Origin of the sequence: Flavobacterium soli DSM 19725 (assembly GCF_000422705.1) — a bacterium.
GTDB lineage: Bacteria > Bacteroidota > Bacteroidia > Flavobacteriales > Flavobacteriaceae > Flavobacterium > Flavobacterium soli.
Window position 1 is genome coordinate 115,343 of the sequence record NZ_AUGO01000008.1, and the last position, 57,671, is coordinate 173,013.

A 57,671-nucleotide genomic window follows, 5' to 3' on the forward strand; every position below is an offset into this window, starting at 1 on the left:
CTCCTGGTATCAGATTGGGGTATGCTTATGATCATATCGTTTCAGATTTGAATGTCACAACCCCAGCTTCACATGAGTTTATGCTACTTTTCGACCTGAATTTCGCGAAAAAAGTTTCTATGTCTCCACGATATTTCTAACCACAACCGAGACTTAAAATGAAGAAAATATATATTACAGCAGGCTTGCTTCTCAGTTTGATGACAGGCTACAGCCAAAATAAAAATACCGAAAAGGCCGATAAAATGTTCCAAAGTTATCAATATGTTGGAGCTGTGGAGGAATATTTGAAATTGGCTCAAAACAAGAAAGGCGATGGGTATGTTTACAAGCAATTGGCAGACAGTTATTATAACGTTTTTAATATGGAAGAGGCTTCAAAATGGTATGCAAAAGCAGTCGAAACCAAACAAGATGCCGAAACCTTTTACCGTTATGCACAAACCCTGAGAACTTTAGGCAAATATCCAGATGCTAACAAGCAAATGGACAAATTTGCGTCAATGTCTCCAAACGATCAAAGGGCGAAAGATCATAAAGCCAATCCAAATTATATTCCGAGTCTTACCAACAAGGACAAATTATTTGATGTAAAAGACACTAAAATCAACAGTAAGGATCAGGCAGATTTTGGTGCTGTTTTAGCTAATGATAACACTTTGTATTTTGTAAGTTCAAGAAATACCGGTAAAAAGACCGATAAGTGGATCGATCAGCCTTATCTGGACATCTATCAATCAACTCGTAGCGAAGATGGGACTTTATCTGAACCAAAAGCGGTTGGTGATTTGAACACTCCTTTTCATGACGGACCTATAACCATCAGTGCGGATGGAAATACAATTTATTTTGCACGTGACAGCCACAGTGAAGGTTCATACGAAAAAGATAAAAAAAATAAAGTAAAATTAGGACAGCAAGGTCTTTACAAAGCCACAAAAGTCGATGGAAAATGGACCAATGTTCAAGCTTTGCCCATCAACAGCACCAAATATTCAGTTAGTAATCCGAGTTTGAGCAAGGATGGAAAGGTGTTGTATTTTGCTTCAAATATGCCGGGCGGTTTAGGCGAAACTGATATCTGGAAAATCAGTATAGGAAACAATAATTACGGAAAGCCTGAAAATTTAGGCAACAAAATCAATACTTCAGGTCGTGAAAGTTTTCCAAATATTACTGATGACAACGTGTTATATTTTGCGTCAAGCGGAAGACAAGGCTTCGGAGGATTGGATATTTTTAAAATCGATTTGAATGCAAATGATGAAGTCATCAACCTTGGAAAGCCTGTAAATACTGAGAAAGACGATTTTTCTTTTAGCTTAAATACTTCTAAAAATGTTGGTTATTTTTCATCAAATAGAAGCGGAAAGGATAACATTTATCAAGCTATTCCAGTGTGTGGAGTAGAAGCAATCGCCGTTGTAAAAGACAAAAAAACAGGAAAAGTTTTGGCGGATGCCAAAGTTGCTATTTTGGATAGTAAGCAAAACGTGATTGCCACAAAGCAAAGTAATGCTTCGGGAGAAGTTGCCTACAAAGTTGAATGTGACACCGAATATATTTTGCAAGCTTCCAAAGAAGATTATGATCCATCGACTTCCAATGTTACCAAAACAAAATCAGGAAAAGTAACAATCAATCTTGAATTGGAACCTGTTGAGGTTGTGATTACCGACAAGGAAGTATTGTTGAGTCCTATTTATTTTGAATATAACAAAAGCAATATCACTGCCCAAGGTGCTACTGAATTAGACAAGCTAGTGAAAGTTTTGAATAAAAATCCACAGATGAAAATCTTTGTAAAAGCACATACTGATACTAAAGGTGGTGCTGATTATAACTTGAAACTATCCGACCAACGAGCTCAGGCAACTGTTCAATATGTGATTTCAAAAGGAATTAGCAAGGATAGGATTTCAGGAAAAGGTTTCGGATTTACTGAGCTAAAAGTCAATTGTAAAGAGTGTACAGAAGAGCAAGATGCTCAAAACAGACGTTCGGAATTCCTGATTGTCAAATAAAAATGAATAGTTTTTTTGATTGTTAGGGGTTTATTTTTTTTAGGTTGTTCAAGTCGAGGCGTGTAGCAATATACGTCTTGGCTTTTACTTAAAAAGTAAAAAATATTAGCCTCTCTCAAGTATAAGTTAAATAATTTTTCAATAGCTAATTTTTATGAAAATCATAAAAGTTGGCTATTCCAATTTAAAAAAAGTTGTTGATGAAGATGAAAAAAATAATAGTAATACTCCTATTGTCAATTTGTAATTTTATAGTCGCACAAGAACCAAACGATTGTGTGAATGCTATCGTTATTTGTGGCAATGGAACATTTTCCTCCAATGCAGATGGAATAGGAACAACTCAGGAAGTTTCGGGTTGTGGAGGAATGGAACATAATTCTATTTGGTTGAAAATAAATGTAGTGCAATCTGGTAATTTAGGATTTCATATAAAGCCAAGCGATCCAGATCTGGCAGTAGATTATGATTTTTGGGTATATGGCCCTAACAAAACATGTGATAACCTAGGAAGCCCAATTCGTTGTGCAACTACAAATCCGTTAGCTTCTCAAGCAGCTGGTAATGTGGTTGTCAATAATCATACGGGAATGTATGGAAGTACTACAGCCACAACAGCTGGACCTGGAGCGGCAGGAAATAGTTATGTTAGATGGTTAACTGTTACAGCCGGACAATCCTATTATATTGCCATTGACCGGCCAGAAGGAGACGGTGGTTTTGATCTCGAATGGATAGGATCGGCAACAAATGGAACAGGTGCTTTTGCTCCAGCACCAACAGCCAATGATATTGTAGATATGAGAACGTGTAGTAATACACCCAACATTGGAATTTTTGATTTGAATACTGTTCGACCAGACATCAATCCTGATTTGGTAAACAACACCATAACGTTTCATACCACTTTGGAAAACGCAGTCGATAATGTAGCTCCGCTTGGAAATATCCTCGGAAATTCCTCAAATCCACAGCAAATTTTTGCAAGAGTGACCGATAATGTCACAGGTTGTTCAAGCATTACGGATTTCGAATTAAAAGTTTTTCCAGTTCCAACTGCAACAATTTCTGCCTCCCAAGCCACAATATGTGATGGAAGTGAGGTGGATATCATTTTTACGGGAACTCCCGAAGCTACAATTGATTACACCATAAATGGAGGTACAGTTCAATCCTTGATTCTAGATAATGCAGGAGTTTTCACGCTTCCGCAAATACTTTCCGGATCGACTACCTATACTTTGGTTGCTGCAAAAATCGTCGGGGCTAGCAATATCGTTATTTGTTCACAGGTTTTGAGCGATGAAGTTACAGTTGATGTAACACCAGTCGTTACACCAACTTTCACACAGGTTGCCCCAATTTGTGAAGGCGAAACACTTTTGGCTTTGCCAATGATTTCCAATAATGGAATTGCAGGAACATGGTCGCCAGCATTAGACAACACTGCAACAACAACCTATACTTTTACACCCGATACAGGCGAATGTGGGACAACTACATCAATGGAAATTGCAGTAAACCCAACTCAAATGGCAACATTCAATCAGGTTGCACCAATTTGCGAAGGCGAGATTTTATCGGCTTTGCCTGTAACTTCCATTGAAGGAATTACAGGAACTTGGTCGCCAGCTTTGAATAATACAGCCACAACAACCTATACTTTTACACCAGCTACAGGTCAATGTTCGAATGCTGTAACAATGGAAATTGTGGTGGATCCAACTCAAATTGCAACTTTTAATCAGGTGGCATCCATTTGCGAAGGCGAAACCTTATTGGCTTTGCCCACAACTTCTATCGAAGGAATTATTGGAACTTGGTCGCCAGCCTTGAACAATACGACCACAACGACTTATACTTTTACACCAAATGCAGGTCAATGTGCCAATGCTGTCACGATGGAAATCATTGTCAATCCAACACAGATTGCAACTTTCACGCCAGTTCCTCCAATTTGTCCTGGTGAAACTTTATCGGCTTTGCCAACGACATCTATCGAAGGAGTAACAGGAACTTGGTCGCCAGCTTTGGACAATACAATTACAACTACTTATACTTTTACTCCTGATGCGGGTCAATGTTCTAATGCTGTAACGATGGAAATCGTGGTAAATTCGGCTCAATCGCCTACTTTTACTCAGGTTGATCCAATTTGCGAAGGCGAAATCTTATCGGCTTTGCCCATGACTTCTACTAACGGAATTACAGGAACTTGGTCGCCAGCATTGGACAATACAACTACAACCATTTATACTTTTACACCTGATGCAGGTCAATGTTCGAGTGCAGCTACAATGGAAATCGTGGTGAATCCAGCTCAAGTTGCAACTTTTACACAGGTTGCACCAATTTGCGAAGGCGAAACCTTATCGGCCTTACCAACGACTTCTATTAATGGAATCACTGGAACTTGGTCGCCAGCATTGGATAATATGGTAACAACTACCTATACTTTTACACCAAATCCAGGCCAATGTGCCAATGTTGTTACGATGGAAATCGTGGTGAATCCAGCTCAAATTGTAACTTTTACTCAGGTTGCACCAATTTGCGAAGGCGAAACCTTATCGGCTTTGCCAACAACTTCTACGAATGGTGTTACAGGAACTTGGTCGCCAGCTGTCAATAATTCGGCCACTACAACTTATACTTTTACTCCAGATGCTGGACAATGTTCAAGCAATGTCACGATGCAAATTGTGGTGCATCCTTATCCGATTTTGGCTTCCGATGAATATACGATTTGCAATGCTGATGGTTCGGGTTTTGCAGCATTTGATTTGCAGGGAAACATTCCGGTATTTTTAGGAAGTACACAAAATCAGGCAAGTTTTACGGTTACTTTTTCGAAAGATGCTTCAAATGTAAATCCAATTACAACCAATCCGTATACGAATGAAACTGTAGATTCGGAGATTATTTTTATTACCATCACCAACACTATTTCTGGTTGCAGTATAACCGAACCCATAACTTTGATTGTCGAATCCGGAACTCAAGTTACACAGCCTGCAGCTGTTTTGGTTTGTGATACCGATGGAGAGGATGATGGAATTTCGACTTTTAATCTGGAAGATTTGGAAACCGAAATCTTAAACGGTCAAAATCCAGCCGATTTTAGTATTACCTATCACTTATCTGCCTTTACAGCTGAAACTGGAGCGAATCCGATTGCGAATCCGCAAGTACATCAAAATACTGCTTCGCCCTATTTGCAGACGGTTTATATTCGTGTAAAAAATAATAATCTAGCCAATAATTGTGTCGGCTTAACCGAAGTAAATCTTATTGTTGAACCCATTTTAAAACCAAGAATCATCACAGGTCCTGATAATAACAATACGATTTGTGTCAATTTTTTAACGGGAGAAGTAGAGCGTTCCTTGACGTTATTCAGCTTGATTCAAAGTGCTAGTTATACCTATAAATGGTTTTTGAATGGTGCAGAAATTCCTGGAGCAACTGCTGGAAGTTATGAAATTACAACGGCTTCACCTGGATTATATACTTTGGAAATTATGGATGCTACTTCAACTTCGATTTGTACTCCTGAACCAAGCGAGGTTTTTGAAGTGATTCAATCGGGGAGTGCAGTTGTGATTAGTGTGGAAACAACCACGGCTTTCAATAATCAAAATACGATTACTGTTGTGGTCGAAGGACATGGAGAATATTGGTTCCAGTTGGATTACGGTCCAATAATGGATAACAATGGTATTTTTACAAACGTAAGTGCAGGATTGCATACTGTTCATATTTACGACCGAAAAACAGAAAAGCCTTCATGCGATGCTGTTGTAATTGAAGACATTCGAATCATTGATTATCCTAAATTCTTTACCCCAAATGGAGATGGTTATAATGATACTTGGAACATTGGCGGTTTAAACGAACAACTCAAATCTCAGATTTTTATCTTTGACCGATATGGGAAATTAATTACTGAAATCAAACCTTCGGGCGATGGATGGGACGGAAGTCTTAATGGAGAAAATCTTCCAGCAACTGATTATTGGTTTCTTATTCATTATGAAGAACAAGGAATTGCTAAAGAATTTAAATCGCATTTTGCTTTAAAAAGATAATTCGCTAGATTTTTTTTTCAGACACGAATTCCACTAATTTTCACGAAATATTTGTGAAAATTAGTGGAATTCTTTTTATTGAGACTAAATCTGTACAATCTTTTTTTCTGCATTTTTATCTGAAATTGTTTTTTTAGAAAATTTTAACATCTAATAATTTAATCGTACGAAATTTTTCCTACCTTTGAATTGTCTAATAAAGTAAATGAAAAGTACCATGCAATCTGAACCTACAAAATCCGAATTAGAAATCCTCCAAATCCTTTGGCGTTTTGGACCATCGACTGTTCGTTTTGTAAATGACGAACTGAACGAACAAAAAAGGGCTGTCCAATATTCATCTACCTTAAAATTGATGCAAATCATGACCGAGAAAGGAATGCTTGAAAGCGACAAGTCAAACATGAAACATATTTATAGTCCGACGATTGAAGAGAAAAAAACCAAAGGCTTCCTTCTTGAAAAATTTGTCGATACGATGTACAATGGTTCAAGCAGCAGCTTGATGATGCAACTTCTGGGGAATAAAAAGACTTCGAAACAGGAAATCGAAGAGATCAGAAAGATGCTTGATAAATTAGATAATAGTCAACTTTAAAAATTCAATAATATGTTTAACATCAGCGACACATTATTAAAAGCAATTTCCTGGACACTTGTCCACACGATTTGGCAAGGTTTTATTCTGGCATTTTTGGCAGGAATTGTTGTTTTGATGACAAAAAAAACTACTTCGGTTGTAAGATACAACTTGCTTTCGGGTTTGTTCTTGGTTTTTATTGTAGTCGTTGGTCTGACTTTTAACTATGAATACGGTAACGAAAATGAAGAAAGCGTTACGTCCCTTAATTTTTCAATAGAGCATTTAAAGTCGGTTTGGTCAATCGAAAATGGCACTGTCAAGAATAATCTTTCAACGCTGATTATTGATTTTCTAAATAAAAATGCGAATACAATCGTCTTGATTTGGTTCATCATTTTCTGCATAAAATGTTTCAATATAACGAGTAACCTGAGTCATATTTATAAGATTAGAAACTACCGAAATCAACCTGTTTCTGACTATTGGAAAGAAAAATTGGAGGCTTTAAGTCAAAAAATCAATCTTAATAAACATATCGTTTTGTTGGAATCACAGCTCGTTAAAGTGCCTTCGGTAACTGGTTTTTTCAAGCCGATTATTTTGTTGCCAATTGGGATGCTTTCACAGCTTCCCCTGGATCAAATTGAAGCGATATTGTTGCACGAATTGGCCCATATCAGGAGAAAGGATTATTTTGTAAACCTGCTTCAAAGCTTTGCTGAAATTGTCTTCTTTTTCAATCCAGGTGTACTGTGGTTGTCTTCTTTAATCAAGGAAGAAAGAGAAAATTGTTGTGATGATATCGCGGTTTCGGTGACAAAATGCAAGGCAAAATTTGTACACGCTCTGGTTTCGTTTCAAGAATACAATATGAAGAACAACGAATTGATAATGGGATTTGGAGGAAAGAAAAATCATCTTTTAAACCGTGTGAAACGTATCATCAATAATGATACAAAATCACTTAACGGAATAGAGAAAACGTTTCTCTCAATAGCTGTTTTTGCGGTATTGATCGTAATGTTTGCTTTTGGAAATTCTCAAATCTCAGTTCTAGAAAATCCTTCTGCAGAAAAGAAAATCGAGACTGTAGCTTCAGAAGAAATTACAACAAGCTATGATTCCACAACCAATTTGAAAGAAGTAACTAAGGTTACGGAAACTACAGAAACTACTACTGCAACAACTGCGAAAAGTGAATATTGCGAAATTGTAGCTCCTAAACCAGATGTAATGACGGAAGCAGAAGCACAAGCCATATCTGAAATTGATGCAAGAAATGCAGCAATAAAAAGTGAAGAAGCTGAAATAAAAAAGCTTCAAACAGAAAAAATCAGGCAGGAAATGGAGAAAAAACATTCGGTTGCAAAGAAAAGCTCGACAATAACCACCTGCGAAACAATATCGGTTACTGATAATAAGAAACAAGAAAAGGAAAGAATCGTGATTACAGCCGACAAGGTTTGGGAATCTCCAGAAAAAATGGCTCAAGCAATAATCAATGATTTGACTGCTGAAAAGATAATTTCGGTAACGGTGAATTTATCCTATAATCTTTCGGACACAAAGCTTATTGTGAATGGAAAAGTACAATCCGATACTGTTCATAAGAAGTTCAAGCAAAAATACCTAAAGCAGATACAGGAAAAACATCTTGTTTCGGATAAAATTTCAATTGTCTATAATTATGATGTTTCAAATCTTGTAGCCTGTAACTAATCTATTATTATTCGACTAATCAACGAATAAACAATCAAACAAAAAAAATCACACGAGCGTCAGCGAACTGGCGAAGCAATCATCAATCAAATCACGAACAATCAATGCATTATTTATCCAAACTTCTATTACTGTACTTTTTAGTGCTGTGTACAACTTTTTTACAAGCACAAACCAATGGAAAAATCACTGGGAGTATAAAAGCTTCCAACAATGATCCATTAGAAATCGTATTAATCACACTGGTTTCTGCTTCAGACAATTCCTTAATCAAGAGTACTTTTCCAGAAGCCAATGGCAACTTTGAATTCGCCAATCTTTCAGATAACAGCTACCTTGTTGTAATTGATAATTTGGGTTATAAAACCTATCAATCTCAACCTATTGCGATTTTGCAAAACACGGTTATTTTACCTGTTATCGAGTTGCAAGTTGAAGCTATCAACAAGCTGGATGAAGTCGTTATCGAAAAGAAGAAGGCATTTGTAGAAAATAAAATCGATCGAACGGTTGTCAATGTTGACGCGATGATGTCGGTTGCAGGATCAGATGCCATGGATGTTTTGGAGAAATCGCCTGGCATCATCATTGACCAAAACGGCACAATTACCTTCAAAGGGAAAAGCGGTGTCCAAGTATTTATAGACGACAAACCCACTTATCTTTCAGGTGCCGAATTGGAGGCTTATCTAAAATCACTTCCAGCTTCAACCCTCAACCAGATTGAATTGATGACCAATCCGCCAGCAAAATATGACGCTGCCGGAAGTGCGGGAATCATTAACATCAAAACCAAGAAAAGCAATGCAAGAGGTTTCAATGGGAGCTTTTCATCTCGCGTTTCGCAAGGAAAACGAATGGTAAACCGCAACAGTTTGAACTTGAATTATACGGATGGAAAAATCCGACTGTATGGAAATGTGAGTTATGCAAAGCAGCAATCAGTGACGGATTTATATATTTTCAGAAGGTATAAAAATGAAGATTTAACGACCAAAACGCTATTCGACCAGAACAGTTTGATGGAAGGCGAGAATAAGAATGCCAATGCCAAGATTGGTTTGGATTTTTATGCTTCGGAGAAAACTACTTTGGGTATCAGCTTGAATGGATTTACACGTTCTGGTTTCAATACTTCGGATGTTAGCAGTATGCTTTCAAATGCAGCTGGAGTTATAGATTCTACCATAATTGCTGATAATAGAACGGATAATAAATTTAGAAACGGTGGCGTTACCCTAAACTACAGCCGTGATTTTGATGAAGGAAAAAGGCTTACCGCCGATGCCGATTTTTTGACCTATTCAGATAAAACCGATCAGCGTTTCCGAAATTACATCTATCAGCCCGATAATACCTTGAGCAACAGTGACGAATTGGTCGGAAAACTTCCGTCAAAGATTTCAATATATTCCTTTAAAACCGATTATTCGCATCCGCTAAAAAACGAAGGATTGTTAGAAGGTGGATATAAAATCAGTTACTCTGAAACCGATAATGTGGCAGATTATGCCGACATTATTGGTGGCGAAGCGGTACCAAATTATGACACTAGCAACCATTTTCAATACAGCGAAATCATCAATGCGGCTTATTTGAATTTCAATAAAAGCTACAAGAGGTTTTCATTCCAGACAGGTTTGCGTCTTGAAACGACTATTTCTAAAGGAAATCAGTTGGGGAATATCATGAAACCAGCTTCGCAATTCAAGCGTGATTATACCAATCTTTTTCCGACGGTTTATGTGATGTATAAATTGGATTCTATCGGCGATAATCAGTTGGTTGTGAATTATGGAAAACGTATCAACCGACCGTATTATCAGGACTTGAACCCGTTTTTGAGTCCGCTTGATAAGTTTACTTTCTACTCAGGAAATCCGTACTTGAATCCGTCATTTGGACATAATGTAGAACTTTCCTATCGTTACAAAGGGATTTTTAGTACAGCTTTAACCTACGGAAAAACAAAAGATGACATCAACGAAACCATCGAGATCAACGACGGAATCTATTACAGCCGTCCAGGAAATATTGGCAAGAGCCAATTCTTGAGCTGGACTGTACAATCGGATTTTGAAGTGACCAATTGGCTTACAACGAGTTTGTTTAGCGAAGTAGCCCACATGGATTTCAGGAGTGAATTATACACAGAAGGATTGCATTCCTTTGGAACGTTCTTCCATTTTTCTTCCAATAATCGGTTCAAGATTGATAAAAAATGGTCGGCTGAATTGAGTGGAAGGTATACATCTGAAATGACTTCTTCCCAATTTACACTTGGTGAAAATGCAAGCATCAACATTGGCATCCAAAGAAAAGTATTTGGCGATAGGGGAACGTTACGTCTCAATGCAAACGACATCTTTTATATGGGTATCCGAAATGGTGTCATCAATAACTTGAAATTGACCGATGCTACTTGGAAAAATAAACCTGATAGCCGTTTTGTAGCCTTGACTTTTACGTATTCTTTTGGTAAAGCCTTCCAAGCAAAATCAGAAGAACGTTCAGGAGCCGAAAGTGAACAAGGCCGTGTAAAAGGGTAATAAAACATTTTTTATTTAAACCATTAAGGTATTAAGAGTAGTTAAGCTTAACCTTAACTACTCTTAATACCTTAATGGTTTATAAAATGAAGAGAAAAAGTTTTTTTATTTTTTATATAGAAAGCACCCTAGTTCAGAATTTTGTAAATTTGCCCCTCATTCAATTATACAGATCATGATGTTACGTCTTCAATTGCCAACCGACCCAAGATGGGTGAACATTGTAGAGAAAAATATAGAAGAAATCTTGACGGACCATGCTTGGTGCGAACAAAAAGCGGCTTCTAACGCGATTACTATTATCACCATCAACTCTGAATATCCAGATTTGGTTACCGATATGTTGGCTCTTGCCAAAGAAGAAATCGAGCATTTCGAGATGGTGCACGAGATCATCAAGAAACGCGGATTGAAACTCGGTCGTGAAAGAAAAGACGAATATGTTGGCGAACTCGCTCAATACATGAAACGAAGCAATACAGGAAGTAGAGTTTCGGGTTTTGTAGAACGGATGCTTTTTTCGGCCATGATCGAAGCCAGAAGTTGCGAACGTTTCAAGGTACTTTCGGAGAACATCAACGATGAGGAATTGTCTAAATTCTATTGGGAACTGATGGAAAGCGAAGCAGGTCACTATACCACTTTTATTACCTACGCCAGAAAATACGGTCACGGAATTGACGTTGAGAAACGCTGGAGAGAATGGCTGGAGTTTGAGGCTTCGGTGATTGCGAAATATGGAAAATCGGAGACTATTCACGGGTAGTTTAGTGATCAGTGTTCAGTGATCAGTTAGCAACTTTGTCTTAAACTCAAATCTTACTACTTCTATGATTTCCATCATCCCTGCATCTCCATCTGATTTTTCAACCATTAAAGCCTTGGCGTATGCCATTTGGCCAGACACTTATGGTGCGATATTGTCACAAGAACAGCTTGAGTATATGCTGGGTGCGTTTTATTCGGAGGAGGCTTTGCTGGATAATTATTTGGAGAAAGGACATCGGTTTTTGTTGGTAAAGGAGGACGAAACGGTTTTGGGTTTTGCTTCGTATGAACATCTGTATAAGGAAACGAATACCACCCGAATCCATAAAATCTATCTCTTGCCGGAAACGCAGGGAAGGGGATTGGGCAAGCTTTTGATCCAGGAAATCGAGAAGATTGCCTTGGAGAATCATGCCGATAAGCTTTCGCTAAACGTAAACAGGTTTAATAAAGCAAAAGATTTTTATACGAAGATTGGTTTTGAAATAGTAGGAGAGGAAGACATTGAATTGGAATATGGGTATTTGATGGAGGATTATATTATGGAAAAACAGTTGATTAAGTAAACACAGATTTCACAGATTTCACAGATTTCATAGATTTGTAATTAAAAAGTATAGACACAAATTCCACGAATTTTCACTAATTCTGAATTTAAAAAAATAAAAAATAGCAATAAAAAATAAATAATATCCTTATTGCACGATAATGTCGTGTTTGGAGAGCAGTCCTTTCAGTCCGTCGATTGAAAAGACTGCTTTTTTGATTTTAGTCTTTTCGGGGTCGATGGTGTAGTTATAGCTGGTGCTGAAATCGGCCTTGTTGGCGATGGCCTTTGCAAACTCCGAACGGTAGAGGTCACAACGGTCGAAGAGGACTTCGGTGAGGTCGGTTGCCATGAAGTCCAGGGCAATCATGCTGCAATTGGTGAAGGTTGTTCCCTTGATTTTTAGCGTATAGAATTTGGAGAAATCCAATATACAATCCTTAAAATGGATCTCGAAGATGAGCTTGTCACACATGGCAAAGTTAACATCCTTGATTTTACACTTGTTGAAATAGACAGTTCGAAAGGCGACATAATTGATTTTGGCACTATTGAAATTGCAGTTGTTAAAGGTGCAATCGATAAACGTAACCCCCACAAAAGTACAAGCCGTGAAATCACAATGCTCAAAAACGCAACCTTCAAAATCAGTGTGGTCGATGGTGTCCTTGGTGTAGGTAATCTTGGTGTAGGTTTGCTCTAGTTCGTACTTTGGCATTTTGGTGGTGTGTTTCGAGGGGTAAAGGTAGGATTTTTTTTTGGGTGCAAGGTTTTAGGTTTTGGGAGTAGGGTTTTAGGTTTTCGGAGGATTGGGAAGTTCTTTGGGAGCTTCAGAAAGGTTGGCGGTTTCTTTATTTGAATGGGGCTATTCTTTACTTATTGTATTTTTTTTCATTAAATCAAAAACCCGTATTTATACGTATTGCATCGTGTAGATTTTCTTCATAGTATTGTTAAATCAAAAACAATTAAAACAAAATTATTATGAAAAAGTACATTTTAAAAGCATTGGTTTGCTGTTTTTTTGCCTTATTAGGTTGTGAAGCCGAAAAAGATTTTATTGAAAATTCAGATAATGAACAGAAATACAAACTCAATAAAATTAGCTTCGCTGAATTTAAATCCAATCAAAATGCATTTCAAAAGCTAAAAGAAACCTCGTCTAAAAAAAATACCGGTCTACAATATAAAGGTGTTTACAATGAAGATTATGGTGTTTTTATAGACACCACTACCATTATGGTTATTGAAAATGGAGAAAAACACTCCATTACTTTTCAAATTTTAGATGAAGAAGTTTCAAACAAAATAGAAAACCTAGTACTCAGTTCAAAAGAAAATGGCGAATATATTGCTCATATAACAAAATATTTGTTGACCGAAGAAGAAATGCAAGCTCTTAAAGAAGGACAAACAATAGGAGATAAATATCCAGCCACAATAACAAAGGTTGAAAATAATTCAACCGTAAATGTAAGCCAAGCCGATGGATGTGTCCATTATTATTATGAAACAAGTTCTTATTGCAGACATTCGAACGGCGAAGTAATAGTATCTGGTGGCTATCTGGGTGATGGTTGCGTAGGGACTAGCTGGACAATAACCACTTTAATAATCGATATAAGCCCTGGATGTGGAGGTAACTCTCCCGGGAGTGGTTATGGAGGGCCTTCTAGTGGAGATGGTGGAGATGTAGGAGGAGGAGGCTCATCAGGAAGTTCGCCAGGGAGTTCAGGAAATCCTCCTAATGATAATGGTAACGAAAGCAACCCTGGACACGATGATCCTGTGTTTACTACTCCGGTTTTAGATGGTAATGCTTCTAAAAATTTTGTTCTCGGATTGTCTGCCGAACAAAGAGATTGGTGGGATAATGAAGCACCTGAGCAAGTAAAAACGGATATCAAAAATTATATTGATCAACACCCGAATAAAGAAGTGGCATTTAAATTTGCAGAGGAAATGATAAATGCAGCAATTGCTAATTTAGCAATTAGCTTTTCTCCTTTTTTTAAATATCCTGTTGGAAGTAATTACAAAATACTTTATCCAGAATTGACATATTTGGTACAAGAATATGTTCCAACACTAAAAGATGATGCAACAATAATAAACACAATAACATCGTTGACTAATTTAAGTAGCGATGAGGTAAAGAAAAATTTGATTTGAGGAAGTGGGGCTGAAATAAATATTGTTCAATTAGGAACTAACCCGAGTGGTTTACAATATAAAGGTAAATTCAATCCTAGTGAACCTAATAAAATTTTTATAGATATTGATTTAGTAAATCAGTTAGAAAACATGCCCGAAGGAGAAGGAAGAGGTATGTTAAGACGACTTATTGTCTATAGTGTTTTGCTGCATGAGCTTGTTCATTATGCAGATTATGATGCTGATGGAATAATGGCTTCTGAAGAATTAGGAGATCTTTTTGAAGAAATAGTAGGAAATGGATGGGTTCTAGAATTCGTTGTTGACGAAAATGGAAATGAAACGAATGAAATAGTATTTATCAAAGTAAATTAAAATAGTAAATTAAATTTTATGAAATCATATTTTATAATCTTGCTGTTTTTCATAGTTTTGAAAATTACAGCACAAGAAAAATTATACGATTATTCAACTCCTCTTGATTGTGAGGTAATTAAAAATGGTATTATTGATAGTGAACTTTATAGTATTATTGATGGAAGATTTTTTTTTAATGAAAATTATGATAAGTCGAATATCTATAAAGTTACAATCAATGAAAAAAAAGTTTATTATATATCAAAGAATTTAAAAAAGAGAATAAAGAAAATAATACGAAAAGAGAAATGTAATTTTATTAAGATTGAAAAGAATGGAACTGAAAGGAACATCAAAATAATTAGAGACTAGTTTTTCGTAAAGTGCTTTCTGTATTAAAACACCTATTGATCTATAAAGTGCCGCTCTCGGGAGGCACTTTTTTGTTTTATAAACAAATGAGGTTGTGCAGAGAGCTGCAAAATCAGGAAGTGCTTTTCATATGAATGAAGCATTAAATGGCATATCTTTGAGTACGGCTGTTCATAATGGTAGCCAGGGTGCTTATGATGGAAAGATTTTTGCTAAATTAAATAGTTTTATTAATCTCAATCCTAATGCTACCCCAACTCAATGTTATAATGAATTAATGGATATAATTTCAGATGCAAAACAAGCTATAATTAACAATCCGAATGTGCATCTAAATAATTTAAATTTTTAATCTATGAAATATTATAGAATCCGATTTACTTTAAACCCAAAATTTCGTGGCTCAAACGATTATATAAAAGATTATAAATTAAAAATACCAAATAATAAATTGTATTGGGAAGAACCCAAATTTATTGGAAGTGTCAGAAACGAAAAAATTGATTTTCAGCCTTATCTTTTGGATATAGAACTTTTTGCTAGTGCAAAAGTCAACGATTTGATCATGGATGGTGGTCCAGTCTCAATGAAATTAATACTTAGTGGCAGATTAAAAGAAATTATTGAGAGTCGTAGGAAAACTGGGATGCAATTTTTTGATATCAATATATTAAAAAAAGACATTGTCTATAATAATTTTTGGTTATTGAATATGTATGAATTTAATCAAGATTATATTGATCTTAAGAATAGTGAAATAATCCACAGAAAGAAAAAAGATGGAGGAGGTACAATACCTATTCAATTAAATATCGAAAGTATAATTGACTTTGAAAATGCAATAGAGAAAGCAAGAGAAAAGTTAGAAATTATTACTATAGAAAAACTACAGTTGAACGATGTCAAAGAAGATTTTTTTATTCTGAATTATGTAGATGGAGGCATCGGGTACTTAGTGTCAGAAACCCTTAAACAAGAAATAGAAGATGCCGGTTGTACCGGCATCGAATTTCAGCCAACAGAATTGAGTTATAACGAATGGATAGCCCCGGGAGGCGAAAGAGAAAAAGTATATGGAAAATTATAGCGATACACCATTGGAAGATTGGATGAATGACGATCCAGAGCTTTTAGAATTATTAAAAGAAATTGATTTGCAAGGTGAAACTGAGATTGAAAGAGCAGAAATCGCTTTTCACAAATTGGCAGAAAAATATAATTTACTAAAATTTCCGAGTGATACAATTGAGTTAGAAACACAAGAATCAGAAAACTTTGATTTTCAAGATTCCACATCAATGTATGAGGCATTAGGTAAAATAAAATTTGCAAATCCTGATCCTGTCAATATAAAGTCAAATGTTCTCTTGGCAGCCTATTTAATCAAGAACGGCTTTGAACCCCTCATTGATGAAGAAGTGGACGAATATCTAGGAGGAGATGAATTAGCAGGATTAGGTTTTAAAGGTGAAGGAATAGATGTAGAGATGATTCCTATTAGGGCAGGTGAAAGTTGGTTTGACAAGGGTTGTACTTTATTTATCAAAGAAGAGTAGGAGAAAACGATATGATAAACTATTAAAATCGCACTATGAAAAAAAATATTATTCTGATATGCTTATTTATAGCATCAGTAGCTTATAGTCAAAATAGTGTAATTGTTCCCAAAAAAGGAAAGGTTACTTTTGGTAGACAAGAAAGCATTACTGATGAATTGCAATATAAGGAATCGGTGAAAGCTTTTTTGTCAGAGGCAACAAAATCAGTAGTCAGAGAAAAGGAAGATATGGATGAGCCTATTGATTCTTCAAAGGTTGAAAGCGTTTTGAAAATGTTGAATGATCAAAGTACTTTAGATTTTCTTGTTAGTGAATTTATGAAGATAGAAGATGATATGAGTGTTAAATTTCATCATATCTATAGTGATGAAACGATCTACGAGTATGTTTCCTCATTTGATTTTCCTACCAAAGATTATTATCTGGTTATAAATACTAAATCGTCTCTGATAAAGAGTATAGACAATGATTCTATTACAGTATTGGCAGAAAATAAACCCTACGAATATTCTAAGGATGAAATTATTAGAGTAGAAGAGTTTAGAAATGAAACTAAAGAGATTTATGGATTTAAATGTTTCAAAGTAATTTTAGAATTCAAATCAGGACAAGATATTAATGAAGATGAGGATTTTATCTCTTTAATGAATTCTAAGAAACAAACAAAGGAACTATGGGTAACCGAAAGTATAAAATCTCTTTATCATCCGGTATTAAAATACAAAGCTGTACTTGAAAAATATTATCCATTAGAAGTATCTGAGTTTAGCGAAGTTATGAATGGTCATAAAATTGTATATACAATTACCGAGTTTGATTTAAATAGGTAGCAATTATTACCTATGGTACCAATCTTTACAAGGTGAATACCATTTCTTTAAGTTTATAAAAGGAAAAACCAACAGCAAAACCCATTAAGTCAAGAATAAAATTCATTTAACCCACAGCAAGATTCAAAAAATCCGCTGTAAACTTCAAAAAGTCCGTAATAAATCTCCAATATGGAGTTATGAATATCAATTAGTTCAAAGTCAATCTCGATAAGTTTACCACAAGTATCGATTATTTTGTCTTAAGTATGAATAAGTTTGCAATGAGTGTCAATTCTTTCATCATTAGCAGGAATAAGTTAGCAATCAGTGTCAATTCTTTTATCATAAGCAGGAATAAGTTAGCAACAAATAGAATATAGCTGACTTTAAATGGTATTTATTTGGCTATAAATTCCAAAAAGTGTATCAGATAAATTTAAAAGGTATAATACTTACTATTTTTACATTTAGAAATAGGTTGATGCTGGACATTTCTTTGTTTTTTGGCTTGGTTGATTTCCGCAAAATTACTTTAACTAAAAATTAATAATCGTTAGCATCGCTTTATTTGCCTTATGGCGTAATTTTATGCGATATGAAAACGAACAATAGAAAAGGGTTTAAATTCACTTCCTATCAAGCACCAAATTTGTCGCCTTTTGATAAGCTTTTTGAGATTTTCAAGGAGCTGATCGTGCATACTTCGGGTGATTTTGACGAGGCGATTGACTGGCTACGCGAATTGGACACCGAATATAAATTGACGGATGAAAACTACACCATCGATGATTTTGTAGAAGACTTGAAAAAGAAAGGCTACGTCAAGGAAGAACTAAAGGGCGACGGCACTCAAGGAACAGGATTGACGGCAAAAACCGAACGCCTGATTCGGCAACAGGCCTTGAACCAGATTTTTGGAAACCTGAACAAGAGCGGTTCGGGCAATCACAAGACCAAGCAGAGTGGGGCGGGAGATGAATTCACGGGTGAGTTGCGGGAGTTTCAATTTGGCGACGGCCTCGAAACGATTTCCTTGACCGAGAGTTTGAAGAATGCCCAAATTAACAACGGCATGGACGGTTTTAAGATCACCGAAAATGATTTGATTGTGGAAGATGCCCATTTCAAGGCTCAGATGAGTACGGTTTTGATGATCGACATCAGCCACAGTATGATTCTATACGGCGAAGACCGAATTACTCCTGCCAAAAAAGTAGCAATGGCACTTGCCGAACTCATCACAACACGTTATCCAAAAGACACGTTGGACATTATTGTTTTTGGAAACGATGCCTGGATTATTTCCTTGAAGGATGTTCCGTATTTGACCGTGGGACCTTATCATACCAACACGGTAGCGGGTTTGCAACTGGCAATGGACATCTTACGCAGAAAAAGAAATACCAACAAGCAGATCTTTATGATTACCGACGGAAAGCCCAGCTGTGTCCGTGAAAAGGATGGTTCCTATTATATGAACAGCAATGGTCTTGACGAATATATCGTAGAGAAATGCTACACTCAAGCGGCTCAGGCTCGAAAACTCCACATCCCGATTACGACTTTTATGATTGCAAGTGACCCATATCTGCAACGGTTTGTGAACAATTTCACGGAAGCCAATCAGGGGAAGGCGTTCTACACCGGATTGAAAGGTTTGGGCGAGATGATTTTCCAGGATTATGAGGCGAATAGGAAGAAGAGGGTGAAGTAGGTTCTAGGCAAAAGTGGTTAGCCAAAAGGCAAAAGAAGCAAGAGACAAGAAGAAAGAAGTTGAAAAATATAGATAATAAAACCTTAATGAATTTTCATTTCTTAATGGTTTTAAATTTAAAAATGGTTCAAATTTAAAAAGATGAAAATAGAAAATATAAAAACATTCGGCGAATTAAAGCAGTCGGGTTATGTGTCGAAAGGCATCAAGAGTGAATTGCGTGATAATTTGAAGAAGAGCATCCAATCTGGGAAATCGGCTTTTGAGGGAATTCATGGTTTTGAGAATACGGTGATTCCAGAGTTGGAACGAGCCATTTTGTCGCGACACAACATCAATCTTTTAGGGCTTCGTGGTCAAGCCAAAACTAGGTTGGCGAGGCTGATGGTGGGTTTATTGGACGAATGGATTCCGTTTGTGAAAGGTTCGGAAATCAACGACGATCCCTTTCATCCGATATCCCGTTTTGCAAAGGATCTGATTGCCGAAAAAGGCGATGATACTCCGATAGAATGGCTGCATCGTGACGAGCGTTTCTTCGAGAAGCTGGCCACTCCAGATGTAACGGTTGCGGATTTGATTGGCGATATCGACCCGATCAAGGCGGCTAATTTGAAACTGTCATATGCCGATGACAGGGTGTTGCATTTTGGGATGATTCCGAGGGCGAACCGCTGTATTTTTGTCATCAATGAGTTACCCGATTTGCAAGCGAGAATTCAAGTGGCACTTTTTAATATCCTTCAGGAAGGCGATATTCAGATTCGTGGATTCAAGTTGCGAATGCCACTCGACATGCAATTTGTTTTTACGGCAAACCCTGAAGATTACACCAATCGAGGAAGCATTGTAACGCCTCTAAAGGATAGAATTGGTTCGCAAATCTTGACGCATTATCCAGAAAATATTACCATTGCAAGAACCATTACGGAACAAGAAGCGAAATTGGACAAGCGTCAGTCGGAGTTGGTGTATGTGCCAGCATTGGCTAAGGATATACTGGAGCAGATTGCTTTTGAAGCACGAGAAAGTGAGTACATCGACCCAAAGAGTGGTGTGAGTGCCCGAATGAGCATCACAGCTTTTGAAAACCTGTTGAGTACGGCCGAACGTCGTGCTTTGATGAATGGAGAGGAACAAACAACAGTGCGATTGACCGATTTTATGGGCATCATTCCTTCCATTACAGGGAAAGTGGAGTTAGTCTATGAAGGCGAACAAGAAGGTGCGGCATTCGTGGCTCAGACTTTAATCGGTCAAGCCGTAAAGACCCTTTTTGAGAATTATTTCCCGAAGATAGAAAAACTGAACCACCCCAATGCTGTAGATCCGTATCAGGAAATAACCGATTGGTTTTTTAACGAAAGTGGTTTTGAACTTACCGACGATTCTACCACGGCAATTTATAATTCAATTATCGATGAAATTGCACCATTGAACAACTTTATCGAAAAATACCAACCAACTTCACTTGTTGAAGACAGAAGGTTCTTGAAGGAATTTCTGTTATGGGGATTGGTGGAACATAAAAAATTGAGCAAGGAACGATATGCCGAAGGGACGATGTTTAAGGATTTGTATGGGAATTATATTAGTAAGTTTTAAGTAATTATTTTTTTATAGAGGAAAGGCTTCGTTTGGTTTACTAAACGGAGCCTTTTTTTGTTAATGTAAGATTTAACTTGGCGATTATAACGAATCTGGTAAGAATAATTATATTTTGTTTTTCTACCCTATGTCATCTTTCAACACAATTTCCTCTACCAATTTATAAGAATTACTTTTTGCATTAAACTTTAAAACTGTAATCCTGTCGCAAATCCATTCGCATGGATGGTTGAAACTGTTGAGGTCGTGCTGAATCTTTTCAAAATCAGCAATTAGAAGATTCTTCTCAATCGATAAATGAGGAACAAACTCTTTTTTTATTTTAAACTCTCCCTTGAAAGCTTCATACAATTGCTGGAGTGGCTTTTGGTTTTCCACTTTAAGATACACGGTTTTCTTTTTAGTTCCGTTTGAAAAAACATCCACACCATTGAGGGAAACAGGAAAATGTTTCATATCTGAAAGGGCTTTTTTTAACCGCTCTAACACATGCTTGTCTTTTTCCCAAGCTGTTTTGAACAACGAAATATGTGCCACCGAATATTGATTTTCAGTGGTATTGCCGGTCATCTTACTCAATTTGGTTTTGAGTTTTTTAATTTCCTTCTTGATTTCATCGGGTGGAGCAATTAGAATTAAATATTCGGTCAATTCTGGAGGGGGAAATAAAAGTAGTTGGCCTTTTTTAGAGCTATTCATTTGTGGGTTGATAAGATTGGCTAAAGATAAAAAAGTTGAAGATTTATAGCAGCGTTTTAAAGAAAAAATTTAATTGGTTATCCATGCAAATTCATCATGTGTGTTTTTTTTATGCACTAAAAATCCCCTTAAATAGGTATTGTCGCTTGTATTTTATAGGATTAGTATTGCAGAGTCGATTAAATGTTAAATAAATAACAGATAGTATGTGGTTTTAAGATTTAATTATGATAAATTTGTCGCACCCTACTTATGCATTTTTTCGTATTTAAGTTTTCTTTAAGAAGATGGAGCAGTGTTGTTTCTTCCTTTTCTAAAAGGTAATTAGTCAATTTTTATAAGTTAACCCCCAATCTTATGAGACTCTTTTGTAAAGCATTTCTCTTTTTAACGATGCTACAATTTGGCAGTAGCCTTCATGCCAATACTATTTGTTTTGACATTGCTCCTCCAACAGCGACAATTAGTGCAAACAAAACCTTCAGTTGTGTAGGAGGCGAAAGTCCTATCATTACCTTTGTTGGATTTACTGGAGTAGCTCCCTACACTTTTGTGTATACGATAAATGGAGGTGCTCCACAAACTATTACTACTACTGATGGAAACAGTGTCACGGTAGATGTACCCACAACTGTTGTAGGGGATTTCATCTATCAGTTAGTGAGTGTGTCAGACAGTACAGAAACAGAGTTGCAAACGGGTTCGGTGACAGTAAGTATTACCAATAATTACAATGTTGATTTTACAAGTGATGCTGACGCCAATACTTGTTCGAGTGAAGGTATTTTGTTTACTTCACAAGTTTCGAATGGGTTGGCACCCTATACCTATCTTTGGAATTTTGGTAACGGAACCACTTCCACCGAAGCAAATCCAATCGCCGAATTGACTTCTACAGGATGTGGCACAGGAACATTTAATGTCACACTTACAGTAACAGATGCCAACAATTGTTCGGATACCATGATGCATAGTATCACTGTAAAACAAGAACCAGCCATTGCCCTTGAGGACACGAATTTGTTTTCACCTTTTAGCAATTGCGGTAATAATCCAACACCTTCTAATCCTGATTATATCCTGACACTCAACAATGCTTCGACAGGAACAGCTTGCCTTACTGATTATTCGATAGATTGGGGAGATGGAACGGTACAAAACAATTTTACTGCATCTAGTTTTCCGCTCACGCATACTTATACCGAACTGGGTTCGTTTATTTTGGTCTTTTCAGCCAATGGAACCAACGGATGTGTGGCTGAGGTTACGTATGTTGTTGCCAACCAAACCAATCCTGCAGGAAGTTTGGGAACATTAGGATCTACAACGGGCTTGTGTGCTCCAGCAGTAGTTCCTTTCACGATTTCTAATTGGGAACTCAACTCTCCAGGAACTACTTATGTGCTTGACTTTGGCGACGGAGAGTCCATTACTTTGGATCATCCATTGACAACGAATGTGATCGACCATACCTACATGACATCTTCTTGTCCTAATCAAAGTTTTACGGCAACCTTGACCGTTACAAATGCTTGCGAAAGCACCCCTTTTACCGCTGGTAATATACAAGTTAGGGTTATGCCAACTCCATCATTCACTAATCCGCCAGTGGCCTGTGAAACCGACAATGTTTGCTTTACCAATACAACAACTGTTGGTTCGACTGGAGCGAATTGTGCTTCTACGGCAATTTATACATGGGATTTTGGTGATCCAACAAGTCCGAATAATATTTTGGTCACCAATTCAGCCCAACCTCAAAGTGCCTGTCATATTTTTTCTGGTCCGGGAAATTATATCGTTACCTTGTCGGTTACAAATCCATGCGGAACAGATACTTATACAAACCCAATTTGTATTGAGCCACCACTAACGCCTGTATTTGCAACCAATACCAATGCAGGTTGTGCTCCTCTGGCTGTCACAACAACAAATACTACTGATACAAGCGAGTCCTGCCAAGCACCAACTTACTTATGGACGGTCACGTATGCCAATGGAAATTGCGGAACAGCCTCAACATACACTTTCACAAACGGAACAAATGCGACTTCGGCAAATCCATCCTTTAGTTTTACAAGTGCAGGTATTTATACATTAACCTTAACTGCAACAAACTCCTGTGGTAGTTTTAGTACTTCGCAAATCATAAATGTAAAGCAACCACCAACAGCAACAATAAATCCTATTGCAGATGTTTGTGGTCCATCAACTATAAATCCAACAGCAGTTATCAACAGTTGTGCACCAGCTTCAGAAGTGTTGTCCTATGCATGGACTTTTGCAGGAGGTTCGCCAGCAACGGCTAACACGGCTGTACCAGGAACTATTAATTATGCAACACCTGGAGATTATACGATTACATTAACCGTAACAAATGAATGTGGCACATCGGTTACAGCAACAGAAGCTTTTACCATACATCCAATTCCAGTAGTAACGAATACCAATCTGGATGAAACTATTTGTTCTGGAGTTGCAACAACCCCTGTGAATCTTACTGCTTCAGAAGTAGGAACAACCTTTTCCTGGACTGCGGTTGCAACAACAGGTATTTCAGGTTTTATAGCTTCGGGAACAACTGCAAATATTCCTTCTCAAACAATTGTGACAACCAATGCGGCTTCAGGAACTGTTACTTATACCATAACACCATCATTGAACGGATGTGTTGGAATTCCTGTACAATATGTAATCACGGTAAATCCAGCACCCCAAATTACGGCACAGCCACTTTCGAATTCCATTTGCCAAGGCGGTACAATTGCTGATTTGTTTGTAAACCATATCAATGGAGGAGGAGTTCCTTCTTATCAATGGTATTCGAATACCGTTAACTCCACAACAGGAGCGACATCAATTCCAGGAGAAACAAATGCTACTTTCACACCACCATCTGCAACGGTAGGGTTGAATTATTATTTCGTAATCATCACTTTCTCTTCGGGTGGTGGATGTTCAAGCATTACGTCTGATATTGCAGCAATCGAGATTTCACAAGGCACAACGATCACCACACAACCCCTTTCTACTCAGGATTTGTGTGTGGGTGTAAGTATAGAAAATCCTTTATCTGTAGCGTATGTCGGAGGGGCTGGAACACCATCCTATCAGTGGTATTCTAATATAACCAATACAAATTCAGGCGGAACGTTAATTGCAGGTGCTAACAATGCTACTTATACACCACCTGTTTTTACAACAGCTGGAACATTTTACTATTATGTCGTGATCACCCTTTCGGGTAGCGGTTGTGGACCAGCAACTAGCGATGTAGCAACAATTGTTGTAGTAGATGATCCTATCATTACAACACAACCTCTGTTGTCTCAAACCTTATGTGAAGGGATTGTCCCTGCAGATTTGGAAGTAGTAGTAACGGGTGGTTCGGGAATTTATTCCTACCAATGGTTTAGCAATGCTGTAAACAATACTACTTCAGGTGTTGCAATCTCAGGTGCTACCAATCCAATCTACACACCTTCAACAGCAACAGCAGGAACGCTTTATTATTATGTTGAAATTTCTCAGACAGGAAATGGTTGCGAAGTTATTTCTGCTACAGCCGAAGTAATTGTGAATCCTTCACCTTCGATCACTACACAACCCGTTTCAAGCGACATCTGTTTAGGACAAATACCTACCGTTTTATCGGTTTTGTATGCCAATGGTGTAGGAACGCCAACTTTTCAATGGTTTTCAAATACTGTGAATGATACTGCTGGAGCAACCTTGATTACTGGAGCAACTAATGCTACCTTTTCACCACCCTCATCATCCGTTGGAACTCTTTATTATTTTGTAGTACTAACGTTTCCAACAGGTGGTTGTACCGATGTAACTTCGGATATTGCAACCGTAACCATCAACCAGAATCCAGAAATAAGCAACAGTACAGCCGTGATTTGTAGTGGAAATACGTTTACAATTGTTCCAGATGAAACCAATGGAGATGTTGTTCCCGTTGGTACAACTTATACATGGTCAGCACCCACAATAAATCCAGCAGGAACCATTACAGGAGCTTCTGCCGAATCAACTCCTCAAACCAACATCAGCCAAACACTGATCAATACAACCAACAATCCTTCGACGGTGACTTATACGGTTACGCCAATCTCAGGAACCTGTTTGGGAACAGATTTTACAGTTACCGTCACGGTCAATCCATCTGTAAATGCCAATGTTGTAGTAAACAATGTGAGTTGTTTTGGTGCCGATGATGCTTCGATTTCAACAAACATTACAGGAGGAATTCCTTTTCCTTCAGGGGCACCTTACTTGATTTCATGGACAGGGCCAGGCGGTTTTACTTCATCGGCAACGACCATAACCAATCTTGAACCTGGTGTTTATGATTTGTCTATCGTGGATCAAGGTGGTTGTCCTTTTTCAGAAAGCTATACCATCACAGAACCCGCTGAAATCCTTATTAGCGTTGATAATGAAACCGATATAGACTGTTTTGGCAATAATAATGGTGCGATAGCAATCACCGTTACAGGAGGTGTTGGATCTTACACTTATACTTGGACAAAAGATACCGCACCTTTTGCTACAACCGAAGATTTGACTAATTTGGAACCAGGAACCTATGTTGTAAGCGTTTCGGATGCCAATAATTGTGGACCAATAACAACAACTTTCACTATAACCGAACCACCAGTTCTAACACTTTCGCTTGACAATCAAGTTGACGTACTTTGTTTTGGAGCTGCAACAGGAGCGATTCAGGTAAATGTTGGAGGAGGAACACCAAATTATACTTTTGCATGGACAGGTCCAAATGGCTTCACATCATCTAATCAAAATCTTTCCAATATTTTAGCTGGGGCTTATACTTTGCAGGTAACAGATAGTTTGGGATGTGTCCAAACACTTAGCGTTACATTGACACAACCGACTCAAATACTGATTACCGCTACTACAACAGCAATTGAATGTTTTGGAGGAAATGATGCTTCAATAACCGTTACCGTATCAGGTGGAAATGCTCCTTATCAAATCGCTTGGAGTAATCTTGCTACAGGATTTTTTCAGGACAATCTTTCGGCTGGCGATTATACCATCACGATCACTGATGCTACAGGATGTATTGAGTCATTAACGGTCAATATCCCCGAAGCTCCTCTGTTTGACATTGATCCAATTGTAAATCAGATTTCTTGTTTTGGAGAAAATGATGGTAGTATCAACCTGAATTTCGTTGGAGGAATTGCTCCAATTAATTTGGTGTGGAGTGATGGATCAACTTCAGGAACCACCCGAAATAATCTTGGACCAGGCACTTATACGGTAACGATAACTGACAGTAAACCATGTGTCATTACCGAAACTTTTATAATCATAGAGCCTCAGCCATTAGTGCTTTCGGCTACTATTACCAATGCATTTGATTGTGATAATGCAAATAGCGGAGCTATTGATTTATTGGTTTCTGGAGGAACTGCACCATTTGTCTATTCTTGGTCGAATGGAGTTGCGACAGAAGATCAAACCAATCTTTCATCTGGAAACTATCAAGTAACGGTAACCGATGCAAGAGGTTGTGTTCAAACAGCTTCATATAGCATAAACCGTCAACCACCATTGGTAATTACAGTGGATACTCAAACCATAGCCGATTGTGAAGCACTAGATATCAGGCAAATATTTGAAGCTCAGGTAACGGGAGGTGTTCCGCCTTATCAACTCACTTGGTCAAGCGGAACTGTAAGTGGAACAAATAATGAATTCATGGAAACTGATCAAAGTGGTACAGTAATCCTGGATGTAACCGATAGTTTGGGATGTACTTCTGTTTACAGTTTTAACGTTGTGGCACCCAATATTGGAACAACTTCTTTTACCCAGACTTCATTTGCCTTTACTGCTTTCGGAACGTATTCCATCAACGATCCTATTCAGTTTACGAATACATCAACAGGAGATTATGAATCACTGGTATGGAATTTTGGCGATGGAATCCTTTCATCCGAAGAAAATCCAGTTCATACGTATACAGGAGAAGGAAGCTATGTGGTCACGTTGACGGTAGTATATCCTTTTGGATGTAGCTATGTCCATACGATCACACTTTTAGTAGATAAGGGGTATAGGTTAGTGATGCCAACAGGTTTTACTCCAAATGACGATACGATTAACGATACTTTTAGTCCCGTTTTCTTGGGAATGACCGCTGTTGAAATGAGTGTGTATGATACTTGGGGCGAAATGATTTACCATGAGGAAGGAGAAAGTATTAGAGGATGGGACGGACAAATAAAAGGTAGAGAAGCCGAAAATGGCAACTATTTTTTCAAAGTTATTGCGACACCTTTTTATGGAGGCGAAGTAAAACAGGAGGGACCTTTTACGTTAATAAAATAAGCTTTACAGATGAAATTTAAACTTTTTTCAATACTATTACTTGTAGGTTTTACTGTAAAAGTACAAGCACAAGACCCAATTTTCACACAATATTTCATGGTTCCCGAAACTTTAAATCCGGGATTCACAGGTTTCTTAGAAACCACAACAGCGGGAGTTTTACACAGGACACAATGGCCTGATCTTAATTTCAGAGTCGATTCGGATTATGGTTTTGTAAGTACGTGGCGAGAAGAAATGAACAGTGGCATAGGAGTGAGTGTCCTTAGTCATCGCGAAAAAAACACAAGCTATAATTTTACGCAAGCCAATTTGAAATATGCCTACCGTGTTCAGATTTCCGATAGCTGGTATTTTCGTCCTGCAATAGAAGTGGGTTTCGGAAATAAAAGCTTTGGATTTCAAAATATCATTCTCGAAGACCAGATCAATATTGGGGCAGGAACCATCAATCCGATAAGTATCGATCCGATGCGTTTGAATAGCAAAGTCAACTTTTTCGATATTTCGGCAGGAATGTTGGTCAATAACGAAAACAGTTGGTTTGGAGCTTCTTTAAAGCACCTGAACCGACCAAATATTTCATTTACAGAAAATGGAAATCAACCACTCGATATGTTTTTTTCGGCGAATGCAGGATATGAATTCAAACTGGCGGATTATCTGGACGTCTTGATTTTTCCCTATGAAACAAAAGTCTTGCTTACGGCAAATTATATGACGCAAGGCGAATACAATCGACTTGATATTGGAGGTGGGTTAGTATTTGAACGACTCTTTTTTGGTGTTACAGCTGCTACTCATCCTAAAAAAAATACGCCAGACAGTCATATGGTTTCGTCAGTCAACGTTTATGGAGGTTTATATTGGGATCATTTCAAGTTTGGTTATTCCTATGATTTCAATACCTCTTCTATCGGAAGAACCGGTGGTGTATATGAAATTTCAATCCTTTACCAATTCGATTTGGAGCCAGATTGTACGAGTTGTCCCTTGTATTATTGATAGTTAGATGTAAGAAATACAGTAACTAAAATAAAAATTACTATTTTTAGGAGAGTTCACTATTCAATCTATTTCCATGAACAGACGAAATTTTATTCAAAATACTGGTAGGTTTGGTTTAGCACTATCAATGCTAGATCCAATCACCGACTATCTTATTCAAAATAATTCCATGCAAAATCCTTCAGATGATTTCCAGCCGTTCTTTAAGTTATCACTTGCACAGTGGTCATTGCATCGCGCCATAAGCGAAAGCAAAACACTTTCACCTTTAGATTTTGCACAAAAAGCAAAAGAACTGGGCTTTCAAGGGCTTGAATATGTTGCCCAACTCTACGATATTGATAGAAAAAATCAATTGGCCAGTATCAAAAACTTGATCAAAGAACTCAAGTTGAGAAGCAATGACAACGGAATGGAGAATGTGATTATCATGGTAGATAATGAAGGTGATTTGGCTTCCATTGGTCAAAAGGAACGTGATGAAGCGGTTCAAAATCATTATAAATGGATTGATGCCGCAGTAGAGTTGAATTGTCCAACAATTCGCGTGAATTTATTTGGAACAGAATCAGAAAAAGATTTTGCTATTTGGAAGGAAACTTCTATTGATGCCCTTTCCAAGCTTAGCGAATATGCTGCAAAAAGCAAGATCCATGTAGCAGTTGAAAATCATGGCGGTTTATCTTCTCATGCTGGAAAATTGATGGAAGTTATTGCAGCTGTCAATCATCCGTATTGTGGTGTCTTGCCCGATTTTGGAAATTTTTGCATTAAAAGAGAAAGCGGAGAACGATGGGGTTCACCATGCTTCGAAGAATATGACAAATACTTAGGCATTTCCGAAATGATGCCTTACGCAAGAGGAGTGAGTGCGAAATCTTATGATTTTGATTCGAATGGAAACGAAACGACGATTGACTATTATAAGATGTTGAAAATTGTCAAGAAAGCGAATTTCAACGGATTTATTGGAGTAGAATACGAAGGAAATAGGTTGAGCGAAATCGAAGGAATTCTTGCCACAAAACAATTATTGCTAAAAGTCGCTGCTACCCTTCAATTAGGAAAATAAAAAAAGAGCAACTCAACAATTACTCTTTTTTTATCATAATAAAAATGATTAAACCGTTCCCGGACCCGTTTGGGTTCTAGGTATGTTTTTAGATGCTGGTTCATTCTTGTGCATCTTGTACTTTCGGTTTCCATGTTCTTCTTGAAAACGCCTTTCACTTCTGTTTTCCTCGGTTCGATCTTCGCCTGTAGAAGTGTTGTTGATTCCTGTCAAATCCTCTCGGGTAATAACTTCTTTCTCTTTCCCATCAGCCTGAACATCCCGTCCATCTGGTCTTTTTTCGTTTGTGCTCATAGTATTTAATTTTGTGTTATTACTTAAAATTACAAAAACCGTATTCCGTATAAAACCTTTTTAGGGAAACATTAGCATTTAAACATAAAAAAATCCCTTCGCAAAAAGGGATTTTAAAAGTATATTTTCTTGCTGATTTTTAAACTGCAGCAGCTACAATTGCGGCAAAATCTTCTGCTTTCAAAGCTGCACCACCAATCAAACCACCATCAACATCAGGCTTTGAGAAAATCTCTCTTGCATTGTCTGGTTTCACACTTCCGCCATAAAGAATAGCGACATTTTCAGATACATTTCTTCCAAATTTAGAATCAATCGTATTCCTGATAAATTCATGCATTTCCTGAGCTTGTTCTGGACTTGCGGTTTCGCCTGTTCCAATTGCCCAAACTGGCTCATAAGCCAAGATAATATTCGACCAATCTTTTTCTTGCAAATGAAAAAGGCTGTCACTCAATTGGTTTTCTACCACATTAAAATGATTTCCGGTTTGCCTGTCTTTTAACTCTTCTCCAAAACAAAAAATCACGATCAACTCATGTTTCAAAGCGGTATCTACTTTAGATTTTAGCAAGGAATTGTTTTCATGAAAATAGGCACGACGCTCAGAATGTCCAAGGATAACGGTATTTACACCAACACTTTTCAACATATCTGCCGAAATTTCTCCTGTAAAAGCACCACCTTCGGCCTGATGCATGTTTTGTGCAGCAACATTGATATTCGTGAATTCCAAATGCTCAACAGCCGAAGCCAAATTTACAAATGTTGGCGCCACGATCACGTGAACTTCAGCATCCGAAGGCAATTTATCAATCAAATCGTTCAATAAATCTTCCGTTTCTTCAGCATTTTTGTGCATTTTCCAGTTTCCTGCAACAATCTTTTGTCTCATTATCTTTTGTTATTTTGTTTTTTTAATTTTTTCAAAACTTCAACTAGCTTGGCGTCATCAGCCTCAATTGCTTTATACAATGCAATTTTTCCTTTTGGATCCACAACCATATACCTCGGGATCCAGTCCAGATCGATTGATTTTCCAAAAACACCTTTCATGCCATCTTTTGCCATAAAATGCTGACCAGAAACTTCGTGTTTTTCAATACCAACAATCCAGTTTTCAAACGTTTTGTCCATCGAGATAAACAAGAAAACCACATCAGGATTGTCTTTTTGCAAGGCTTTTACCTTTGGCATTCCCTTGATACAATCTGAACACCATGAAGCCCAAACATCGATTACAACAGTCTGCCCTTTATATTTCTCTAAAATTTTCTCAAATGTAATGTCTTCGTTTATAGTGGTCAACATGACATCATCTAAAGCCTCTTTGTCAAAACTCGTTTTTTGAGCCTGCATGCACGAAAGGGTTGAAAAGACAACCAATAGCGATAAAAATATTTTTCTCATTGTTTTAAAATTAAGTATTCAACAAATATAACATTTAGTTTTTATAATAACTTCTTAAAATTTAATCAGAAGCTTCAGGAGCAAAACTTTTGGCATTTTTTTATTCATGTTCCCGCTTTCCGCTACAATCTTTTTGTTCTGAACCCCAGAACAAAAAGGATTTCCACTTCAATCGGGGCTAATTTAAAATCCTAAGGCTTCTTTTAATCCATGAATCAGAATGGAATAAAATAAACCAATTTGAGGAAATTAGTGCAATTCGGGTCTAAAAAACAAACTGAAAATTTCAATTAAAATCTATTCCAATCTGATTTTAGGATCCAGTTATCCTAATTACTGATAACTGAATACCGAACACTGAACACTTTTTAAAGTTTCAAATCATCACTGTCTTTATAATGTAACTTCTGCACAATTGTTCCGTTGTTCAAAACCACGATACTAGGATTGGCTCTTTCAATCGTTTTTAGCGTTGTTCCATCACAGAAATAGAAGTCAAAAGTGAGATTGTTCTCTTTTTTTGCTTTTGCAATTAGGTTTTGATCAGATGCTGTCATTCCAATCACTTTGTAACCTTTTGCAACAGCTTCCTGATGTAATTTTTCAAGTTGTTGCATTCCTTCTTTTTCTGAACTTCCCAAATCATAAGCTACAAACATCAATAGTTTTGGTTCAGCAAGCAATTCATCTTTATAGTCAGATCCATCCAATTCCATTGAAAAATCATGAATAGGCGGTTCATAACCTTTAGAAATAACTTTGTCAATTCTATCCACAAAAACAGCTCCTTCTGGAAGTTTTCCTAAATCATCAGCTTTGAATTCTTGGTCAACACCATTGACTTTATAAATAAAAATCATTTCTACAACAGCTGGTTCGGCACCTTCGGGAATTTCCATTCCTTTTTGAATATTGGTTCCTACTGCATAAGCTCTAAAATCTTTCAGCGGTAAATGATTTAGTACCCAATATCCCATGAAAGCACATAGCCCGATACTTGAAACTACGATTACATTAGTAATTTTTTTCGAAAACAGTGGTCGGATTAAGACTTGATTTAGGAATAGAATCAGAATAAAAAACAATAAAACGACATCTTTAGTGAACGATTCCCAAGGAGTTAATTTCAAGGCATCTCCAAAGCATCCACAATCGGTAACTTTATTGAAATAAGCCGAATAAAAAGTTAGAAACGTAAAGAATACAATCATCAAAAGCAAACTCCAAACTGTGAATCTAGTCTTGAATCCAACTAGAAGCATCACGCCTAAAACCGCTTCAAAAATCACAATAAATACAGCGATTGCTAAAGCATAAGGAATCAAAAAGGGTAGGTTTAAAACACCTTCACTGAAATACTCTTCCAATTTAAAAGAGAAACCAACAGGGTCATTTAGTTTGATTAATCCAGATATAATAAATAATAATCCGACGAAGATTCTTGAAAATTGGGTGAGTATGTTTTTCATAATAATGTTGTTTGTAAATGTATAAATTCTAAAAAGCAAATTCTAAATAACAAATAAATTCCAAAACTCAATTTTTGAAATTTCAAACCTTTGCAAATTGCTTAGGATGATTTTTCTAGAATTGCAGAAAATATTTTTTTTAGTTCATCAGCTTCATTGATTAACTTTTCGAGCTCATTCTCGAATTCTGGATTTGTAACTTTTAATAAGGAAAACCAATATTTACTTTCTTTGGCTTCTTTCCTTGAAATTTTTATTCTGAAGCAGAAGTCCTTTTTACTTAAAGCTTCATTTGCTTCAATGTAATTTGCTCCAACAGAACCAGATGATCTAATTACTTGTTTGCCATCTTCAAAATTGATAATTGTTTTTGGCATTCTTTTTAATAATAATCTAGTTTCTTTAGCAAATTTAAATGTTCGTTGTTCTAAATCATATACTTTTTGGCTCATATTTTTTAAACTTTATATATTCTCAAACCAAATTTGAAATTTGAGTATTGGAATTTGTTTGGATTTTAGATATTGTATTTTGGAATTTACTTTTTATGGTAGTTCATTAAAATCAAAGCAAATACAGCATAATTAATCATATCCTGATAATTGGCATCAATTCCTTCGGATACTAAAGTTTTGCCTTTGTTGTCTTCAATTTGCTTTACGCGAAGCAATTTTTGCAGAATCAAATCGGTCAAAGAACTCACTCGCATTTCACGCCAAGCTTCACCATAATCATGGTTTTTGGCTTCCATCAAATCTTTGGTAAGTTTTATTTTTTCATCGTATAATGCTGTTGCTTTTTCAACATTTAAATCGGGTTGATCGACAACTCCAAGCTCCAATTGAATCAAGGCCATGATCGAATAATTGATGATTCCGATGAATTCTCCGGTTTCATCTTCGTTTACTTTTCGCACTTCGTTTTCTTGTAAGCTTCTGATTCTTTGTGCTTTTATGAAGATTTGATCCGTTAGTGATGGTAGTCTCAAAATACGCCAAGCACTGCCGTAATCTGTCATTTTGTTGATAAAAAGTGTTCGGCAGATGCCAACAATTGTATCATATTCTTGAGAAGTATTGCTCATTATTGGTTTATATTTGTGGAAATTTCTCCAAAAATAAGGAATTTAATAGTAGAAAGCCAAGAGTCAAAAGGCAAAAGTCAAAAAATAGCATTCAAAAATGACAATAAACTGCAAAGGCCAACTTATCGATTTAGCATCTCCCAAAGTAATGGGAATCTTGAATGTCACACCCGATTCTTTTTATGATGGTGGAAAAAACAATAGTGAACAGCTTATCATTGATAAAGTGCAGAAGATGCTTGCCGATGGAGCGACTTTTATAGACATTGGAGCTTATTCTTCAAAACCAAATGCTGAATTTGTTTCAGAGGAAGAAGAACTTGATAGAATACTCCCAATTGTGAATTTATTGGTAAAGGTTTTTCCAGAAATTATCATTTCGATTGATACGTTCCGAAGTCAAATTGCCAAAGCAACTATTGAAGCTGGAGCTGCAATAATGAACGATATTTCGGCAGGAGAACTAGATGAAAATATGATGCAAACCGTTGCCGATTTAAAAGTTCCTTACATTATGATGCACATGAGGGGAACGCCAAAAACGATGCAATCACAGACAGATTATCAAGATATTATCAAAGAAATGTTGTTTTATTTCTCTGAAAAAGTAAATAAGGCTAGAAGTTTAGGAATATCAGATTTGATTATCGATCCAGGATTTGGCTTTGCCAAAACATTGGAGCATAATTTTGAAGTAATGAATAAACTAGAATTGTTTCAAATACTGAATTTGCCTTTACTTTCAGGTATTTCCAGAAAATCAATGATTTATAAAACGCTGGGAAATACTCCACAAGAATCTTTGAACGGAACCACTGTTTTAAACACGATTTCGTTGATGAAAGGTGCTAAAATTTTAAGGGTTCATGATGTTAAAGAAGCGGTTGAATGTTTAAAGTTGTTAGAAAAGATGAATGGTTAGTTGTCAATCTTTTATATTCAGAAGAAATTTAAAATCTAAAATCCTACTGATGATGATAAGGCTCGTTCCTTAAAATCGTAAATCCGCGATACAATTGCTCGATAAAAAACAAGCGAACCATTTGATGTGAGAATGTCATCAGCGAAAGCGAAATCTTGCCTTGAGCTTTATTGTAAACCGTTTCAGAAAAGCCATAAGGACCTCCAATCACGAAAACCAAGGTCTTGATGCCAGAATTCATTTTTTTCTGCAATTCTTCTGAAAAACCTACACTCGAAAAGTTTTTACCGTTTTCGTCCAACAAAATCAGTTGATCAGTTGGTGTGAGTTTCGACAAAATCAATTCCCCTTCTTTTTCCTTTTGTTGACTTTCGGATAAATTCTTTACATTTTTAATGTCAGGAATAATTTCCAAATCAAATTTGATGTAAAACGATAAACGTTTTTGATAGTCGTCTATCAAAGTTTGAAGGGCTTTATTGTCGGTTTTGCCAATGGCGATGAGCTTGATGTTCATTTTAAACAAAAATTGAACTGCAAAGGTGCAAAGATTTTTAAACTTATAAAATAATATTTCAAGCTGTTCAACTATTTTAAATACTTAATTTTGCATTTCAAAAATAGCAACAATGCCCATCTTAAAAGATCAAATAGGAACCACTTTCGAATTTACGGAAGCTCCAAAAAGAATAATTTCCCTCGTTCCATCACAAACCGAATTATTATATGATTTAGGTTTGGAAGAACAAATTATAGGCATTACAAAATTTTGTGTACATCCCTATCATTTGAAGTCCACCAAGAAAATTGTGGGCGGAACCAAGAAAGTGCATTTTGAAAAAATAAGATTGGTTCAGCCCGATATTATCATTGCCAATAAGGAGGAAAATACGTTGGAAATAGTGGAGGAGTTGAGAAAGATTTGTCCAGTTTGGGTAACAAATATCATAACAATTGAAGATGTTTTCCAAATGATTACTGATTTCGGGCAACTCTTCAATAAAAGAACCGAGGCACAAAAATGGAACGACAAGATCCAGTTCGGCTATCAAGATTTTATGAATTTCATCAAAGACAAGCCTACACAAAAAGTGGCTTATTTCATTTGGAAAAACCCTCACATGGTGGCAGGTTCAGATAATTTTATCAATGAAATGTTGAAACTCAACAACTTCATCAATATCTATGACAATCCCGAAAAATTCCCAGGACGTTATCCAGAAATTATTATTCAGAAAATGAAAATACAAGGCGACCCAGAAATAGTATTTTTATCTTCAGAACCTTATCCTTTCAAAGAGGAAGATGCTTTCGAAATAGGTCGTTTCACACATCATGCCAAAACGGTATTTGTAGATGGCGAGATGTTTTCGTGGTATGGAAGTCGTTTAACGAAGGCTTTTGAGTATTTCAAAAAAATACAGGAACGATTATAGTTCACACTCTTCTAAAACCAATTCTTCTTTTTCTACTGTATTCTTTTTTTGAGTTGAAGTAATTTCCGGTGCAGTTTTTTGTGCTAAAATTTTAAATTCTTTCTGAATTTTTTCAATTTCATTCTTCTCTATCAATAATCCGCTCATAGGGGTAAATTTTATGAGTGCAAATTTAAATGAAGAAAAGGTTATATAATCATTAAGATATGTTAACTTTTATACTATTTAGATGAAATATGTTAACATTTAAATGTAAAAATCCGGAACGAAAGCTCCGGATTTTCTAAACTCTAACTAACCAAACCAAATTTTATGCTTTATTACTTTGCAAATATCTGACAAATTTTAGATACAGAATGTTAAGGCAATGTTATTTCTATAGTATTGATTATTAAAAAATTAGCAATCAAAATTTTTTACTTTTTATCTTGCAAGGCAAATACTTTTTTCAATAAATCAGAAGTTCTTGCATTCAAATTGGTACGAATATCTTTTTCCTCAACCGCTACCATTTTAAAAACGCCTTCCAATGCTTTGTTTGTTGTATAATCTGTTAAGTCAGGATTAACTTTGGTCACAAGCGGAATAGAATTGTATTTCGTTATGATGTTTTTCCAAACTTTATCGGCACCCACTTTCGCAAACGAACTTTTAATTACAGGATTAAATTTACCATATAAAGCCGTAGTGGTAGAATTTTGCAAATAGCTAGTTGCAGCCGTGTTATTTCCCATCAAAATGTTTTTAGCATCGTTAAAGGTCATGTTTCTAACGGCATCCACAAAAATGGGTGTAGCTTCCTTTACAGCATCTTCTGCGGCACGGTTAATGACTTTCAAACCTTCATCGGCAAGGCTTCCAAGACCAATGTCTCTCAATCCTTTATCGACTTTTTGCAATTCGGCAGGTAACAAGATTTTTACAGCTTGATTTTTATAGAAACCATCAGTTGCCGTCAATTTGGAGACTTGTTTTGTAATACCGTTGTTCAAGGCTTCCTTCAAACCTGCAGCAATATCAGGATTTCCTAAGTTCCCTAATTCAGGATATTGACTCGCAATTTGTTGTAATTCTGCACATCCAGAAAGTGTAAAAACCAAAGCAATTAAAATAATTTTTTTCATAGCATTTTTAATTTATTTTTTATCCTGCAAAGCAAATACTTTTTTTAACAAATCCGAAGTTCTCGAATTCAAATTTGTTCGAATATCTTTTTCCTCAACTGCAATCATCGTGAAAACACCGTCCATTGCCTTTTTGGTTACATAATCATTGATATCAGGATTCACTTTAGAAACTAGGGGAATAGCATTATACTTTTCAATGATTTTTGCCCAAACCACATCGGCACCAACCTTTCCAATAGATTCTTTTACGACAGGACTAAATTTAGAATACAAAGCAGTAGAAGTAGTAGTTTCAAGATAGGTGGTTGCTGCATTATCGCTACCCAATAATATATTTTTTGCATCCTTGAAACTCATGTTTTTTATGGCCGAAACAAAGATGGGTGTAGCCTCTTTAACTGCAACTTCAGCGGCACGATTCAATGATTTGATCCCTTCATCTGCCAAGCTCGACAAACCCATTTTACGCAAAGCCTTGTCCACTTTTTGTAATTCTTCAGGCAATAAAATCTTTACGGCTTCATTTTTATAAAAACCATCAGTTGCCGTAAGTTTAGAAACTTGTTCCGTAACTCCTTTGTTCAAAGCCTCCTTCAGTCCAGCTCCAATATCAGCTCCGTTTTGGGCCCCAGTTGCTGTTGCAACCTTTTCTTTTGCTTTGTCCAATAATCCTTTTAATTGTCCAAAACTCACAATTGGAACCAATAATACAATCAAAAATATTTTTTTCATAATTAGTCTTTTTTCAAAGTTAAACAAATAACATACCGTTTTCTAAACCAAAATTAAATTAAAGTAAAATTTTAGGAGCGAAAGGCTCGGGCTTTCCATAAATCCATTTTCCCGCTGGAGCCACTCGCTTTGCAACAGCTCTTACGGCAGTTGCAAGAGCTCAAATCCCGAAGCTTCGGGAACACCATCGAGGCTAGAGGGAAAATTATTTGCATACTAGCCCTTGGGTTGCAACAACTTTGGTTTTATAATCAACTTCGAATTAAAAACCATAATCGAAACAAACAATAAGAAATAAGCCAAAATCTGAAGGGCTGTAATTTCCTCCTTATAATAGAAAATTGCCAGAAGAAACGTAATAATTGGATTGATGTAGAGCAAAATTCCAACTGTAGAAGAATTGATTCCTTTCAAGGCATATAAGTTCAAAAACAATGGAATAATTGTGAAAACCACTGCAATGACCAATATATAAAGGTAAAAAGAAATTTCGGTTGGGACTTCTCCTCTATAAAAAGGATAAAAAGGTAACAGCAAAATTGCTGTAATGACAAGCTGAATGGTGAGTAACAAAAACTTATCAATCGTGGTATTTCTTTTTTGAATCACGAGGTATAAAGCATAAGTTGTCGCGACAATCAAGCTATAAAAAACATCTTGCAAATGCCCATATCCCAATAAAATACAGCTAAAAATACTTAGGCCAACTGCAGTCCACTGCAATTTTGACAACTCTTCTTTTAAAATCAAAAACGCAAAAACGGTTGTGAGAATAGGGCAAACCAAATAGGCAAACGAAGCAGCTTTGACGCTAATATGGTTCATCACATAAATAAAAATAAACCAATTCGCTGTTAAAAGCATAGCACCTCCAAGGGTTAGAAGTGTGAGATTTCGTTTTTGTTTCAGGTTTAGGCTTTTAAAATAAATGGCAGTTTCACGAACGATTCTCCATCTGAAGCCAAGGTTCATGACCAACATCAAAACCACACACAGAAATACCCTATAAAATAAAATATCCAATGATGGAAAACTATGCAAGGGTTTTAAAGCTAAGCTAAAAAATCCCCAAATGATAAAAGCCGAAACGGCTGCCACATAATATTTTGTGAGTCTCATTGACAGTATAAAAAATCGAGGACAAATGTAGAAAACACAATTGGTATGAAATTGATTTTGTGAATTCGTTAAGAGAAATTTTTTACTTCCCAAAAACAATCATAAAACAGCCTGAAATGCTTTTAAGTTTTTAAGAAAATCGTAAATTGCACACCTAAAATTGACATATATTTCAAAATGGAACAAGCAAAACCTTATATTCCTAAAAATAAAGTAAGAATTGTAACTGCTGCAGCACTTTTCGACGGACACGATGCTGCCATTAATATCATGCGAAGAATCATCCAATCAACGGGTGTCGAAGTGATCCATTTGGGACATGATAGAAGTGTAGAAGAAGTGGTGAATACTGCCATCCAAGAAGATGCAAATGCTATCGCAATGACTTCTTATCAAGGTGGCCACAATGAATATTTCAAATATATGTATGACTTGCTTCATGAAAAAGGAGCAGGACATATCAAGATTTTTGGTGGAGGTGGAGGTGTAATTCTTCCAGACGAAATCAAGGAATTACAAGACTACGGAATTACAAGAATTTATGCTCCAGATGACGGACGTGAACTAGGTTTGCAAGGAATGATCAATGATTTGGTTCAGAAATCTGACTTTCCAATTGGCGATAAATTGAATGGCGAAATCAATCATTTGGAAGACAAAAATCCAACGGCAATTGCCCGTTTGATTTCTTCGGCAGAAAATTTTCCTGAAATTGCAAAGGAAACTTTTGATACTATTCACAAGCAAAACGAAACCAGCAAGATTCCAGTTCTTGGAATTACAGGAACGGGTGGAGCAGGAAAATCGTCTTTGGTTGATGAATTGGTTAGAAGATTTTTAATTGATTTCCCAGAAAAAACGATCGGATTGATTTCTGTCGATCCTTCAAAAAGAAAAACAGGTGGTGCTTTATTGGGCGATAGAATCCGAATGAATGCTATCAATAATCCTCGTGTTTACATGAGATCGTTGGCAACGCGTCAATCAAATTTGGCTTTATCAAAATATGTTGCTGAAGCGATTCAGGTTTTGAAAGCGGCAAAATACGATATTATCATCCTAGAAACTTCAGGAATCGGGCAATCGGATACTGAAATCATGGACCATTCTGATGTTTCGTTATACGTAATGACACCAGAATTTGGTGCCGCAACACAATTGGAAAAAATCGACATGCTTGATTTTGCTGATTTGGTGGCTATCAATAAATTCGACAAGAGAGGTTCTTTGGATGCCTTGCGTGATGTGAAAAAACAATTCCAGAGAAACCATAATCTTTGGGATGCGAATCCTGATGATTTGCCAGTTTTCGGGACCATTGCTTCGCAGTTCAACGATCCTGGAATGAACACGCTCTACAAAGCAATCATGGACAAGATTGTAGAAAAGACAGCTTCTGACTTGAAATCTACTTTTGAAATTACGCGTGAAATGAGCGAGAAAATCTTCGTAATTCCGCCTCACAGAACGCGTTATCTTTCTGAAATTGCTGAAAACAATAGAAAATATGATGCTACAGCTTTGACACAACAACAAGTAGCTCAAAAATTATACGGAATTTTCAAAACCATCGAATCGGTTTCGGGTAAAAAACCTCAAATCAACAAGGTAGGAATTGATGAAGAAACTGTTTTGCCAAGTGCTTTGGATGAAAAAGACGAAAACAAGATCTTCCTTAATTTGCTTTTGAATCAATTCGACAAAGTGAAGATGGATTTGGATCCCTACAACTGGGAAATTATCCTGACTTGGGACGAAAAAGTAAACAAATACAAAAATCCTGTCTATACGTTTAAAGTACGTGACAAGGAAATCAAGATTGCAACCCATACAGAATCGTTGTCGCATTCGCAAATCCCGAAAGTGGCCTTGCCTAAGTATGAAGCTTGGGGTGATATCTTGAAATGGAACCTGCAAGAAAATGTTCCGGGAGAGTTTCCTTTCACTTCTGGTTTGTATCCTTTCAAGCGTGAAGGCGAAGATCCGTCAAGAATGTTTGCTGGTGAAGGTGGTCCGGAAAGAACCAACAAGCGTTTCCATTATGTGAGTGCTGGTTTGCCTGCAAAACGTTTGTCAACGGCTTTTGACAGTGTAACTTTATACGGAAACGATCCGCATTTACGACCAGATATTTATGGAAAAATTGGTAATGCCGGAGTTTCTATTTGCTGTTTGGATGATGCAAAAAAATTGTATTCAGGTTTCAATTTGGCCCATCCATTGACATCTGTGAGTATGACCATCAACGGTCCGGCTCCAATGTTGCTTGGGTTCTTTATGAATGCAGCGATCGATCAGCAGTGTGAGATTTACATCAAGGAAAATGATTTGGTGGATGAAGTGGAAGCTAAAATCGATGAAATTTACAAGAAAAAAGGTTTGGAAAGACCTAGATATAATGGAGATCTTCCAGAAAGCAACAACGGTTTAGGTTTGATGCTTTTGGGAGTTACAGGAGATTTAGTGTTGCCAAAAGATGTTTACGAACAAATCAAAGTCAGAACGCTTTCGCAAGTTCGTGGAACGGTTCAGGCAGATATTTTAAAAGAAGATCAGGCTCAAAACACTTGTATTTTCTCTACGGAATTTGCCTTGAGATTGATGGGTGATGTTCAGGAATATTTTATCACGAATAACGTTAGAAACTTCTATTCAGTTTCGATTTCAGGCTATCATATCGCGGAAGCGGGTGCCAATCCCATCACACAATTGGCGTTTACCTTGGCAAATGGTTTCACGTATGTGGAATATTATTTGAGCCGTGGAATGGACATCAATGATTTCGGACCAAACTTATCGTTCTTTTTCTCAAACGGAATCGATCCTGAATATGCAGTGATTGGTCGTGTAGCCAGAAAGATTTGGGCGAAAGCCTTGAAAAACAAATACGGAGCTAATGAAAGAGCTCAGATGTTGAAATACCATATTCAAACCTCGGGTCGTTCGTTACACGCCCAAGAGATTGATTTTAATGATATTAGAACAACTTTGCAAGCTTTATATGCAATTTATGACAACTGTAACTCGTTGCATACCAATGCTTATGATGAGGCGATTACAACACCAACGGAAGAATCGGTTCGTCGTGCAATGGCAATTCAGTTGATTATCAACAAGGAACTAGGTTTGGCGAAAAATGAAAACCCAATTCAAGGTTCGTTTATTATTGAAGAATTGACGGATTTGGTAGAGGAAGCGGTTTTACAAGAATTCGACAGGATTACCGAAAGAGGTGGCGTACTTGGAGCAATGGAAACGATGTACCAACGTTCGAAAATTCAAGAGGAAAGTATGTATTATGAAATGCTGAAACATACGGGTGAATTTCCAATTATCGGTGTGAATACGTTCTTGAGTTCAAAAGGTTCGCCAACGGTTATTCCTGCGGAAGTAATTCGTGCAACCGAAGAAGAAAAACAATTCCAGATTGATATGCTAGACAGGTTGCACCAATTTTATGGAGACAAGACAAAAGAACAGTTGTCAATTATTCAGGATGTAGCCATCAACAATCAAAATATTTTTGAGCAATTGATGGAAGCTACAAAAATCTGTTCGTTGGGAGAGATTACTTCTTCGTTGTTTGAAGTGGGAGGACAGTATAGACGAAATATGTAGTTGTAGAAAATCGATATAAGTGAATGATGTAAATAAAATGATTAACTATCACTTATGATTTTTTATAAAATTTCAAAAAAGAAACAGCTTTTGAGCTGTTTCTTTTTTAATCAAGAAACTCCACCACCATCTTATTGACCAATTTAGCCTGATCAATCGTAAGGAAATGTCCCGCATCTTTTATTTTTTCGGTCTTGCTTTTCGGGATCAATTCGGTTGCTTTTTCCAAGCTGTCATCTGAATTGATCACATCATGGTCTCCAATTAATACCAAGACAGGAATACTAATTTTCCTTAAATCGTCTTTTGAGAAAGGTTGCATCTGCAACATGCTCGTGTTGCTTTTTGCATATTTGTTGGCCAAATAGAATTGTTTCTTGTAAAGCGTGTCAATTTTCTGTGGATAATAGGAAAAAGCTTCAAGCGTTCTTTTTAATTTTTTCTTGTTTGGAAACAATTTCAACATCAAGGCAGGCATTGCTTTTCCTTTCTTGTCAATAGATTCAAAGGTTTGAGCAGGACTTAATAAAACCAATTTGGAAATACCACTGTTTTCTTGAGTTGCTAATAATGTAGCAATCCAGCCGCCACGTGATGCTCCAACCACTTTAAATTTCTTTAATTTATAGTGTTGAAAGATTTGATTGTACCAATTGACAATTTCCGTCGTATTCAGACGGTCGTTAGAAGCAACCGATTTCCCAGATTCCATCAAAAAATCGATGGCATATACCCGATGGTTTTTTGAGAGTGCCTCGATATTGGGATACCACATGGTGGAACTGGCATCCATCCCATGAAGCAACACTAAGGGTTCGGCGTCTTTGGGGCCAGCAATAATAACGTGTGCTTTTCCGGAAGTTGTCTGAACATCTTCTTCTTTAAAGGGAACTTTCCAAAGTTTTAACGCATTGTTATAGGACTTGATGTATTCTGCTTTTTCGGTTTTCTTCTTGAAAACATAATCGTCAATGCGGTTGGCTTTTGGCGTTCCACAACTTGAGACGATCAAAGCAAATAGGAATAGGGTAACAAGTTTCTGCATGAGATTTTTATTTGCCCAAATGTACTACAACTTGCAAATGAGTATGCTATAAGATTATCAAAGAAAGTATTAAATTAAAACAGTAATCGGAGCATAAAAAAAGGCTTCTGCATCCAGAAGCCTTCTCAATTTAATTTATTATTATAAGTTTATCAATTTATTTCTTTCCTTAAACTCCAGTAAAAAGAGACCAATTTTATTTTATTTTTATTTTATTGTAATCTATTGCATTAATATAAACTTTTTTAGTTAAATTCGTTTTTCTATAAGATGTAGAACTTTTATAACGGTATCGCCCCAAAACCGACCAAATAAAAACAATTAAGCCTCCAGAATAATGTTAGATAATGAATTTTTAGAATTTTTAGAGTATAAGATTTGCAAAAAATACGAAGAATCAGAAAAGAAAGCAACCAGACTTTGGTGCAAAAGCGTAACCTTGCATGAACCCAATCAAAATATATCACACGAATTTATAAACGATAAAAAGCACTTAGTATTGAAAGCTTTTGTAGGTAAATTTGGTATAGATGAATATAAGGTAGTACTAAACTTCGGAGATGTGGCTCTAAACCGAATTGCAAAAAAAATCGAAATCAAGAGGTGTATTCCATCTCGCAAAACCCCAGATTTGATCGCAATTGATTTCAGTGAAAAAACAATCAATATACAACTTGAATAGACGTTACCCAAACCTAATCCGAAGCTTCAACTTCGGATTTTTTTATGCTAAAGCAAAATAATTAAACCTTACTTTTGCACCCGAAAAGAAATCCTCTTTTCCCCCAAGTTTCAAAATGATAAAAACACCACACCCGGTTTATAACTTGCAGTTCGGACTTGTTTGCCTGAGTTCGCTTTTGTTCTCAGCCAGTTTCAATATGCTAATTCCCGAATTGCCTTCCTATTTGAGCAGTATGGGTGGTGCAGAATACAAAGGTTTTATCATTGCACTTTTTACGCTAACGGCAGGAATATCAAGACCCTTTAGCGGAAGATTAACCGATACTCTAGGACGCGTTCCCGTCATGGCTACAGGTTCCATCGTTTGTTTTGTTTGCGGTTTTCTTTATCCCGTTTTGGGCAGTGTTGCAGGATTTTTATTCCTCCGATTGATTCATGGATTTTCCACAGGATTTAAGCCAACAGCCACAGCTGCCTATGTTGCCGATATCATTCCGCAAGAACGATGGGGTGAAGCGTTAGGTTTTCACGGGCTCTGTTTCAGCATCGGGATGGCAATTGGTCCCGCCATTGGGAGTACGATAGTTTTATATTATTCAATCGATATTCTGTTTTATATTTCCTCGATTTTTGCCTTGCTATCTATCGTGATCTTGATGAATATGAAGGAAACCCTCAAGGAAAAACAACGTTTCAGTTTGGCATTGCTCAAAATATCACGCAAAGATATTATCGCCCTCGAAGTCCTTCCAGCAGCTTTTATAACTTTTATGTCCTACATTGCTTATGGAACTATTCTAACCCTGATACCCGATTGGACACAGCACCTCGGTATTTCAAACAAAGGATTATTCTTTATTGTCTTCACCATTTCCTCGCTTTTAATACGCTTTCTTGCGGGAAGAGCTTCCGACAAGTTTGGAAGAACTCGTGTGATCACCATCGGACTGTTTCTTTTGGTCATTGCCTTATTTATTTTAGGTTATGCCGATACCTTCTGGGGATTTATCTTCGGTTCGGTTGCCTTCGGAATTGCAACTGGAGTGCTTTCGCCAGCCCTAAACGCTTGGACAGTCAATATGAGCCATCCCAGCCATAGAGGAAAAGCAATGGCTACTATGTATATCGCCTTGGAAGCTGGAATCGGTCTTGGTGCTTTACTAGCAGGTTGGTTCTACCATGATGTCATCACGCGAGTGCCAATAATGCTATATGCTTCGGCAGGAATGGCTTTTCTGGGATTGCTGTTTATGCTCGATAGGATCAGGAAAGAATGGATTTTAAGGAGATTATAAATCGCAAAAGCAAGTTTTTACTGCCGTATATTGCCTACACTTGACAGGTTTTTAAAACCTGTCAAGTGTCCTATAACAAAAACCGCTACAGATTGAACTTTAACTCCATTATAGGGAGGAATCGGTTTTCGATCTTTGTTTCGAGTTTGCCTACAGTTCTAAAACCGAATTTAGTATAGAATTGTTCAGCATTGGGGTCGGAGTAAAGTCTAATTCGCTGGATTCCATATTTCCGAATACTTTCTAAGAAATCTAGCATCAGCATTTTTCCCAATCCAGCTCCCATATATTCTGGCAGAATAAATAAATTGTCCAATAGCAAAACTCCTTCTGACTCATATCCATAAGAATAGTACCCAATGATCTCGTTTTCCGAAACTAGCTTGAAGACATCATAAGTCTGGATATATTCTTTCGTGACGGTTAAAGAATTGTTCCATTCCAAAAGTTGCTCTTCCGTATATCCCCAAGTGGCTTTTGACCGCTTTGTAATGGCTGTCAAAACTAAATCATCGTCGATAGTGGCTTTTACAATATTCATGTTTTGTAATAGAAAATAAATAATAGTAATAGAGAATAAAAAATAAATAATACTCAATAAAACACCCCATCCACATACAACCAACTGCCATCTTCCTTTTCAAACCTAGATTTCTCGTGATGCACATTGGCTTTTAGCTTAGCATCCAAAAAAAACGCCTTGAATTCTACAACCGTTTCTTCCGCATACATGACCTCTAGTTTGAGCCACTGATTGCTCTTTGACCATTCTAGTATAGACGCTTTATCATGAAATTTTCGGGTAGAAGGATGTGTCGTAGCAACCAGATAATCCCCAGCGACAATACAATAAGCACTGTATCTCGACCGCATCAAAGCTTCGGCTGTTGGAGCTTTTTGAACATTTTTGATGTAAGGCTCACAACAAGTGGCAAACGGTTTTTCGTTACCACAATAGCAGTTTGTAGCAGGCATTCTATTCTTTGGTTTCGTTAAATTTCTTCATGATAGCCGCCAGTTTTTCCTTGCGCAAAACTTCGGCCTCTTTTGCTTTTGCTTGAGCCTTATGCAACTTATCGTTGTGTTTCTTGATGTTCTTTTCGTTATTTCTGCCCATGTGTTTTAGATTAATTTTGAAATCTTTAAATAGCCAATATGCAATTTGTCGGCTTTCGCCAAAGTATTTTCGGTAATCTTCAATTGATATTTTTCTTTTAATGATGCACTCAGGATATCCTCGACTTTGAAGGCTTGGTCCACATCAATCCCAAACTGATCATCAATATGAGAAGCAGCTCCTTTAAATCCACAATGTTGGTAGAATGCCGTTTCCTTGGATTTTTTTATGGCTTTCGCCAAAGATGGAGCGACCGTCAAAATCTTATAGTGGTATTCTTCGAATTCGTCTTTTTTGTAACCGCCGAGATTTAGAAAAAAGAGGTGTTGTTCCGTTGCATTTGAAGCAGTTCGTTCTACCACTTCAATCGAAAATCCGTCGGTAGCAGTCACTTCCCTCCAAGCATCAATGTGAATTTGTCCTTTGGCTTCAGGCCAAAACGCAATCATCTCTGGTAATAACTCCTTTAACGAAGTTCCTATCCCAAAAAATAGATCATGCTGTTCGGTTAGCCTTCCATCAGGAGTACAACCCAGCATTATCATATAAAGTTTCAAATTGTTTTCCATACCCCAAAGATAAGTTTTTCAGCGAAAGCGAAAGGTATTCAAGTTATTTCAGGTGGTAAAATCATAAGAATGAATTAAAATCGTGATAGGATTCAAACAGGGAAAGGGGTAATTTTAGGATTGTAAACCAAATAAAATAGCGTTATGAAAAAGCCAACAAAATTCCCCGAACAATCCCAAAAATTACCAAGTCATGAGTTCCAGATGGATCCACAACCGGAAATTATACATCCTAATTATAAAGGAAGCCATAAACTTAAAGGCAAAGTTGCCCTAATAACGGGAGGTGATAGCGGAATTGGCAGAAGCATTGCCGTGCATTTTGCAAGAGAAGGTGCAGATGTTGCTATTATTTACCTCAGCGAAAGCAAAGATGCCGAAGAAACGAAAAAACTTGTCGAAGCTGAAAACCAAAAATGTTTTCTTGTCGAAGGCGATTTGAGAGACGAAGCTTTCTGTAAAAAAGTCGTCCAGCAAACCATCAAAGAACTGGGAAACCTTAATATTTTGGTAAACAACGCTGCTGTACAATTTCCGAAATCCGACATTCAGGAAATCTCAAAAAAGAAATTGCTGGAAACATTTGAAACCAATGTGTATCCGTTCTTCTATGTTGTCAAGGAAAGTCTGCCACATTTGCAAAAAGGCGACACGATTATCAATACAACCTCAGTGACGGCCTATCGTGGTAGCGAACATCTTTTGGATTATTCCAGTACGAAAGGGGCCATTGTTACCTTCACGCGTTCCCTTTCAGCTATGTTGGCAAAACAAGGTATCCGAGTAAATGCAGTAGCTCCAGGACCCATTTGGACACCCTTAATTGTAGCCACTTTCAACAAGGTTTCAGATTTTGGGCAGGATACTCCAATGGGAAGAGCAGGACAGCCCTCGGAAGTTGGCCCCGCTTATGTATTCTTGGCCTCCGAAGACAGTAGTTATATCACCGGACAAATCATCCATGTCAACGGAGGTGAAATAGTAGGAAGTTAAGTAATCCTGATGGTATTAATGGATTTTACCCATTTGTATTTGCTGCAAATGGTACACAAATGTTTGTCAGTTGCTTCGATTGTTTCGGTATTACCACAAAAAGAGCACGAATAGATATCCCTTTTCATGATTTGAATGTACTGTTCCTGATAGAGATGGGGCAAGATAGGCAAGCCATATTTCACCTCCTCATCCTTATAATAATATAAACTAATTTCGCCCGTAACCTCGATGAGAGCGATTTCAATCTGCCCAAGATGGGACACGCTATATTGTCGCATTTCTGCAAAAAATTCATCATAGCCTAAAGGTTCGTTCTTGAAATTGGTAATCGAAAATCTTCCGTTCTTGACAAGACAGATTGGAGTTCCTTCAATCATCTTTTCAAATTGGTCACTTTTTAAGGCAAAATAGGTAGTGGCTTTATAGCAAAGAATAATGACAATAAAAACAGTAAAAGCTGTCAGGATTCCCACTTCTTTATAAAACATTGGGTCGCCAGCTGCCGAACCAAGGCTGATGATGATAACCAACTCAAAAACTGAAAGTTGCTTGACACCTCTCTTGCCCAAAATACGCAAGGCAATCAAGATCGCAACAAACATTATAATGGTCCGGAAGGCAATTTCAAACAGAAAAATCCATTCTTCTTTGCCTTTCAAAAGCAGGTCAAGATCAATTCCCGAGAGTAAGTTCATTGTATGAAATTTAGAGTTGGAGTACTCTAAAGTAGTGAAAAAATCAATTGAATTTCAAGATGATTTAATCTTATAAGGTTAGGTTGTAATACTATAAACCTATGCAAACTAAAAATTGAAACTTTGTATAGATCAACAATCTAAATCATTATTAATTTATCTAAATAAAACTGTTATGAAAACAACCACAAAAAATGCAACCACAAAAAGTACTGCAACAAGAACTGCTTCAAAAAAAGCTACAGCTTCAGCAGCAGCAAAAAAAGCTACAGCAAAGACTACAACCCCAAAATCAATGGTAAAGGCAAAATCATCGGCAGCTGATGGTTTGAGAGAACTTTTCGAAGACGGATTAAAAGACCTCTATTGGGCGGAAAAAGCCTTGACCAAAGCCTTGCCTAAAATGGCCAAGAATGCTACAACTCCAGAGCTAGTGAAAGCTATCGAGAGTCATTTGAAAGAGACCGAAGAGCATATTGACCGTTTGGAACAAGTTTTCAAATCGATAGGCAAAAAAGCGGTTGCTAAAAAATGTGACGCAATGGACGGCTTGATCAAGGAAGGCGAAAGCATCATGGAAGAGACTGAAATTGGTGTCGTGAGAGATGCAGGAATCATTGCCGCTTCCCAAAAAGTAGAGCATTATGAAATTGCAAGCTACGGAACGCTTTATGCTTTTGCTACAACATTAGGAGAAAAAGAAGCTGCTGATCTTCTTGCTACAACCCTTCAAGAGGAAAAGGACTGTGATGTGAAATTGACGGAAATCGCTTTGGCATCCATCAATGTTGATGCCGCTGATGAGGAATAGGCAACAGGTTTGGGCGAAATGGTAATTTTATAAACTTTGACGGAAATTGTATAAACTCGATTTTGGCATAAAATATATTTTTGTCTCTATAGTAATCCCAAATTCTACCAAACCTCAAAACATACCACTATGAAAGCAATTAACTTAAAGATCGTGACCTACCTCTTTGTGGTACTATTTGCCGGCTATGCAACCACATCTTGTGAGTCCTGTGACGACGGAAATAACTTCGAAGATCAAGAAGCAACACTAGTGACCGATACACTTTCGGTTCAAGAATAAAGCAAAAGCCTGTATGTTCATACAGGCTTTTTTATTTGCAAAATTAATTTCTAATCGGCTTCTGCTTTTTGACTGTATCTCCCACAATAGGAGCCATCTTTTCAGGATTTACCTGTGTTTGGTTCCGGCTACTTCCTTTGTCTTTAGCCTGTTTCTCGGCGTCAACTTCACTTTTACTTTGCATTTCAGGAACTTCCACTTTATTCGCTCGATTTATATCGGTTGCAGTAGGGGTAATTCTCCGTGTGCCAATAGTATCCGTTGTAGTAGTTCGTTTTTCCTGGGCATTTGCTCCAATGGCAAATAACAACAGCATGCCCAAAATCATTTTCTTTTTCATAGCAATACATTTTTAAGTTTATCGAATAAAAAGGCGGAAGCCGAAACCTCCGCCCCAAAAACTAAAACAAAAAACCTAATCACGGAATTCCGATAGTCTCGTCCCCTTGATCCTTGTCGTCGGGAAGTGAGTCATCGTCCTTGTTCCGCAGATTATCCTTCATAATCCTTTCGAAAGTGATATCGTCTGGAATGTGTTTTAGATATTCTTTTGAATCATCCTCAAGATTAACATGATGAGTTGGGATTCGATTTACATTTATATATAAACCTTCAGAAATTTTTCTTGCAATACCTTTGATATTTTCCTCTTTGTTGTGGTCCTCCGCATTTTTCATAGCACTATATTTAAGTTAAGGGTTTTTCTCTAATCCAAAATCGATGTTCGCCCATGGCACTGATAAAATCTGCAGTTAAACTTGCCTTGGTAGTATCACTGGTAATGATGCCTTGCTCTTCAAGTTTGGCTTCAGACAATTGAAGAACAAAGTTCGTTTCATTAAGCAATAAAATTCCTTCTTGATCGGCTCCAATAACTTTGCAGTGTTTGTAAGTATCGTTCAAGAATTCAGGTATTTTTTCTTCTTCTTTCAATCGGTCGATGCTCGCTTCTCCCGCAGGAATAAAAACGGCATCAAATAAAACCGAAGAAACGGTCAAAAGATTGTGATCTACTTTCAATTCCTTTCCTTCGGCCGTTTTGATGGCTGTAGCATTTGTTCCGATGATTTTTACAGTAGCTCCTTCTTTTTCAAGGGCAGCTTTCATGGTGTTCACAGAGTTTCCGTCAACGCCATCAGCACATAGGAAGGCTACTTGTCTAGATTCGATGGTATCAGAGTTCAGCTTGTTCTTGATCATGCTCAAAGCATCCGAAGTTTGGGCATATTTAACCAATGGTTTTGGCTCCTGTTTGCCTTTATCGTCTGCCCCAACTCCATGATTCATAGGTCTTTCTGGTGATCGAGGCACTTGCATGCCTAATCCTTTTGCTACGGCTTTCGCCAAATTTGTATCGACTTGAGACAAAAGACCTAACATTCGTTCACGAATCGCTGGAACTTCTACCTTGCTCAATTCAAATCGCAAGGCATTGATGATATGGTCTTGCTCTACTTGTGTTTGGCTTTCAAAAAACAATTTGGCTTGACTGAAATGATCTGCAAAGCTTTCACTTCTTTCCCTCACTTTCTTCGCATCTATTCTCTCATTATAGCTTTCAAATCCGCCTTCAGCAATCTTAGCTTGAAAAGGACAACCTCCTCCTAAAGAATTGGGATGATAACTCACCCGACCTACATTTATTTCCTGACGCATGTGGCCATCACGTTGGTTATTGTGCATCGGTGCTATTGGTCGGTTAATTGGAATTTCGTGAAAGTTGGGGCTTCCCAAACGTGAAAGCTGGGTGTCTGTATAGGAGAATAATCTTCCTTGAAGTAGGGGATCATTTGTAAAATCTATTCCTGGAACAATATGGCCTGGATGAAAGGCGACTTGTTCGGTTTCGGCAAAGAAGTTATCGGGGTTGCGGTTCAATACCATTTTCCCTATGATGGTTACGGGAACCAATTCTTCGGGAACAATCTTGGTGGGGTCGAGTAAATCGAAGTCAAATTTATGCTCATCGGCTTCAGGAATAACTTGAACGCCTAGTTCCCATTCTGGAAAACTACCGCTTTCGATGGCTTCCCATAAATCTCTCCTATGAAAATCAGGATCATTACCTGAAATTTTTACGGCTTCGTCCCACACTACTGCATGAGTACCTAATTTTGGTTTCCAATGAAATTTCACAAAGCTCGATTCGTTCTTTTTATTGATAAATCGAAATGTATGCACTCCAAAACCTTCCATCATTCTATAGCTTCTTGGTATGGCTCGGTCAGACATTGCCCACATGATCATGTGCATGGACTCGGGCATGAGCGAAATAAAATCCCAAAAAGTATCGTGGGCAGAGGCGGCTTGAGGCATTTCATGGTGTGGTTCGGGCTTTACAGCGTGAACCAAATCGGGAAACTTGGCAGCATCCTGAATAAAAAAGATGGGTATATTGTTTCCCACAAGATCAAAATTTCCTTCTTCAGTATAAAATTTTACAGCAAATCCACGAACATCGCGTGCCATATCTGTAGAACCTCTAAATCCAGCTACGGTCGAAAATCTAACGAAGACTGGCGTCGTCGAATTGGCATCTTGCAAAAATCCTGCTTTCGAATATTTTTTGGCTTCGGCATTGGGCTGAAAATAACCGTGTGCTGCCGATCCTCTTGCATGTACAATTCGTTCCGGTATGCGTTCGTGGTCAAAGTGGGTAATCTTTTCGCGAAGGATAAAATCCTCCAATAAGGATGGACCTCGATCGCCTGCTTTTAGCGAATTGTTGTCATCGTTCACCTTTACGCCTTGATCAGTAGTCATGAATTGATCTGTCCCGTCTGATTTGTTGTAGGCAAGATCCTTTTGTTTGGCATTTTCTTCCAGATTACGATTTGCGTCGTTTTTTTTCATAGCAATGGTTTTTTTTGGGTTGTGCAGTATACTATTTGTAATACCATAAAGTTCCTGCTTTAGGTTCACATGATTTTATGGAATTCATACTTAAAGTTGTAGGATTTCGCTGTAGCGAAAATAGGGTGGAACATCACCCTTTATTTGTGTCGGCCTGTCCTGCTGTTTTCAGCATCCCAATCTTGGGTGCTATCATTTCGATCCCTGTTGTCAATCTCGTTAATCTCTTCCTTCAAATCTTGATCAGGGTGTTCTTTCTTTTGCTCCTGTAGCTTGATGGTTCCCTCATCTACCTGCGAGAGGTTGTCCTCGATCTTTTCATCTTGAGGATCTTGGGTAGAAGCTCTTCCAAATTCGCTTTCGCGGATGTCAATCTTCTCCTGCGATTTCAATTTCTTGCCAGGATGTTCAGTATTCACTTCGTCTGGATGAATCGCTCTTGGACGATCTTCTCTTTCTTCTTCATGTCGGTCATTTGTGTTCATAATAGTAAGGTTTTGGATGAATAAAAAACACCAAAACGTTCCATAAAACGGCTCATTTTGGTGTCATTCAAATGGATTATTGTTACAAATTGGTTTTGAAATCATTACTAGAGTTCCTTAGAAAATAAACCACATAGAAAAATAATAAGAAAAGAAAATTTTAACCCAATTTAGGGCTTATGATAGCAGTGTGCAACTATGTAAAATGAAATTTCTTTTCAACTTAAACAAAGCATTATAGTTCTATGTGGCTCTAAAGGGATATGAAATGACTTTCGTCATCGTATTGATTTTATGCTTTTAAACAGATATTACTTCCTGTCCGGTTTCTAAAAATGATTTTAGATTCTGGATGTCATCTTTCACTATTTTTTCAAAATACGGATTCAACCATTTGGCAGCAGTTTCTCCTGCCACCCCAAGTGGAGCATGATAGGAAATGGTTACATCAAGTTCAGTACCGCCAGTTCCGTTCTCTTTAAATAAAATTTTACCAGCATTGTCTACGGTTGAGCCTGGAAGCGAATGCCAGCTTAACATCTTTCCTGGCTCGTCCATTAAGATATTGGCATCCCAGCTAATGGTTCCAATTCCTCCCGGACCTTTGGCTGTCCAATGTGACGTCACACTGTTCTTTTCCTCCACCTTTTCCAAATGTTTCATGAATTTGGGTAGGTTTTCTAAATTTCTCCAGAAATCATATACCTCATGAACCGGCAAGCCAATTTGCACAGATGTTCTAATGTTTACATTACTGCTCTTCAAGAAATTAGTCTTTCCTGCCATATCATACATTGGACAATAACCTGTGATACCTCTGGCAAGCATGGTTGTTCCTGCAATACTTTGAGCTGCACTCTTGTTTTTACCACTAAGGCCTTTACAGAGCAAGTATCCTCCAGCGGCAACCATGAGGATGCGTTCAACGGTACTCACATTTACCTTAACTCCGGGAATGATACTGTCTTTAGGACAATTTTGGTTAAGAATCTTGTTGCAATCCTCCTCAGAAAAATTAGCATATCGGTTAGGATCAGTGCCACTATCATCCCTTTTCATAAAATGTGTACTTTCAGGAGTTGTTTTCGTTTCTTCTGTTAAAGTATTCATAGCAATTATTTTTTAAAGTGTTGTTTAATTTTGGTTTGGAAGCTTCTTTACAAATTTATTTCTAATGCCTTCAAAATGATTACAGTAAATGCTGATTTTGTTGCAAGATTTCAATCACTGCTTTTACAGATGTTAAAATAGATTGTATTATGGTGCTTGTTTATCCTTTTTAAAATTTTTAGCAGTATAAAGAATGATTAGACTATTGGGAGCGAAATTTAGCTCATGGTGCATAAACACTCGACGGATGCCTGCACGGAGTGAACGGATGCCTACACGGAGTGAACGGATGCTTACACGGAGTGAACAGATGACCACACGGAGTGAACAGTTATTTATACGGAGAAAACAAAGGTTTGCACAAAGAACAACTATACTCAAACGGAGAGCTTTTTTCTTTACGCTAATCAAAAAATGTTTTACCCTAATTGAAAAGTTGCTCATGCGAATTGAAAAATAGCCTGTTTGTAACAGAAATTGGCTTTTGATGAGTAAAAAAAGGAGATATGAAGTCACAAATAGTTGTTGGGACTTTCGTCCAAAATAAAAATGAAGACCATTGTTTAAGTATTAGAGCACGAATTCATTTGCCCAAAATACCCCCGCTAATTGTCTTTTTTGCACAGTTGGAGTAGTAGAAAATGTTTATAAATTTGAAACTAACAATCATCAATCAAAAAGCGACATTTAAGATGGAAAGTTTTACTCTTTCGGTAACCATTAATTGCAAAGTAGCACAAGTTTTTAAAGCATTGACAGCTGAAATTCCGCAATGGTGGACTCAAATGTTCGAAGGAGTTACCAATGAAGTAGGTAGTAGTTTTACGGTTCGTTTTGGCGAAAGCGTATTCAAAACCATGACTGTGCAAGAGCTGGTAGAAAATCAAAAAGTGGTTTGGCAGGTAGAAGATTCCCTCATCAACATTCCCGGTCTCACCAATCAAACCGAGTGGATCAACACTACAATCATTTGGGAACTAGAAAATAGGGAAGAAGCGACCTTGCTGCACCTCACACACGACGGTTTGCATCCCGAAGTAGAATGCTATGGTATCTGTTCAGCCGGATGGGAACAATTTGTCAAAAGCTTGAAGGCTTATTTGGAAACAGGTAAGGGAACTCCATTTTTGAATCCCTAAAAAGCAGAAATAGTCTGAATAAAACACGCATTTTTAGCTAAGCATTTAGGAGTAGTAATGCAATTTGTGTCTATTCGTATAAAATTTAGATGGTTTTAATCTCCATAATCTTTTCTTCGAATACTTCCTTATATTCAGATTTGCTTTTGATTCTGGTTTTATAGGTATAAATCGTAGTGACCGATAATTCCAAGAAATCGGCAATTTGGTTGCTGTCCTGGATGCCTAGACGGTAGAGGGCAAAAATCCGCATTTCGGTATTGAGTAGCTCACCTTTCTTGATGACACTTCGATGGTCTGGTGGAAACAGGGCATTAAAGTCGGCAACAAATGTTGGGAACAGTTTAAGGAAGATATCATCAAATTGATGAAATAGGTTTTCGCGTTCCTTGGTGACATTATAGCGGTTCAAGCTGGCGATAATCTCATCGGTTTTTTTAGAAATCACTTTCTGGATGGTACTTTTTTGCAAATGGTCGATCTTGTTGATCAGGTCGGAAGTGGCTTTGATAAAATAGGCAATATATTCTTCCTTGATAGTATTGGCTTCGCTCAGGCTGACGTTCATTTCCTGTAATTTGCTATAGGAATCGGCCATCTCTTTTCGGGAAGCGTTTCGTTCCTTCAATTGTTTGAAAATGATGACCAAGAAAAGCACAATGATCAAGGCGAGAACCGTCAAGAGCATCACGATTTTTTCGAGCATGTCGTTTTTATCCTTCACTTTATTGAGTTGGGCCTTTTCGATAATGGGCAGGATAGAAGAGATTTCGATCTTTCGGTGTCGTGCGTCATAAAAAGTTGCATCATCCATTGCCAAGTTAATGTAGCGGTTTGCTTCTTCGAGATGGCCTTTTTTAAAGAGTTCGTTGGCAAGATTTCGAAGTGCTACGGTTTCCTTTGTAGCGTTTTTCACATCAGCAATGGCAGCCAAGGTCAAATAATGGATGGCCTTGTCAGTCATTCCTTTTTCAGAATAAATATAACCCAGCGAGGAAGTGGCAATTCCATAATATTCTGCAGGCAATTGAAAGTTGTCTATCCAATAACTAAAGGCTTTTTCAGCACCTTTAAAGTCTTGCTGTTTGAGTTTTCGCAAACTTTCAGTAGCCCAATATTCATTGGTATTAGGTCGGATAAGACCGATGGCTTTATCAAGATTCAGATTGCCTTTTTGGATGTAATTGATGTTATAACGGAGGTCACGGGTATAATCAGCAAGGTCATAATAGGCCCTGGCTTTGATGGAATAATAGTCAAATTGGCTCTTCATGTCCAGTTTTTGTCCTTCAATACTGCTCAAAGTGTCAATTGCTTCCTTGAAAAGTCCTGACGAAAGCAAAACAAAACCTTCCTTGATCCTGCTTCTGGAAATCA

Annotated in this window: 54 protein-coding genes (2 of these 54 running past the window's edge); 29 read left to right on the plus strand and 25 right to left on the minus strand. The window is 37.2% G+C overall.

Annotated elements, in window-relative coordinates; genetic code table 11:
• The 8 genes from G508_RS0111235 to G508_RS0111275 all read left to right on the plus strand — a co-directional run.
• Positions 1–140, plus strand: the 3' end of a protein-coding gene (locus G508_RS0111235; RefSeq protein ID WP_026705411.1) for a PorP/SprF family type IX secretion system membrane protein. It extends 796 nt beyond the left edge of the window; the window shows 140 of its 936 coding nt (coding positions 797–936); its start codon lies off the left edge, out of view; its stop codon occupies positions 138–140.
• 18 nt (positions 141–158) lie between these two features.
• The gene (locus tag G508_RS0111240) at positions 159–2,024 is read left to right on the plus strand and encodes an OmpA family protein (protein ID WP_026705412.1); all 1,866 of its coding nucleotides are present in this window, start codon (positions 159–161) and stop codon (positions 2,022–2,024) included.
• Positions 2,025–2,230: 206 nt separating this feature from the next.
• Entirely contained in the window at positions 2,231–6,112 is a 3,882-nt protein-coding gene (locus G508_RS18910; protein ID WP_157485989.1) for a T9SS type B sorting domain-containing protein, read from the plus strand.
• Between the two features lie 205 nt (positions 6,113–6,317).
• The gene (locus tag G508_RS0111255; protein WP_026705413.1) at positions 6,318–6,710 is read left to right on the plus strand and encodes a BlaI/MecI/CopY family transcriptional regulator; all 393 of its coding nucleotides are present in this window, start codon (positions 6,318–6,320) and stop codon (positions 6,708–6,710) included.
• Between the two features lie 12 nt (positions 6,711–6,722).
• On the plus strand, positions 6,723–8,414 hold the full coding sequence (locus tag G508_RS0111260; RefSeq protein WP_026705414.1) for a M56 family metallopeptidase: 1,692 nt from the start codon (positions 6,723–6,725) through the stop codon (positions 8,412–8,414).
• Positions 8,415–8,518: 104 nt separating this feature from the next.
• Positions 8,519–10,963 carry an outer membrane beta-barrel family protein gene (locus G508_RS18915; RefSeq protein WP_084625966.1) on the plus strand — a complete coding sequence of 815 codons (2,445 nt, stop codon included), beginning with the start codon at positions 8,519–8,521 and terminating at the stop codon, positions 10,961–10,963.
• A gap of 178 nt (positions 10,964–11,141) precedes the next feature.
• A complete protein-coding gene (gene miaE / locus G508_RS0111270) occupies positions 11,142–11,729 on the plus strand; it encodes a tRNA-(ms[2]io[6]A)-hydroxylase (protein WP_026705415.1) in 588 nt (195 codons plus the stop codon).
• Positions 11,730–11,793: 64 nt separating this feature from the next.
• Positions 11,794–12,297 carry a GNAT family N-acetyltransferase gene (locus G508_RS0111275; RefSeq protein ID WP_026705416.1) on the plus strand — a complete coding sequence of 168 codons (504 nt, stop codon included), beginning with the start codon at positions 11,794–11,796 and terminating at the stop codon, positions 12,295–12,297.
• A gap of 129 nt (positions 12,298–12,426) precedes the next feature.
• On the opposite strand, the gene G508_RS0111280 is transcribed toward G508_RS0111275, so the two are convergent.
• Positions 12,427–12,996: a pentapeptide repeat-containing protein gene (locus tag G508_RS0111280; RefSeq protein WP_026705417.1), complete on the minus strand. Its 570-nt coding sequence runs from the start codon at positions 12,994–12,996 to the stop codon at positions 12,427–12,429.
• 266 nt (positions 12,997–13,262) lie between these two features.
• Between G508_RS0111280 and G508_RS0111285 the strand changes: the two genes are divergently transcribed.
• The 9 genes from G508_RS0111285 to G508_RS0111325 all read left to right on the plus strand — a co-directional run bounded on the left by G508_RS0111285 (position 13,263) and on the right by G508_RS0111325 (position 20,851).
• Positions 13,263–14,450, plus strand: coding sequence for a hypothetical protein (locus G508_RS0111285; RefSeq protein WP_026705418.1), 1,188 nt, complete (start codon positions 13,263–13,265; stop codon positions 14,448–14,450).
• A 15-nt stretch (positions 14,451–14,465) separates the two neighbouring features.
• On the plus strand, positions 14,466–14,807 hold the full coding sequence (locus tag G508_RS0111290; protein WP_157485993.1) for a hypothetical protein: 342 nt from the start codon (positions 14,466–14,468) through the stop codon (positions 14,805–14,807).
• 18 nt (positions 14,808–14,825) lie between these two features.
• Entirely contained in the window at positions 14,826–15,161 is a 336-nt protein-coding gene (locus G508_RS0111295; RefSeq protein ID WP_026705420.1) for a hypothetical protein, read from the plus strand.
• A gap of 94 nt (positions 15,162–15,255) precedes the next feature.
• The gene (locus G508_RS0111300; protein WP_026705421.1) at positions 15,256–15,513 is read left to right on the plus strand and encodes a hypothetical protein; all 258 of its coding nucleotides are present in this window, start codon (positions 15,256–15,258) and stop codon (positions 15,511–15,513) included.
• A gap of 3 nt (positions 15,514–15,516) precedes the next feature.
• On the plus strand, positions 15,517–16,248 hold the full coding sequence (locus G508_RS0111305) for an imm11 family protein (RefSeq protein WP_026705422.1): 732 nt from the start codon (positions 15,517–15,519) through the stop codon (positions 16,246–16,248).
• Entirely contained in the window at positions 16,235–16,717 is a 483-nt protein-coding gene (locus tag G508_RS0111310) for a hypothetical protein (RefSeq protein WP_026705423.1), read from the plus strand. Before G508_RS0111305 ends, G508_RS0111310 begins: the two co-directional genes overlap by 14 nt.
• Before the next feature lie 35 nt (positions 16,718–16,752).
• Entirely contained in the window at positions 16,753–17,550 is a 798-nt protein-coding gene (locus tag G508_RS0111315) for a hypothetical protein (RefSeq protein WP_026705424.1), read from the plus strand.
• Between the two features lie 577 nt (positions 17,551–18,127).
• Complete coding sequence (locus G508_RS0111320) at positions 18,128–19,246, plus strand: vWA domain-containing protein (RefSeq protein WP_026705425.1); 1,119 nt, start codon at positions 18,128–18,130, stop codon at positions 19,244–19,246.
• Between the two features lie 141 nt (positions 19,247–19,387).
• Positions 19,388–20,851 (plus strand): AAA family ATPase, encoded by a 1,464-nt coding sequence (locus tag G508_RS0111325; protein WP_026705426.1) that lies wholly within the window; start codon positions 19,388–19,390, stop codon positions 20,849–20,851.
• Between the two features lie 123 nt (positions 20,852–20,974).
• Here the strand turns inward: G508_RS0111325 and G508_RS0111330 are convergent, their stop codons facing one another.
• Entirely contained in the window at positions 20,975–21,553 is a 579-nt protein-coding gene (locus G508_RS0111330; RefSeq protein WP_026705427.1) for a 2'-5' RNA ligase family protein, read from the minus strand.
• Between the two features lie 357 nt (positions 21,554–21,910).
• Here G508_RS0111330 and G508_RS19580 point away from each other — a divergent pair, with 357 nt between their 5' ends.
• From G508_RS19580 to G508_RS0111345, 3 genes are all read left to right on the plus strand, one after another.
• Positions 21,911–27,922, plus strand: a complete 6,012-nt coding sequence (locus G508_RS19580) for a PKD domain-containing protein (protein ID WP_084625967.1) — start codon at positions 21,911–21,913, stop codon at positions 27,920–27,922.
• 9 nt (positions 27,923–27,931) lie between these two features.
• Positions 27,932–28,927, plus strand: coding sequence for a PorP/SprF family type IX secretion system membrane protein (locus tag G508_RS0111340; RefSeq protein WP_026705428.1), 996 nt, complete (start codon positions 27,932–27,934; stop codon positions 28,925–28,927).
• 76 nt (positions 28,928–29,003) lie between these two features.
• The gene (locus G508_RS0111345) at positions 29,004–30,002 is read left to right on the plus strand and encodes a sugar phosphate isomerase/epimerase family protein (RefSeq protein WP_026705429.1); all 999 of its coding nucleotides are present in this window, start codon (positions 29,004–29,006) and stop codon (positions 30,000–30,002) included.
• 48 nt (positions 30,003–30,050) lie between these two features.
• Here the strand turns inward: G508_RS0111345 and G508_RS0111350 are convergent, their stop codons facing one another.
• The 6 genes from G508_RS0111350 to G508_RS0111375 form a co-directional block, all read right to left on the minus strand.
• Positions 30,051–30,296 carry a hypothetical protein gene (locus G508_RS0111350; protein ID WP_026705430.1) on the minus strand — a complete coding sequence of 82 codons (246 nt, stop codon included), beginning with the start codon at positions 30,294–30,296 and terminating at the stop codon, positions 30,051–30,053.
• A gap of 139 nt (positions 30,297–30,435) precedes the next feature.
• Entirely contained in the window at positions 30,436–31,191 is a 756-nt protein-coding gene (gene tpiA / locus G508_RS0111355) for a triose-phosphate isomerase (RefSeq protein ID WP_026705431.1), read from the minus strand.
• Complete coding sequence (locus G508_RS0111360) at positions 31,191–31,706, minus strand: thioredoxin-like domain-containing protein (protein WP_026705432.1); 516 nt, start codon at positions 31,704–31,706, stop codon at positions 31,191–31,193. The genes tpiA and G508_RS0111360 overlap by 1 nt, the downstream gene beginning before the upstream one ends.
• A gap of 368 nt (positions 31,707–32,074) precedes the next feature.
• Positions 32,075–33,175, minus strand: a complete 1,101-nt coding sequence (locus tag G508_RS0111365; protein ID WP_026705433.1) for a BT_3928 family protein — start codon at positions 33,173–33,175, stop codon at positions 32,075–32,077.
• Positions 33,176–33,276: 101 nt separating this feature from the next.
• A complete protein-coding gene (locus G508_RS0111370) occupies positions 33,277–33,627 on the minus strand; it encodes a four helix bundle protein (RefSeq protein WP_026705434.1) in 351 nt (116 codons plus the stop codon).
• An 86-nt stretch (positions 33,628–33,713) separates the two neighbouring features.
• Positions 33,714–34,259, minus strand: coding sequence for a DUF1599 domain-containing protein (locus G508_RS0111375; protein WP_026705435.1), 546 nt, complete (start codon positions 34,257–34,259; stop codon positions 33,714–33,716).
• Between the two features lie 97 nt (positions 34,260–34,356).
• Here G508_RS0111375 and folP point away from each other — a divergent pair, with 97 nt between their 5' ends.
• Positions 34,357–35,181, plus strand: coding sequence for a dihydropteroate synthase (gene folP / locus G508_RS0111380; RefSeq protein WP_026705436.1), 825 nt, complete (start codon positions 34,357–34,359; stop codon positions 35,179–35,181).
• A 43-nt stretch (positions 35,182–35,224) separates the two neighbouring features.
• Here folP and rlmH read toward each other — a convergent pair whose 3' ends face one another.
• Positions 35,225–35,698: a 23S rRNA (pseudouridine(1915)-N(3))-methyltransferase RlmH gene (gene rlmH / locus G508_RS0111385; RefSeq protein ID WP_026705437.1), complete on the minus strand. Its 474-nt coding sequence runs from the start codon at positions 35,696–35,698 to the stop codon at positions 35,225–35,227.
• Between the two features lie 112 nt (positions 35,699–35,810).
• Between rlmH and G508_RS0111390 the strand changes: the two genes are divergently transcribed.
• Positions 35,811–36,617: an ABC transporter substrate-binding protein gene (locus G508_RS0111390; RefSeq protein WP_026705438.1), complete on the plus strand. Its 807-nt coding sequence runs from the start codon at positions 35,811–35,813 to the stop codon at positions 36,615–36,617.
• Here the strand turns inward: G508_RS0111390 and G508_RS20230 are convergent.
• The 4 genes from G508_RS20230 to G508_RS0111410 all read right to left on the minus strand — a co-directional run bounded on the left by G508_RS20230 (position 36,612) and on the right by G508_RS0111410 (position 39,595).
• Positions 36,612–36,764: a hypothetical protein gene (locus G508_RS20230; protein ID WP_169628030.1), complete on the minus strand. Its 153-nt coding sequence runs from the start codon at positions 36,762–36,764 to the stop codon at positions 36,612–36,614. The two genes, G508_RS0111390 and G508_RS20230, sit on opposite strands and share 6 nt — an antisense overlap.
• A 269-nt stretch (positions 36,765–37,033) precedes the next feature.
• Positions 37,034–37,741 carry a DUF4197 domain-containing protein gene (locus G508_RS0111400; protein ID WP_026705439.1) on the minus strand — a complete coding sequence of 236 codons (708 nt, stop codon included), beginning with the start codon at positions 37,739–37,741 and terminating at the stop codon, positions 37,034–37,036.
• Between the two features lie 12 nt (positions 37,742–37,753).
• Positions 37,754–38,476 (minus strand): DUF4197 domain-containing protein, encoded by a 723-nt coding sequence (locus G508_RS0111405; protein ID WP_026705440.1) that lies wholly within the window; start codon positions 38,474–38,476, stop codon positions 37,754–37,756.
• A gap of 216 nt (positions 38,477–38,692) precedes the next feature.
• Positions 38,693–39,595: an EamA family transporter gene (locus tag G508_RS0111410; RefSeq protein ID WP_026705441.1), complete on the minus strand. Its 903-nt coding sequence runs from the start codon at positions 39,593–39,595 to the stop codon at positions 38,693–38,695.
• Between the two features lie 177 nt (positions 39,596–39,772).
• Here G508_RS0111410 and G508_RS0111415 point away from each other — a divergent pair, with 177 nt between their 5' ends.
• On the plus strand, positions 39,773–43,213 hold the full coding sequence (locus G508_RS0111415) for a methylmalonyl-CoA mutase family protein (RefSeq protein ID WP_026705442.1): 3,441 nt from the start codon (positions 39,773–39,775) through the stop codon (positions 43,211–43,213).
• Between the two features lie 106 nt (positions 43,214–43,319).
• On the opposite strand, the gene G508_RS0111420 is transcribed toward G508_RS0111415, so the two are convergent.
• Positions 43,320–44,258: an alpha/beta fold hydrolase gene (locus G508_RS0111420; protein ID WP_026705443.1), complete on the minus strand. Its 939-nt coding sequence runs from the start codon at positions 44,256–44,258 to the stop codon at positions 43,320–43,322.
• 337 nt (positions 44,259–44,595) lie between these two features.
• Between G508_RS0111420 and G508_RS0111425 the strand changes: the two genes are divergently transcribed.
• Both G508_RS0111425 and G508_RS0111430 read left to right on the plus strand, forming a co-directional pair.
• Positions 44,596–44,940: a hypothetical protein gene (locus G508_RS0111425; protein ID WP_026705444.1), complete on the plus strand. Its 345-nt coding sequence runs from the start codon at positions 44,596–44,598 to the stop codon at positions 44,938–44,940.
• 115 nt (positions 44,941–45,055) lie between these two features.
• Positions 45,056–46,237 (plus strand): MFS transporter, encoded by a 1,182-nt coding sequence (locus tag G508_RS0111430; RefSeq protein WP_026705445.1) that lies wholly within the window; start codon positions 45,056–45,058, stop codon positions 46,235–46,237.
• Positions 46,238–46,322: 85 nt separating this feature from the next.
• On the opposite strand, the gene G508_RS0111435 is transcribed toward G508_RS0111430, so the two are convergent.
• The 4 genes from G508_RS0111435 to G508_RS0111450 are packed head-to-tail and all read right to left on the minus strand — an operon-like array spanning position 46,323 to position 47,923.
• Positions 46,323–46,778, minus strand: a complete 456-nt coding sequence (locus G508_RS0111435) for a GNAT family N-acetyltransferase (protein ID WP_026705446.1) — start codon at positions 46,776–46,778, stop codon at positions 46,323–46,325.
• 53 nt (positions 46,779–46,831) lie between these two features.
• Entirely contained in the window at positions 46,832–47,212 is a 381-nt protein-coding gene (locus tag G508_RS0111440) for a YchJ family protein (protein WP_026705447.1), read from the minus strand.
• 1 nt (position 47,213) lies between these two features.
• Positions 47,214–47,354, minus strand: a complete 141-nt coding sequence (locus G508_RS20235; RefSeq protein ID WP_169628031.1) for a hypothetical protein — start codon at positions 47,352–47,354, stop codon at positions 47,214–47,216.
• Between the two features lie 5 nt (positions 47,355–47,359).
• Positions 47,360–47,923: a DUF1543 domain-containing protein gene (locus G508_RS0111450; RefSeq protein WP_026705448.1), complete on the minus strand. Its 564-nt coding sequence runs from the start codon at positions 47,921–47,923 to the stop codon at positions 47,360–47,362.
• Positions 47,924–48,067: 144 nt separating this feature from the next.
• Between G508_RS0111450 and G508_RS0111455 the strand changes: the two genes are divergently transcribed.
• Complete coding sequence (locus tag G508_RS0111455) at positions 48,068–48,916, plus strand: SDR family oxidoreductase (RefSeq protein ID WP_026705449.1); 849 nt, start codon at positions 48,068–48,070, stop codon at positions 48,914–48,916.
• On the opposite strand, the gene G508_RS0111460 is transcribed toward G508_RS0111455, so the two are convergent.
• A complete protein-coding gene (locus G508_RS0111460; RefSeq protein WP_026705450.1) occupies positions 48,913–49,614 on the minus strand; it encodes a DUF421 domain-containing protein in 702 nt (233 codons plus the stop codon). The two genes, G508_RS0111455 and G508_RS0111460, sit on opposite strands and share 4 nt — an antisense overlap.
• Before the next feature lie 175 nt (positions 49,615–49,789).
• On the opposite strand from G508_RS0111460, the gene G508_RS0111465 reads away from it, so the two are divergent.
• Both G508_RS0111465 and G508_RS20120 read left to right on the plus strand, forming a co-directional pair.
• Positions 49,790–50,425 carry a YciE/YciF ferroxidase family protein gene (locus G508_RS0111465; RefSeq protein WP_026705451.1) on the plus strand — a complete coding sequence of 212 codons (636 nt, stop codon included), beginning with the start codon at positions 49,790–49,792 and terminating at the stop codon, positions 50,423–50,425.
• Between the two features lie 129 nt (positions 50,426–50,554).
• On the plus strand, positions 50,555–50,707 hold the full coding sequence (locus G508_RS20120) for a hypothetical protein (RefSeq protein ID WP_157485995.1): 153 nt from the start codon (positions 50,555–50,557) through the stop codon (positions 50,705–50,707).
• A gap of 43 nt (positions 50,708–50,750) precedes the next feature.
• Here the strand turns inward: G508_RS20120 and G508_RS0111475 are convergent, their stop codons facing one another.
• The 5 genes from G508_RS0111475 to G508_RS0111495 form a co-directional block, all read right to left on the minus strand.
• Entirely contained in the window at positions 50,751–51,047 is a 297-nt protein-coding gene (locus G508_RS0111475; protein WP_026705452.1) for a hypothetical protein, read from the minus strand.
• A 79-nt stretch (positions 51,048–51,126) separates the two neighbouring features.
• Entirely contained in the window at positions 51,127–51,384 is a 258-nt protein-coding gene (locus G508_RS0111480) for a hypothetical protein (RefSeq protein ID WP_026705453.1), read from the minus strand.
• Between the two features lie 10 nt (positions 51,385–51,394).
• Entirely contained in the window at positions 51,395–53,560 is a 2,166-nt protein-coding gene (locus tag G508_RS0111485; protein ID WP_026705454.1) for a catalase, read from the minus strand.
• A gap of 140 nt (positions 53,561–53,700) precedes the next feature.
• Positions 53,701–54,045: a hypothetical protein gene (locus tag G508_RS0111490; RefSeq protein ID WP_026705455.1), complete on the minus strand. Its 345-nt coding sequence runs from the start codon at positions 54,043–54,045 to the stop codon at positions 53,701–53,703.
• A 300-nt stretch (positions 54,046–54,345) separates the two neighbouring features.
• The gene (locus tag G508_RS0111495; RefSeq protein WP_245569864.1) at positions 54,346–55,155 is read right to left on the minus strand and encodes an SRPBCC family protein; all 810 of its coding nucleotides are present in this window, start codon (positions 55,153–55,155) and stop codon (positions 54,346–54,348) included.
• A 692-nt stretch (positions 55,156–55,847) separates the two neighbouring features.
• On the opposite strand from G508_RS0111495, the gene G508_RS0111500 reads away from it, so the two are divergent.
• Positions 55,848–56,294, plus strand: a complete 447-nt coding sequence (locus G508_RS0111500; RefSeq protein ID WP_035694641.1) for an SRPBCC family protein — start codon at positions 55,848–55,850, stop codon at positions 56,292–56,294.
• A gap of 85 nt (positions 56,295–56,379) precedes the next feature.
• On the opposite strand, the gene G508_RS0111505 is transcribed toward G508_RS0111500, so the two are convergent.
• On the minus strand, positions 56,380–57,671 hold the 3' portion of the coding sequence (locus G508_RS0111505; protein ID WP_026705458.1) for a DUF6377 domain-containing protein. 307 nt of this gene lie beyond the right edge of the window; only the last 1,292 of its 1,599 coding nucleotides appear in the window; its start codon lies beyond the right edge, outside the window; its stop codon occupies positions 56,380–56,382.

What these genes read in the sequence shown, in the direction of transcription:
- G508_RS0111365 (WP_026705433.1), bottom strand. Translation starts at nt 33,175, where the DNA reads ATGAAAAACATACTCACCCAATTTTCAAGAATCTTCGTCGGATTATTA.
- folP (WP_026705436.1), top strand. Translation starts at nt 34,357, where the DNA reads ATGACAATAAACTGCAAAGGCCAACTTATCGATTTAGCATCTCCCAAA.
- G508_RS0111475 (WP_026705452.1), bottom strand. Translation starts at nt 51,047, where the DNA reads ATGAAAAAGAAAATGATTTTGGGCATGCTGTTGTTATTTGCCATTGGA.
- miaE (WP_026705415.1), top strand. Translation starts at nt 11,142, where the DNA reads ATGTTACGTCTTCAATTGCCAACCGACCCAAGATGGGTGAACATTGTA.
- G508_RS20120 (WP_157485995.1), top strand. Translation starts at nt 50,555, where the DNA reads ATGAAAGCAATTAACTTAAAGATCGTGACCTACCTCTTTGTGGTACTA.
- G508_RS0111345 (WP_026705429.1), top strand. Translation starts at nt 29,004, where the DNA reads ATGAACAGACGAAATTTTATTCAAAATACTGGTAGGTTTGGTTTAGCA.
- G508_RS20235 (WP_169628031.1), bottom strand. Translation starts at nt 47,354, where the DNA reads ATGGGCAGAAATAACGAAAAGAACATCAAGAAACACAACGATAAGTTG.
- G508_RS0111285 (WP_026705418.1), top strand. Translation starts at nt 13,263, where the DNA reads ATGAAAAAGTACATTTTAAAAGCATTGGTTTGCTGTTTTTTTGCCTTA.
- G508_RS0111400 (WP_026705439.1), bottom strand. Translation starts at nt 37,741, where the DNA reads ATGAAAAAAATTATTTTAATTGCTTTGGTTTTTACACTTTCTGGATGT.
- G508_RS0111260 (WP_026705414.1), top strand. Translation starts at nt 6,723, where the DNA reads ATGTTTAACATCAGCGACACATTATTAAAAGCAATTTCCTGGACACTT.
- rlmH (WP_026705437.1), bottom strand. Translation starts at nt 35,698, where the DNA reads ATGAACATCAAGCTCATCGCCATTGGCAAAACCGACAATAAAGCCCTT.
- G508_RS0111375 (WP_026705435.1), bottom strand. Translation starts at nt 34,259, where the DNA reads ATGAGCAATACTTCTCAAGAATATGATACAATTGTTGGCATCTGCCGA.
- G508_RS0111240 (WP_026705412.1), top strand. Translation starts at nt 159, where the DNA reads ATGAAGAAAATATATATTACAGCAGGCTTGCTTCTCAGTTTGATGACA.
- G508_RS0111420 (WP_026705443.1), bottom strand. Translation starts at nt 44,258, where the DNA reads ATGCAGAAACTTGTTACCCTATTCCTATTTGCTTTGATCGTCTCAAGT.
- G508_RS0111495 (WP_245569864.1), bottom strand. Translation starts at nt 55,155, where the DNA reads ATGAATACTTTAACAGAAGAAACGAAAACAACTCCTGAAAGTACACAT.
- G508_RS0111490 (WP_026705455.1), bottom strand. Translation starts at nt 54,045, where the DNA reads ATGAACACAAATGACCGACATGAAGAAGAAAGAGAAGATCGTCCAAGA.
- G508_RS18910 (WP_157485989.1), top strand. Translation starts at nt 2,231, where the DNA reads ATGAAAAAAATAATAGTAATACTCCTATTGTCAATTTGTAATTTTATA.
- G508_RS20230 (WP_169628030.1), bottom strand. Translation starts at nt 36,764, where the DNA reads ATGAGCGGATTATTGATAGAGAAGAATGAAATTGAAAAAATTCAGAAA.
- G508_RS0111415 (WP_026705442.1), top strand. Translation starts at nt 39,773, where the DNA reads ATGGAACAAGCAAAACCTTATATTCCTAAAAATAAAGTAAGAATTGTA.
- G508_RS0111305 (WP_026705422.1), top strand. Translation starts at nt 15,517, where the DNA reads ATGAAATATTATAGAATCCGATTTACTTTAAACCCAAAATTTCGTGGC.
- G508_RS0111465 (WP_026705451.1), top strand. Translation starts at nt 49,790, where the DNA reads ATGAAAACAACCACAAAAAATGCAACCACAAAAAGTACTGCAACAAGA.
- G508_RS0111360 (WP_026705432.1), bottom strand. Translation starts at nt 31,706, where the DNA reads ATGAGAAAAATATTTTTATCGCTATTGGTTGTCTTTTCAACCCTTTCG.
- G508_RS0111425 (WP_026705444.1), top strand. Translation starts at nt 44,596, where the DNA reads ATGTTAGATAATGAATTTTTAGAATTTTTAGAGTATAAGATTTGCAAA.
- G508_RS0111280 (WP_026705417.1), bottom strand. Translation starts at nt 12,996, where the DNA reads ATGCCAAAGTACGAACTAGAGCAAACCTACACCAAGATTACCTACACC.
- G508_RS0111325 (WP_026705426.1), top strand. Translation starts at nt 19,388, where the DNA reads ATGAAAATAGAAAATATAAAAACATTCGGCGAATTAAAGCAGTCGGGT.
- G508_RS19580 (WP_084625967.1), top strand. Translation starts at nt 21,911, where the DNA reads ATGAGACTCTTTTGTAAAGCATTTCTCTTTTTAACGATGCTACAATTT.
- G508_RS0111340 (WP_026705428.1), top strand. Translation starts at nt 27,932, where the DNA reads ATGAAATTTAAACTTTTTTCAATACTATTACTTGTAGGTTTTACTGTA.
- G508_RS0111500 (WP_035694641.1), top strand. Translation starts at nt 55,848, where the DNA reads ATGGAAAGTTTTACTCTTTCGGTAACCATTAATTGCAAAGTAGCACAA.
- G508_RS0111405 (WP_026705440.1), bottom strand. Translation starts at nt 38,476, where the DNA reads ATGAAAAAAATATTTTTGATTGTATTATTGGTTCCAATTGTGAGTTTT.
- G508_RS0111390 (WP_026705438.1), top strand. Translation starts at nt 35,811, where the DNA reads ATGCCCATCTTAAAAGATCAAATAGGAACCACTTTCGAATTTACGGAA.
- G508_RS0111455 (WP_026705449.1), top strand. Translation starts at nt 48,068, where the DNA reads ATGAAAAAGCCAACAAAATTCCCCGAACAATCCCAAAAATTACCAAGT.
- G508_RS0111410 (WP_026705441.1), bottom strand. Translation starts at nt 39,595, where the DNA reads ATGAGACTCACAAAATATTATGTGGCAGCCGTTTCGGCTTTTATCATT.
- G508_RS0111485 (WP_026705454.1), bottom strand. Translation starts at nt 53,560, where the DNA reads ATGAAAAAAAACGACGCAAATCGTAATCTGGAAGAAAATGCCAAACAA.
- G508_RS18915 (WP_084625966.1), top strand. Translation starts at nt 8,519, where the DNA reads ATGCATTATTTATCCAAACTTCTATTACTGTACTTTTTAGTGCTGTGT.
- G508_RS0111480 (WP_026705453.1), bottom strand. Translation starts at nt 51,384, where the DNA reads ATGAAAAATGCGGAGGACCACAACAAAGAGGAAAATATCAAAGGTATT.
- G508_RS0111370 (WP_026705434.1), bottom strand. Translation starts at nt 33,627, where the DNA reads ATGAGCCAAAAAGTATATGATTTAGAACAACGAACATTTAAATTTGCT.
- G508_RS0111435 (WP_026705446.1), bottom strand. Translation starts at nt 46,778, where the DNA reads ATGAATATTGTAAAAGCCACTATCGACGATGATTTAGTTTTGACAGCC.
- G508_RS0111450 (WP_026705448.1), bottom strand. Translation starts at nt 47,923, where the DNA reads ATGGAAAACAATTTGAAACTTTATATGATAATGCTGGGTTGTACTCCT.
- G508_RS0111430 (WP_026705445.1), top strand. Translation starts at nt 45,056, where the DNA reads ATGATAAAAACACCACACCCGGTTTATAACTTGCAGTTCGGACTTGTT.
- G508_RS0111460 (WP_026705450.1), bottom strand. Translation starts at nt 49,614, where the DNA reads ATGAACTTACTCTCGGGAATTGATCTTGACCTGCTTTTGAAAGGCAAA.
- tpiA (WP_026705431.1), bottom strand. Translation starts at nt 31,191, where the DNA reads ATGAGACAAAAGATTGTTGCAGGAAACTGGAAAATGCACAAAAATGCT.
- G508_RS0111320 (WP_026705425.1), top strand. Translation starts at nt 18,128, where the DNA reads ATGAAAACGAACAATAGAAAAGGGTTTAAATTCACTTCCTATCAAGCA.
- G508_RS0111330 (WP_026705427.1), bottom strand. Translation starts at nt 21,553, where the DNA reads ATGAATAGCTCTAAAAAAGGCCAACTACTTTTATTTCCCCCTCCAGAA.
- G508_RS0111255 (WP_026705413.1), top strand. Translation starts at nt 6,318, where the DNA reads ATGAAAAGTACCATGCAATCTGAACCTACAAAATCCGAATTAGAAATC.
- G508_RS0111440 (WP_026705447.1), bottom strand. Translation starts at nt 47,212, where the DNA reads ATGCCTGCTACAAACTGCTATTGTGGTAACGAAAAACCGTTTGCCACT.
- G508_RS0111295 (WP_026705420.1), top strand. Translation starts at nt 14,826, where the DNA reads ATGAAATCATATTTTATAATCTTGCTGTTTTTCATAGTTTTGAAAATT.
- G508_RS0111350 (WP_026705430.1), bottom strand. Translation starts at nt 30,296, where the DNA reads ATGAGCACAAACGAAAAAAGACCAGATGGACGGGATGTTCAGGCTGAT.
- G508_RS0111275 (WP_026705416.1), top strand. Translation starts at nt 11,794, where the DNA reads ATGATTTCCATCATCCCTGCATCTCCATCTGATTTTTCAACCATTAAA.
- G508_RS0111310 (WP_026705423.1), top strand. Translation starts at nt 16,235, where the DNA reads ATGGAAAATTATAGCGATACACCATTGGAAGATTGGATGAATGACGAT.
- G508_RS0111315 (WP_026705424.1), top strand. Translation starts at nt 16,753, where the DNA reads ATGAAAAAAAATATTATTCTGATATGCTTATTTATAGCATCAGTAGCT.